This window comes from Pseudomonas syringae pv. tagetis (genome assembly GCF_022557255.1).
GTDB lineage: Bacteria > Pseudomonadota > Gammaproteobacteria > Pseudomonadales > Pseudomonadaceae > Aquipseudomonas > Aquipseudomonas caricapapayae.
The window spans coordinates 3,328,469-3,385,606 of sequence record NZ_CP092923.1 but is presented as its reverse complement, the minus strand read 5'-3'; the positions used below and the strand labels follow the sequence as shown (position 1 = coordinate 3,385,606).

The window sequence follows — 57,138 nt, the reverse complement described above, 5'->3', positions numbered from 1 at the left end:
GATGATCGCTGCCATGTCGATCTCGCCAGCGTCTACCTGATTGACCAGATCCATGGAGAGACCCGGAATGACACGCGTCCTGCATGCTGCGAACCGCTGATGGAATCGAGCGAGCGCTTGCGGCAGAAACGAGCGTTGCACAGAGGCAATCGCGCCGATAGTGACCAATACGCTAGCAGGCAATCCTACCGTTGCCGTGCCCAGGTTGCTGAACTGGCGCACCAGGTCCTGACCTTGTAATAGCACCTGTTGGCCCATTCGGCTGAGTTGGGCTGAACGTCCTTTTCGGTCAAACAGTTCGACACCCAGTTCGGCCTCAAGACGCTGCATTTGCGCACTCACGGCGGCCTGGGTGAGCCCGACCTTGTTGCCGGCAGCCGCGAAGGTGCCTTCTCTGGCCACGGTTATGAATGTTTTCAGTTCTTTGATCATGCTCAAATAATAATTATATTTTTACTGAAAATGCATTCATTTATTTTGTTATTGCCGGGTCGTGGCGGGCGGTCAGGAGCGGCGACGCTCAATCCGGACCGCCCAGTCTCATACGTGGTCCACGTCTTCGGCTACACCCTGATCTTCTCCCAGAAATCCACCGCTCTGGTGATGCCACAGTCGTGCATAGGTGCCATTGCTGCTCAGCAGCTCGGTGTGAGAGCCTTGTTCGATGATGCGGCCGTTATCCATGACAATCAGTCGGTCCATGGCTGCAATTGTGGAAAGGCGATGGGCAATGGCGATCACGGTCTTGCCCTTCATCATGTCATCAAGGCTTTCCTGGATGGCCACTTCGACTTCCGAGTCCAGCGCGCTCGTGGCCTCGTCCAGCAAAAGGATCGGGGCGTTCTTGAGCATCACCCGGGCAATGGCAACGCGCTGACGCTGGCCACCCGAGAGCTTGATACCACGCTCGCCCACCAGCGTGTCGTAGCCACTGTGGCCTTGCTTGTCGCTCAGTTGGCTGATGAACACGTCGGCCTGGGCACTGACCGCCGCGCTACGGATTTGCGCGTCAGTCGCGTCAGGGCGGCCATAAGCAATGTTGTCGCGAATGGAGCGGTGCAGCAGGGAGGTGTCCTGAGTGACCATGCCGATTGCGCTGCGCAGGCTGTCCTGAGTGACGTGCGCGATGTTTTGCCCGTCAATGCTGATCGTCCCCTCGTCCACGTCGTAGAAGCGTAACAGCAGGTTGATGAGCGTTGACTTTCCGGCACCGGAACGCCCCACCAGACCGATTTTTTCACCCGGGCGAATGGTCAGGTTCAGAGCATCGAGCACCTGGCACTCGCCGTTGTAATTGAAACTCACATTGTCGAAGGTCACCGCGCCTCCAGTGGTTACCAACGTCGTCGCGTTCGGCGCATCCTGCACCTTGGGGCCGCGGGTCAAGGTCGCCATGCCATCCTGTACGGTGCCGATGTTCTCGAACAACGAGGTCATTTGCCACATGATCCAGTGCGACATGCCATTGATACGCAACGCCATGGCGGTAATCGCCGCCACGGCACCGGTACCGACCTGGCCCTGATGCCACATCCACAGGGCATAACCGCCTGCACCCATGATCAACGCGACCACCAATACCTGGTTGACGATCTCGAACTGGCTGACCAGACGCATCTGACGAAAGCCGGTGAGTTTGAAGTCTTCCATCGCAGCACGCGCAAAATGCGCCTCACGTCTGGAGTGCGAGAACAGCTTCACTGTCGTGATGTTGGTGTAGGCATCCGAGATACGTCCGGTCATCGACGACCGCGCGTTGGCCTGCTCCTGTCCGACTTTGCCCAAGCGGGGTACGAAATACATCATCGCCAGGCCAAACAATGCCACCCAGGCAATGAAAGGCAGCATCAGCTTCAGGTCGAAGCCGCCTGCCAGGGCAATGATCGCAATGAAGTAAACCCCGATCCCGGGGGCGATTTCGATGAGGGTGAACAGCACCTCGCGCACCGACAGCGCCGTCTGCATCACCTTGGTGGTGACGCGGCCGGAGAATTCATCGGAGAAGAAAGAAAGGCTTTGCCGCAACATCAATCGATGGAAGTCCCAGCGCAACCGTAACGGCAGGTTAATCGCCAGTACCTGGTGCTGCACCATCGTGCGCAACGCGACCAGCCCGATACTGGTCAGTAATACCAGGCCGATGCCCCACAGCACGCGACTTTCCTGTAACGCCGCATCGCCGCCGGTCTGCCAGGCCGACAGCAGGTCGACGACCTGACCAAGGAAGGAAAACAGCCAGGCTTCGTAAATCGATACACCGGCACTGAGTAGCGCAAGTGCGAGGATATAGCCGCGGGCACCCCGTGTGCAGGCCCAGAGAAACCGCCCAAGCCCGTCAGGAGGCGGTGGCACCTCGTCGGGCGGGAATGGGTCGAGCCATTTTTCAAACGCGCGAAGCATGAACGTCTCCGAAAGATTTAGTGAGGATTTTGCCGTCACACGCCCAGGTGCAACCTGTCAAGGCGTAACCGCAAGCGCAGGTGGAGGGTCATTGAGCAGCGGCAACACGGCGCAGGCTATCCCACAGTCCCATTATTTGAGTCACTGCGTCGTCCAGTGTGGCATGAGCAACACCATCGCGAGCCAGTGTAGACAAGCCCAGAAGAAAACTGTCGAACACGGCGGCGAGATTTTCCGGTATCAGCGTTTCGGGCAGCTCCCCTGCGGCAATGGCACGCTGGACGCAGGCAACGATACCCGCGCGATTCAGGTTGCGCGCCTGCAAGAGTGGTGCGGAGATGGCCTTGCTTTCCTCTGAACAGGCGCTCATCAGGCCCAGCGCCACCAGGCACCCCTTGGGATGATCCGGCTCGCACTGCATTTTGGCTGACTGACGAAGCGTGAGCTCAATTGCCGCCCTGGGCGGCAGGGCCGTATCAAAGAGGCTGTCGGTGACTCTGCCATGAGTGGCGAGGTAGCGTTCGATGACTTCATTGAACAGGGCCTGTTTCGAACCAAACGCGGCGTAAAAGCTAGGCGCGGTAATGCCCCCGCCCATATTCGCCTTCAGTTGGCTGAGAGATGTCGCATCGTATCCATGTTCCCAAAACAGATGCAGTGCCTGAGTAATTGCCACGTCGCGGTCAAACGTGCGCGGGCGTCCCATCTGTGCCATATCGGATCTCCTCCAGAACTATTTAAATACTAGTCGATACATAAGTCGTTGACTATCAGGTGGCCCCCTGACTATATTTATACCGATCAGTATATTAGTGGGTGGATTCGGGTAATGACGAAAAAGAACCAGGACGAAAAACTTCCGATCGGCGCGTTGCTGGCGCTGGCGATGACGGGGTTCATTTGCATCGTGACTGAGACGCTGCCTGCGGGTTTGCTGCCCGAGATCAGTAGCGGGCTGGATGTCTCGGCTTCGTATGCAGGGCAGATGGTGACGTTTTATGCGCTGGGCTCTCTGCTGGCAGCCATTCCGCTGACCATCGCCACGCAAAGCTGGCGTCGCAGGACTGTCTTGCTGCTGACGATCGTCGGCTTTTTGATTTTCAATTCGGTCACAGCGCTTTCTTCCAGCTGCTGGCTGACCCTGATTGCGAGGTTTTTCGCTGGCGTCTCTGCGGGCCTGGCCTGGAGCCTCATCGCAGGTTATGCACGCCGCATGGTTGTCCCGAAATTGCAGGGCCGCGCGCTGGCGATCGCCATGGTGGGAACGCCCCTCGCCCTGTCGCTGGGCGTACCTTTGGGAACCTGGCTGGGTGGATTCATGGGCTGGCGCATGGCATTCGGCTTGATGTCCGGGATGACCCTCGTGCTGATCGCCTGGGTACTGATCAAAGTGCCGGATTACCCTGGCCAAACCTCCTCACAGCGCATGGCGTTGGGTCAGGTCTTTTTTACACCTGGCGTACGCCCGGTGCTGGGCGTGGTCTTTACCTGGATGCTGGCTCACAACATTCTCTATACCTACGTCGCGTCCTTTGTTTCCAAGGCTGGATTGGCAAATAACATTGATGTGGTGTTGCTGGCATTTGGCGTCGCCGCGCTGGCGGGCATCTGGGTAACGGGACGGCTTGTTGATCGCCATCTGCGAAAAGCGGTGCTGGCCAGCCTTGCAACCTTTGCAGGCGTTTCGGTGTTCTTCGGCCTGTTTTCCGGCTCCGCTATGGCTATTTACCTCGGGGTTTTTATCTGGGGCCTGACGTTTGGTGGTGCTGCCACGCTCTTGCAAACCGCGCTCGCCGATTCGGCAGGCGAGGGCGCTGATGTCGCGCTTTCCATGAACGTCGTGGTCTGGAACAGCGCTATCGCAGGAGGCGGGTTATTGGGGGGTGTTCTGTTGAGTGAATGGGGGGTGGGATCTTTTCCCTGGGTCTTGTTCGTGTTGTCGGTGCTGAGTCTGCTCATTGCAGCGCGAGCGCATGTTCATGGTTTCGCAACAGGTAACCGATTTAACGCAGGATCGGTCTGAAAGGGGAGTCTCGCTGGCCTGGCAATGGGGCAGGTGCGGGCCAGTCTGGCGTATGCGCCACGCGACCACGGCGGGTATCGGGATCGGGATCAGCCCGATGCTCGCGATGGCCTGCTACAGGCCGCTAAAGGGGAGGTGATGGAAAATGACCAAGTATGGAGTCAAGCAGCCCTGGAAAGCGTGCTTCAATCTCGTCCTTGCGAAGTGCGTTCATGTGCGTTGTACCAACGATGCGCGTGCGCATCAATCCCGAGTCACGTAGCACCCTGAAGTGATGAGACGCGCTTGATTTAGGTCGGCCGCCATCCAACTCACCACAGGTAGCCTCGCTCACGTCGGCAAGATGGCGAATGATCTCCATGCGCACAGGGTCGCTTAACGCATAGAGAACACGCTCAAGAGCGAACTCCCTGGGCTCCGGATGATTGAATGCTCTCATGAAAAATGACCTGTGGCGCAGGCGTACACGTCAGGTGACTGCGATGTGAAACGATGTGCTGACCGTGCGGCTCCATGACCGCGTCAATGAGGGCAATCTCGTTGGCGACTTGCTGGGGTGAGGTGTCGTGAGCAGTGAGCAGTTTCTCGACACTTGCGCCGGTTTATTCGGGTTTTTGAGAGCCATAGAATCTGCCTGTATCATGGAACGATCGGTCCATATATCTTGGTCCGATCGTTCCAGGTTGTCAACGGAGAATCCATGAGCGGCAAACCGCAATACGATGAAGGCACGGTCCTGAAAGCGGCGACAGGTGTTTTCTGGCGTCATGGGTACGCGAATTCGTCTATCAGCGACCTGACGGAGGCAACGGGTTTGTCTCGATCAAGCTTGTATCAGCGGTTCCATGGCAAGGATGGGCTCTTCAACGAGTCTCTTCAGCTGTATACCGACCGTGTGCTGGCTCGAATGAAATCGACCAGAGTTCAGGGTTCCAAAGCGAGCGTGGAAGCGCTGTTACGTGAGTTTCTTCCACCGGAGTCTGACGTAAAGCGTCCTTCTGGCTGCCTGATCTCTCGTAGTAACGCTGAGCATGAAGACCTCACTGCCGCAGGAAAGAGAACCGCACACGCTGCGTCTTGCCAGCAGCGGCAGATTTTTCTGGATATTTTGAGTGATGGCCAGTTGCAAGGTGAGATTGCCGAGCACGCCGATCTGGATCTACTGGCGTGGTATTACTTTGGAATATTACAGGCCATTGTAAATCTGCCTTCGACCGGAGCTACTCGCCAGACACTTGCCTGCCTTATTGACCTTGCGCTGTTGACGTGGCCTCAAAGCCGTATTGAAAAGTAGCCCTGTCGCTTCCAGCGGCTCAACGCGCAATCCCGACATATTCTGGCAACGCAAGGGGGGCCTTTGTTAGTTAGCCCACCTTGCACTCAGGTACCTTGTAATCGATAAGCCGCCGATAGCTGTTGTCCGCGTGGAACTGTGCCGGGCTTGTGCAGTGCATGACCCCGTTATCAAACCAACCAAGTGCTGAACCAATGGAAAGTAGTGCTGGTGTACAGGGGCTTTATGCCAGTACCTGCGCGACCCTTGGTCGCGGTTATTTTGATGTGCCCTGAGGTGGCAGTACCGTTGGGTATACCTGGTATGCTCGCGGTGCCTAATTGAACCCAGGTATAAAATGTATATCATGATCACGCGTTAAGTTATTGAGTTAACTTTTTCGACACTCCCTACGCAGGATGGATCATGAAAGCACTTAGTGAAAAAATCGCACTGGTAACGGGCGCATCGAGCGGCATAGGCGAAGCGACGGCCAGGAAGCTCGCCAGTGTGGGTGTGAAAGTGGGTATCGCAGCGCGCCGAGCCGATCGTCTTGAAGCATTAAAAGCCGACATCGAGCGTCTTGGTGGGCAAGCGCTGGTTCTGGAGATGGACGTGGCAGACAAAGCCTCGGTCGAGGCAGGGGTGAAAAAACTGGTAGACACCTATGGTGGAATTGATATTGCAGTCAATAACGCGGGTCTGATGCCTCTGTCCAATATTGACGAATTCAAAACCGATGAATGGGACAAGATGGTGGACGTCAATATCAAAGGGGTCTTGAATCTGTCGGCCGCCGTGCTCCCTCATTTTATTAAGCACCGTGCCGGGCACATTATAAATACTTCATCGGTTGCGGGGCGCAAAGTGTTGGGCCAGGGCTTTGCTGTGTACGCTGCGACGAAATTCGCGGTCAGTGCCTTTACCGAAGGGCTGCGCATGGAAGTAGGGCAGAAATATAACATTCGTGTCACCAGCATTCAGCCGGGTGCAACGGCGACTGAACTGTTCAATCACACAACCAGCGAAGAGTTTTTGCAAGTCATGGCTGGTTTTTCAAGCCAGGTAGAGTTCCTATTGCCTGCCGACATTGCGGACACTGTTCTGTATGCGGTGTCCGCACCTGAGCACGTTAATATTGCCGAGCTTTACGTCATGCCAACCAACCAGGTTTGACCCGCAGGCTATACGCTTATCAGCTCCAGAGCTTGACCCTCGCGGGTTGAGCTTTCGAGCTTCGCCCGCCTGGAAATTCATTGGCCTTTGCCAGTTGCGTGGAAGCATTCCAACGATTTCCATACCGTATCGTGATCGTATGCTGGCAGAAGGTCTATCAGACAGTGCATCACCGGAGCGCGTTGGCGGGAGGTGTTAAATCATCCTGTCGTGAGCTTTACGTCTGCGACCGCGTCAAATTTCAACCGTGCAGCTTCAACGTCAGGCAGTTTGTCGAGCGTCCATTTATGCAACTCGCGAAATGGCTGCTGCAGCGTCCGCCCAAGCGGGGTGATTTCATACTGAACTGCCACGGGCGAAAACGAAATGACCTGGCGCGAGACGAGACCATTGCGTTCCAGCCGCCGCAGGGACTGTGTGAGGGCTTTCTGGGTGACACCCTCCAGGCGACGTTTGATGGCATTGAAGCGATGCGGCCCGTCATCAAGCACGGCCAGAACCATCATCGACCACTTGTCCGCGATCTGATCGAAAAGCGCCCGGCTTGGGCAGTCCGATGAAAAACATTGCGGCTCTAATTCCAGCATCAAATTTTCTCCCGGTGTACTGAGGCTACTCTAAGTGCCTGATTGACGTCAGGTCTACAAAATATACTTGTGTGGCGTGCAAAAGCAAATAAAGTCCATCCAATATCCAAGGCTGGAAACAGCCGGGAGAAAGATTCGCTGCTCCAGAAGTCTGAGCAATGAGTAGATCACCGCTAAAATTTATTCTTTTATGGAATAAGCATAAGTAAATATATTCCTAGCTCATAGGGTTTACCGTGCTACCTTGCTGTCACCGGGCCGCCGGATATGTTTAACCTTATTACGATGGTATGACTATGTCCGGTGCCCGAATCTTATACATCAGCCTTAAGGCTCTGTCGCAGGACGGAGCCCCTGCAGCGATTTTTCACGCCGGCAATATCCGCATCAGTACTTTCACCTCCATTGCCGTTCCATTCGTGACCGGCAAACCTCTCCCTTGTCAGGCCAACAGCGAAGCCTGTAGTGCAATCAGCGAAGGCTTGGCGTTTCTTCTCCACGCCATGTGAATCGTCTTCACCAGGCCTCTGCACACTGAAAATCCAGTCAACCCTCCTCAGATAACACTCGGTTTGGGGTGCAGTGCGAAGTGTGAATGACAGGGCGACTGTTCCGGGCAATATCTATAACGGCTAACAACCATGCCAAACTATTTGGATGAAGCTCATCGAGCTGAAATCGTTAAACTGAGCACGACCGTAACCGGTAAAACTGAATGGCCCACCTGGCTTTTGTTAACCGGGTTCTATCTGGCGTGGGCGGTTATTGTTTTTTATGGGAAGGTACTTGGCGAAGCATTCACCCTCGTCCTGTTGGTTCCGCTGATTGTGCTCTGGATGTCGATCCAACATGAGCTTATCCACGGTCATCCCACCCGGTGGCCTGTTTTTAACAAGGCCCTGGGGTTTCTGCCGTTTGCCGTGTGGTACCCCTACGATATTTATAGGGACACCCATTTGGCGCATCACAACGATGAGGTGCTGACGGTGCCGGGTCAAGATCCGGAAAGTCGTTATGTTACCGGAGCTGTCTGGTTGCGCTCGCCTCGGTATATCCGAACGCTGTTGTGGGTAAACAAGACCTCGGGTGGTCGTTTGTTTATGGGCGCGCCGTTGGCGGTAATAACCCTTGTGGGTGGCGAGATCGGAAGGCTGTTTCACAGCAGGCGAATCGCTTGGCGGATGTGGTCCGGTCATATACTCGGTGTTGGCATGGTGCTGGCAGTGGTGGAGCAATACAGCGCCATCAGTGCCATACAGTACCTATTCCTGGTTTCGCTGCCGGCCTTGTCGATTGCCATGGTCAGATCGTTTTACGAACATCGTCCGTCAACGCTTCCGGAACACCGTACGATTATCAACGAATCGTCAGGGCTGTTGAGTTGGCTGTTTCTTAACCTCAATCTTCACCTGGTTCATCACGATCTTCCCGGCCTGCCCTGGTTTTACTTACCCCGGGTGTATAGAGCCAAGCGTGACCAATGGATTGCGCGAAACAATGGCTATGTCAGTGCTGGCTACTTCCCGTTATTGAAGAAACATCTATTCAGTCCCGTGGACTGTCCTCGCCACCCGGTCGAGCACTGAGCTATGCAAGCTAATCTGAGCGTCGAAAAATGATACGTTTTGAAGCCATCAAAAAAACTCATAAAGGCAGCCCGCGAACGGCCGTAAGCGATTTGACGCTTCACGTCCGTGAGGGTGAGATCTGTGTATTTGTCGGACCTAGCGGATGTGGCAAAACAACCCTTTTGCGAATGATCAACAGGCTGGACATTCAGGACAGTGGCCTCATCTATGTCAATGGCGTGGCAACCGATGAGCTTGACGTCGTTACGTTACGCCGTGGCATTGGTTTCATGATGCAAAGCGCAGCCTTGTTCCCCCACCAGACGGTTGCAGAGAATATTGGTGCAGTACCGCGACTCCTGGGCTGGAACAAGCATAAAATCCGCCAGCGCGTGAGCGAGCTCATCTCTCTGGTAGGACTTCAGCCGGAATTTCTTCAGCGCTACCCTAATCAGCTGTCGGGCGGGCAGCAAAGTCGTGTCGCTTTGGCGAGGGCGTTGGCCTCGGACCCGCCGGTTGTATTGATGGACGAACCCTTTGCCGCGCTTGATCCGGTAATACGTGAGCGACTGCAGGATGAACTGGTTGCGCTTCAGAGACGGTTGCATAAAACCATTATTTTGGTGACCCACGATATGGAGGAGGCCATCAAGATTGGCGACCGGATTGCCATCTTTGAAGGCGAAGGAAGGCTTGCTCAGTTCGATACACCTCACACTATTCTTGCCCGTCCTGCCAGCGAGTTTGTGAAGAGCTTTATCGGCAGGGATCCGCTACTGAAAAGGCTTTCGTTGATGAAAGTTTCTGATCTTCCGGCGGAGAAGGTCAGTGGTGAGTTCAAACTGCTGCTGGATGACAATTCCAACCCGTTGACGTGGGTCAGTGAATCAGATGTGCCTGTTCCGGAACTGACAACGGTGTCGAGTAACGACTCGCTGCATCACGCACTCGTTAAAATTCTGACGGTGCCGATCGGTGTGGTTGTTCGCGTAAACGAGGCGGGCGTTTACGAAGGTTGCCTCTCGATTACCAGCCTTCACAGCGCGCTCAATGAGCGTCGCTTCGGAAATGCGCAATGATTGACGGGGCCTGGATCGTTGAAAACTGGCAGCAGATTGGCCTGCTGTTAATTGATCATATTCAGATGGTGACCCTGGCCCTGTGCACAGGCGTTCTGTTGGCGGGCGCAATGGTGCTCTTGACGTTGTGGCAGCCCGGGTTGGCGCGACCGATGATTTATACCTGCGGCCTACTCTTTACCATTCCGTCCCTGGCACTGTTTATTTTGATAATGCCTTTTACCGGACTGTCTAAGACCACGGCGGTCATTGGTTTGAGCCTGTATGCCTTGCTTATCGTGTTACAGAACACATTGGCGGGACTTGCGAGTCTCCCTGCGGACGTGGTGGAGGAAGCCCGTGCGCTCGGGTATACGCGCATGCAGAGATTCCTCGGGGTAGAACTTCCACTGGCGCTGCCTGCGTTATTGGCGGGCTTGCGAACCACCTCGGTTACTTTGGTGGGGTTGGTGACGGTGACTGCCTTGATTGGCCAAGGCGGACTAGGCCAGCTGTTCATCACCGGGCTGGCTCAAAGCTTCACTACGCCTGTGGCGGTCAGCCCGGTGCTAACGGTGATATTGGCCTTATGTTTTGATTTTCTGTTTTATTCAATCAATAAATGGCTGGTGCCTTGGGTGCGCTGATGGACATGATCGTGAGCGTCTACTTATGGTTTTCTCTTCCTGATCATTGGTGGGGTGAAAACGGAATACTGACTCGGCTTGCAGAGCATATTTATTATGTGTCGTTGAGTCTGCTTATTGCTTGTGTAATAGCGTTGCCGCTAGGTGTGCTGTTGGCCAATTACCGTAAAGGTGCACACGTGGCAATCGCAGTGTTCAATATCGGGCGGGCATTACCTTCTCTGGGTATCGTGATACTTGCAATCATGCTCATTGGCTATGACACCAGCACGGTCATTATCGCGTTGGTGACCATGAGTATCCCGCCGATATTGAGCAATACCTATGTTGGAATCGATCAGGTGGATTCGTCTCTGAAGCAGGCTGCCAGATCGATGGGGATGCGCAGAGGGCAGGTGTTTATTCAGCTTGAGTGGCCTCTGGCCTTTCCGCTGATCTTTTCGGGGTTCCGATCGGCCCTGGTGCAACTTATAGCGACAGCCACGATTGCGGCGTATGCAGGCTTCGGCGGACTGGGCAGGTTTCTGATTGACGGACTGGGGCGAAATGATACGCCGCAAATTATTGGTGGCGCCGTGATGGTGTCGGCACTTGCGATTGTCAGTGAGTGGGTTTGTTCAATAATAGAAACGCTCATGGTTCGAAAATGGCGGGCGGGAAGTATCGAACCAGGCGCTCAATGACCCCGCGCCTTTTAAACAACGTATTCACTTTGCAGAGGTGCAGACCCCAATGAAAAACAAACAACGTTCGAAGGTTCGCTCAGTGCGCGCGGTTTCATTGTTGCTAGGGTTAGGCTGGCTGGTTGGCAACAGCTTTGCCAGTGCTCAGTCCATCACCATTGGAGGGGCCAATTTTTCCGAGCAGACGATTCTCGCCAACATTTATGCCTCAGCCTTGAAAAACCAAGGGATAGACGTCAAGACCCGACTCAATCTGGGCAATCGCCAGATCATCGCCCAGGCGCTGGAAAACGGGGATATAGACGTCGTACCCGAATACCTGGGATCACTGTTGAGCTTCTATGACGACAAGACCGCCCTGACCACCCAAAAGGAGATCCTCAGTGCTTTGCAACAGAAGTTGCCGGCGGATCTCCAACTGCTTGAACCTTCGTCGGCGGGCTCCATTACCGCATGGGCCGTCACTAAAAAAACCGCAGAGAAGTACAACTTGCACACCTTGTCCGACCTGGCGCCCGTATCGGGAGATTTGACTCTGGGCGGGCCTCCCGAAGTCGCCACGGCTGCGTTAGGCCTGCCCGGGTTGAAGGCGGTCTATGGCATCAACTTCAAAAGCATCAAATCGCTGGACATGGGCGGACCCTTGTCACGGCTGGCGTTGAACTCCGGCGCTATCGACGTGGCGACGGTGGTCTCCACGCAAGGCATCCTGGCGAAGGAGCCCTGGGTTGTCCTCGAGGACAACAAGCACCAGCAACCGCTGCAAAACATCACGCCGCTGGGGCGCAAAGCGTTGCTGACCCCGGAGGTCACCAAGGTACTTAATCAGGTCTCTGCAAAACTGACCGATGAAGACCTCAAGCAACTCAATCGCCTTGTTGATATTGATCACAAGGATCCAGCAAAAGTCGCTGCGCAGTGGGTCACCGAACATACCGCCAAGACGGCCCAGTGAAAAGGAATGTGACTTTGATAAGGTCGCGGAGGCGTTATGTCGACTAAAAGTATGATGTTGAATCTGTTCTTTTTTAACCCTCAAGGCGACCATCGTTTTTCCTGGCGCCACCCGAAGTCTCCGACCAAAGAGATATTCACGCTGGGGTACTACGTAAAACTGGTGCAGGCGGCGGAGGCGGCGAAGTTTGATGCGGTTTTTGTCGCGGACCACGTCGCGGTCTGGGACTCTGTGGCCAGCGGGTTGAGGCACTATGCCAACGCCCGCCTTGAACCGATTACGCTGTTGTCCGCACTGGCTGCGGTTACCGAGCACATAGGCCTGATGGGCACGGCTTCGACCTCCTATAACGAGCCTTTCAATCTCGCGCGATATTTTGCGTCGCTGGACTACCTCAGCGACGGACGAGCCAGCTGGAATATCGTGACTTCCTGGCTGGAAGAGGAGGCCTCCAATTTCGGATTGTCAGGCGTGACGAAGCACGGTGATCGTTATCTTCGGGCCGAGGAGTTCATCCACGTCGTCAAGCAGCTTTGGGACTCATGGGAGCAGGGGGCGCTTGAATTTAACAAGGGAACCGGCGACTTCGCCGACCCGTCGAAAATTCATTCGATCAATCACAAAGGCGCATATTTCAGCGTACGTGGGCCGCTTAATGTACCGCGTCCACCTCAGGGCCACCCGGTTCTCGCCCAGGCGGGGTCCTCTGAAGCCGGAAAGAACCTGGCCGCTGCACATGCGGACGTGCACTTCTGTTTTATCAATTCGGTCGAAGAAGGGTTGGCGTACAGGGCTGATTTGAATCGTCGACTCGAGTTGAAGGGCAGGCATCCCAGTGATCTGAAAATCATCACCGGCGTGCTTCCGGTGGTGCTCGGGGATGAGACTGAGGAGGAACGCCGTCGGCACCTGGAGGACAGTCTTATCATCGATGCCGTAGCGATTGACCTGGTCTCCAGCTACACCCGGCTGGACCTGACAGGATTATCACCGGACGGCCCATTGCCACCGCTGCCGGATGAGTCTGAGTTTGACGGAATTCGAACTGAGCTGGCCCTGCTCAAGCAGTACGACACCTCCTTGTCCATCCGCGAAATAGGACGCCGGTTGGTCAAGAGCTCGAGTACCTGGCTGCTGATCGGAACGGCAGAACGCATTGCCGATAAGCTTTCAGCGTTATACGAGTCGAATGCCGTCGATGGCTACAACCTTATGTTTCCGTTTTTGCCCACTGACTTCGAAACATTCACTCGTGGCGTGGTGCCTCTGCTGCAAGCCAGAGGCGTGTTTCGCCAGGAATACGAACCAGGGACATTAAGGGATCGCTTGGGCTTGAAAACGCCTGCCAACAGGTTCCTGCTGTGATCAGCGGCAATCGCACACTATGAACGGATTCATGATCGGCGATCTATCCATGTACCTCGCTCCCGCCCGGGTTTTACAGGCTCAGGACGCTTGGCTTGAACGCATTCGGGAGATTCTCGGCAAGCGCCGAGGGCAAAAGCAGATCGTTGATCTCGCGGCGCACTGGCTTTCCCCTGATCTGTTGTTATCCCAGACCTGCGGCTATCCATTCGTAACGTCGCTGCGGGGAAAGGTGAGGCTGATAGGACGCCCGAGCTATGAGCTTACCCATAGCTCTGGGGGGGATCATTGCAGTTTGCTGCTTTGTAGGGCTGATTCGGCCGTGACTGAACTAACGGGTTTCCAGGGCAGCCATGGCCTTATCAACGCCCGGGATTCCAACTCAGGAATGAATTTATTGCGCCACTCGCTGGCCGATATCAGCGACCGCGGGTTTTTCTCGCAAATCACCTTCACCGGATCCCACAGGGAGAGTATGCGACAGTTGAAAAGGGGCGAGGGCGATTTGGCTGCCATCGACAGTGTCACCTACGATTATCTTGCGAGAGATAACAGTGCCGAGATCGAAGGCCTCAGGATTCTGGTGCGGAGTGCGCGCAGTCCCTGCTTGCCTTACATAACTTCGATGGGTCAAACGGCTGCGGACGCCGCTTCAATCAGGAGCGCAATGAACGAAGCCCTGGGCCAGCTTCCCGAGGTTTCCCGTGACCTTGCGATCAAGGAAGTGCTGTCGGCCAGTGAGGCTGACTATGAGTGTCTTCTGGAGTATGAGCGCAGTGCTGTCAATCGCGGCTTTTCTTTTTTAGCGTCCTGAGCAGCTTTAGCGTCCTGAGCAGCGAGCCGTTCCTGGATGCCCTCAGATATGCCCCCATTTTTGCCCTCAGGCAACACGGGTGCACGAGCAATCGTGGACGGAAATTTCTAGCGGAACCCAATATGGCAATCGCTTGCTTTCCGTTCTCATGAATAAACGAGATTTATCAGTATGTCCGCAGCGAGTAATGCTACTGCCAGCATGAATAAGACTCGAAAGCTCATTGAGATGATTCTTACAGTGACGCGTTAAATTCGTCGATCAGGGCTTCCCTGTACTTCAAAGCGGATATCGACAGCTCACCGAGTTTGCTGGCAACCGCGCTTAACAAACCCTGTGCCAGCAACATAAAGGCACACATGCTGTTGCTGAAGAACAAGCTGTGATTGGGGACATAGAAGCTGTGCAACGCCACCTTGGCCAGTGGCGAGCTGGCAGAGTCGGTCAGTGCTATGACTTTGATCCCATGGCGAGCGGCGACCTCGGCCGTGGCCAGGACGCTGGGTGTGTAGGGGAAACAGCTGGACACGACCAGTACGTCACCCTTGTCCAGCTGTGCGAGGGCATCCGCCACACCTTGCCGACTGGAGTCCAGGGCCGCTACATCCGGACGCAACATGCCCAGGCCGTAGGACATGAACAGCGCCAGTGAATTGAACTGGCGCATGCCATGAATCCGAATCCGGCGGGCACTGGCCAGCAGTTCTACCGTCTTTACAAACACATCGGGATCGACCTGCTCGATCATGCTGGCGATGTTGGCGCTTTCCTGGCGGCCCAGACGAGTCAGATGATTGAGGATGTCCTTGTCTTCATGATTGATTACCAACCGTGAGGCCTGATCACTATAGAAATGCTTGCCTTCGGTAATCTCTCGGCGAAACACATCCTGCAATTTGCTGAAGCCGCCATAGCCCAGCCGTTGCGCCAGCCGGGACAGGGTCGAGGCGTTGACATCCAGTTGCTCTGCAAGCTCGCTGATCGAACACACTGCCGTGCGTTGGGGAGATTCGATCAGCGCCATCAGCACGCGCCTGGAACTGCTGCCCAACGCGATATCGACTTCACGCCGCTCGATGGCCGCGAGCAGTTGCTTGAGGCCGTCCAATGTGTCGGGAAGTGCTGCCGGGGCTTTATTCATTAACGGTATCCATTATTCAGTGAGCACCTGCGCTCCACCCTCAACGATCCGAGCATGCGTCGATCAACGAACGGTGGACCACACCTTCAGCATCGGGTTGGTCAGGGTTCGGTTGCGTATAAACACGCCACTCTACAGTGTTGGCACTAATCAGAAAAACACCGGTTGCCAGGGTGTTTTCGTTATCCGAATCATCCGCTGCGCAGCGATAGACAGGCAGGTCCTCCCCCGAAATATCGCGCAGGATACTCAGCGCTACGTTGGCGTCCAGATCACCTGGAAGCTGTCGCAGGCGCTGGTCGATACACTGCTGTCGAGCGCCAGAGCTGGCGGTGATGCGCTGTCCCACCTGGCTCAACGACAGAGACACCAGATGGTTTGAATGCCCCGCCGGCCATTGGATTTCACTGACATTGCTGCCCTCGGCGCTGGCCTCGACACTGACGACTCGGGCGCTCCCTGCCTGGCCGAAGGTGTGGTGAAACGCCCCGGCGCGATCAGTGCGGGTCACCACGGCAATCGCCTCGTCGATACTGCTGGCGTCAAGGGTCGCGCGCGCCAGGATCTGTCGAGGAATGCCGACAGGAATGCGTGCCGGGCGGATGTTGTTGACGGTCGCCACCAGGCCGCGCTCATTGATCGCCAGCGTGTGCCCAGGCAAGGACCCTGGATAGATAAAGCTGCTGAACGCCAGGCCCGATTCGGGCGTGGCGTGCAAGAGCGCGCAGTGGCGCTTGAGTTGCGGCAGGCCGTCTTCGTTATGAGCGATCAGCGTACCGGCGGGGGTTGGACCGAATACTGTCGTGCAGCCATCCACGCTCTGTTCATGCACATAGTCACCTCGGCAATTCCACATGAACACTTCGTCAAGCGGCAGTTGCAATCCGTCGGCCAGTCCCTCGATTTCCTGCCAATAGCGGGGGGAACTCGGTTTGCACCTGTTGACGCATCTGCAAAGCCGCCGGGGTTTGCGCCTGCAAGGCCAGGTATTGCCAAAGCTCAAGAAGGCGCAGATGCGCAAGCACGGCATCCCGACCGAAGACGCCCAGCCCGTGACCAATCGCGTAAGCGCTTCCATCAAGATGAATAGAGGGCAGTGTCATGGCATCTCCTCAGGATACGTGTTGCAGGAATTCCCGCAGTCGGGCACTGGGTGGGTTGGCGATCAATTCAGCGGGGGCACCGCCCTCGGCGATGCGGCCCTTGTCGATGAAGATCAGGCGCATGGCGACTTTGCGGGCGAAGTCCACTTCGTGGGTGACGATGACCATCGTCATGCCCTCATCCGCCAGCGACTTCATGACGGTCAGCACCTCGTGGCGCAACTCCGGGTCGAGGGCGGAAGTCGGCTCGTCGAACAGCATCAACTTGGGTTTTACTGCCAGCGCCCGGGCGATCGCCACGCGTTGCTGCTGGCCGCCCGACAGCTCGGAAGGGTAATGATCGGCACGGTCGGCCAGGCCGACTTTGGCCAAGAGTTCGGCGGCGAGTTTCTCCGCCTCCTTGCGGCTGGCGCCGCGCACGCGCACCGGGCCGAAAGCGACGTTCTGCAGCGCGGTCATCTGTGGGAACAGATGGAACTGCTGGAACACCATGCCCGTTTCCTGACGAATCAGGCGCTCGTCGACCTTGGGGTTATTGACTTCCAGGCCATCGACCATCAGTTGGCCGTCGGTGACTTCCTCCAGTTTGTTGATGCAGCGCAGCAGCGTCGACTTTCCCGAGCCCGAAGGACCAATGATCACCACCACTTCGCCGCTGGCGATCTTGAGGTCGATGTCGTGCAACACTTGGGTGCTGCCGAAGTGCTTGGAAACACCTTTGAACTCAATCATAGGATTTTCAGCCTCGATTCCATGCGCCGCAGCACATAGCTCAGCACCAGGGTAATGATCAGATAGATGACGGCAACTGCAGACCAGATCTCCATGGCACGGAAATTACCGGCGATGACTTCCTGGCCCTGGCGCGTCAGTTCGGCAACGCCGATGACAATGAACAGTGACGTATCCTTGATGCTGACAATCCACTGGTTGCCCAGCGCCGGGATCATGCGTCGAAACGCCAAGGGGGCGATGACGTAGCGCAGCGTGTCGCGCCTGGACAAACCCAGCGCCAGCCCCGCTTCGCGAAAGCCACGGTGGATCGACAGCACTGCACCACGGGTGATCTCAGCGATGTAGGCCCCGGAGTTGAGCATGATGGTCACCACGGCTGCGGTGAAAGGGTCGATGCGCACCGGAACCATCATGGGCAAGGCAAAGTAGATGAACATCACCTGCACCATGATCGGGGTGCCACGGATCAGTTCAATGAACACAAGCGCAACGCGGCTGCTGAAAAAACCGCCGTAGGCGCGGGCAAAGCCCGCGACCACGCCGATCACGGCTCCACCGATCAGACCCAGGATCGAAATCCACAAGGTCAGCTTGGCGCCTTCGAGCAGTACCGGTAGCGCATCCCAAATGGCGCTCCATTGGAAATGCATGCTGAATTCTCTGTTGATGAGGGGCGGGGATTATTTCGGGTCAGTGCCGAACCATTTGCGGTAGATCTGCGCATACGTACCGTTTTCACGGATCTTTTTCAGCGCGGCGTTGACCGGTTCACGCAGTTCGCTGCCTTTTGGGAAACCGATGCCGTACTGCTGGGCGAGCATCTGCTGGCCGACCGCTTTTACCTGGCCTTCGCCGGCGGTCTTGATGTAGTACAGGACGTTCGGCGTATCGTGCATGGCGGCATCGACACGGCCAGTGCGCAATTCAAGGTAGGCGTTGTCGATATTGGGGAACTGACGCAGGTCGCTGGCCTTCAGGTTGGCCTTGGCATAATCCGCCGCCGACGTACCGCTTTTCACCGCCAGGGTCTTGCCGGCGATGTCTGCTTCACCCTTGATCGTGTCGTTGTCGCTCTTGACCATTAAGAGAAAGCCGCTGTCGTAGTAGCCATCGGAAAAGTCGATAGCTTGCTTGCGCTCTTCCTTGATGGTGATACCGGCCAACGCTACGTCGACATTGCGTGTTTGCAGGGCAGGGATGATCCCATTGAAATCCATGGGTTTTAGCTGGGAGGTGACGCCCATTTCTTTCGCAATCGCCGCCCACAGGTCGATATCGAACCCCACGTATTCGTTGCCTTGCTTGAACTCGAAAGGCACGAATGCCGTATCGGTGGCCACTAGCAATTCCTTGCCGGCAGCGAACGAGCTCGAGGTGGTGGCAAGTGCCATTACCGCCAGTGAGGCCTTCAGAAAGTTCTTCACGCGTGTTTTCTCTTCAGGGGGATACAAGCCCCAAGGCAAGCCTGGGACGGTGGGGATAGCGGCAGTTTAATTTTTGAGTGATGCATCACGACCCACTCCATTTTTTTATTGTTGGCCCGGCTAGCCACCTGAGAAAGGAGGCGCACTAAAAATTTGCTATTTCGCAAAATATAAATGCATTTAATTTGTATGCAACTATATTTTGCTTCTCGCGATTCAGTCTGATAGGCCGGATTTTCCCAGTAAATGCTAGGTTTTATAGCGTTTAAACCGACCTTCCTGATGTTGAATGGCTTGCAAAAAATTAATTGCATTTGAAATTAATGCATCTATTATTTGCAAAAATATTGGGGGCGGCAGTATGAGCCACGTCTTTCATCGCAGCCTTACACATAGCTACCCAATGGCCGTCCGGGGTGAGGGGCCTTATCTGATCGACAGCAACAACCGTCGCTACCTTTATGCCAGCGGTGGGGCGGCGGTGTCATGCCTGGGCCATAGCGACCCCCAGGTGATCAAGGCCGTGCGCCAACAGGTGGGCCAGCTGGCCTACGCACACACTTCGTTCTTCACCACCCAGGTCATGGAAGAACTGGCGGATTTTCTGGTTGCCCGCGCACCTGAAGGGATTACATCGGTGTACTTCGTCTCGGGTGGGTCCGAAGCGATAGAAGCGGCATTGAAATTGGCCCGCCAGTATTTCATCGAAGTGGGCCAGCCTCAGCGCAAGCACTTGATCGCACGTCGCCAGAGTTACCACGGCAATACCTTGGGGGCGTTGGCCGCGGGTGGGAATGAGTGGCGGCGCAAGCAGTTTGAACCGCTGCTGATCGACGTCAGCCACGTTAGTCCCTGCTATGCCTACCGTGAGCAGCAACCGGGCGAAACCCCGGAGGCCATGGGCGTGCGCCTGGCGGCCGAACTGGAGACGGAGATCCTGCGGCTGGGGGCTGAAAATGTCATGGCGTTTGTGGCCGAGCCCGTTGTAGGGGCGACGCTGGGTGCCGTGGTTGCCGTGCCGGGCTACTTTAAGCGCATTCGTGAGGTATGCGACCGCCACGGGGTGTTGTTGATCCTCGATGAGGTCATGTGCGGCATGGGCCGCACCGGAACTCTTTTTGCAGCCGAGCAGGAAGGCATCACGGCTGACCTGATCACAATCGCCAAAGGCCTGGGCGCGGGCTATCAGCCGATAGGGGCAACGTTGGTGAGTCAGAGAATCCGTGATGCCATTGCGGAGGGCTCAGGATTTTTCCAGCATGGTCACACCTATATTGGCCACGCCACCGCCTGCGCGGCAGCACTGGCGGTGCAGAAAGCCATCGAGTCCCGCGGCTTGCTGGACCGGGTCAATCACCTGGGCGCGGGTCTGCGTGAACGTTTGCTGGCGCAGTTGGGTGAGCATCCGCACGTGGGTGAGATTCGCGGGCGCGGTTTATTTCAGGGCATCGAATTGGTTGCCGACCGAGCCAGCAAGACCCCGTTCGACTCCGCGCTGAAGCTGCACGCCAAACTCAAGCAGTCCGCCATGGCGGCAGGCCTGATGTGCTACCCGATGGGTGGCACGGTCGATGGGCTGCGGGGCGATCATATCCTGTTGGCGCCGCCATTTATTCTTGAAGACTGTCACTTGGATGAGATAACCGACAAACTCCTGAGTGCGATGAACAGCACTTTGAAAAGCCTCTGAGGGAGTAGTGCATGACGATTCAATCGCGGCTCAGCGAATTGACTGAAGCGAGCATGGACGACGCTCAACGCGCAGTGCTCAAGGACATTCTTGCGGGGCCACGCGGAAACTTGGACGGCCCATTCCTGGCGTGGATTCAAAGCCCGGAACTGGCCAGTCATGCGCAGCGTCTGGGGGCGTTCTGTCGGTATGGCACACGGCTTGAACTGCGCCTGACCGAACTTGCGATCCTGTTCACTGCCGCCTGGTGGCAGTCCCAGGCGGAGTGGCAGATTCATGAGCCAATCGCCCGCACAGCGGGTGTCACAGGCTCGGTTATTGAAGCACTGCGGCAGCAGGCCGTGCCGGTATTTGTGCGCGAAGATGAACACTTGGTCTACAGCCTGGGCAAGTCGTTGTATGAGACGCGTCGTATAGACGAGACTTTGTATGCGAGTGCAGTCAAGGCGTTCGGGGAGCCAGGCGTTGTAGAGCTTGTCGGAGTTTTCGGATATTACTCACTGGTAGCAATGACCTTGAATGTGTTCGCGGTGCGCCGTCATACCGATGCACCTCTACCATTTGTTGAGATATGAGTGCATTGCTGAATCGATGCTCTGAGCCCTTCGTACCAAAGAATTCTGCGACGACGCTATCGTGTCGTGCCTTGCCAAATCGGGGGGAGTGCGGCTTTCACTAGTGACCAATCGAGCTGACGCACTGAGTACTGGCAAGACCATTTGACTAAAGACTCTCAGGATCTCCAAAAAACATCTGGATCCGCGACCTCAACCAACGCTCCCCCGGGTCATTGTCCTGAGCCCCGCGCCAGGCCATGTGCAGCTCGAACGTGCGGGTTTCAATCGGCAGGTCTTCAGAGCGAACGCCTCCGGCTGCAGTCAGTACCTGCGCAGCATAGTCAGGCACGGTGGCGATGATGTCAGTGCCGGTCAGCAGTGTGGCCAGGCCGTTGAACTGTGGCACGGCGAGGACTACATGGCGTTTGCGGTCCAGTTTCTCCAGATGTTCGTCAATGAACCCGCTCAGGTCGCCGGCGAAGGAAACCAGCGCGTGCGGGCGTGCACAGAAGTCGTCCAGGCTGAGCGGGCCGGGTATCGAGTCGGCCCGCAACAGTTGCGGCTTGCTCCTGCGCAATACCTTGCGCTTGGCGTTTGCGGGCAGGTCCTGGGTGTAGCTGACACCCACCGAAATCTCACCCGAGGCCAGTAATGGCGGCATGAGGATGTAATTGACCCGTCTCACCACCAGCACAATCCCCGGTGCTTCGGATCGTAACCGTTTGAGCAGGGTCGGCAGCAAGGCAAACTCGACGTCGTCCGAAAGGCCGATGCGAAACACCGAGGTGCTGGTGGCCGGGTCGAACTCTGAAGCACGGCTGACCGCTGTCGAGATGGAGTCGAGTGCCGGGGAGAGCAGGGCGAAGATTTCCGTCGCTCGGGCCGTGGGCTCCATGCTGCGCCCGGTACGCACGAACAGCGGATCATCGAACAGGCCGCGCAGTCGCGACAGCGCGGCGCTGATTGCCGGCTGACCCAAAAACAGCTTTTCTGCCGCACGCGTAACGCTGCGCTCATGCATCAGGGTCTCGAAAACGATGAGCAGATTGAGGTCGACGCGACGCAGGTCGTTACGATTCATGCGGAATATCTCGGGCCATTTGTCGGTTGAGGACGTGAGCAGGGTGCGATAGTACGAGCAAATGCGGGTCGGGCGCAGGGAAAATTAATGGCAAGGGCACGGAATGTCCACATGGCTTGCAATGTCTCGTCGACATGCGAACAATGGCGGCCATTACGCATATTGGCGTCCAGACGCTGTCTGGCTGCGACATGCAGCTCACAGGACACAATCGATGACAGGCATGTCGACTATCAATAGCCACCGATAGTGTTCCCGGCAATGCCCGGATAAAGTTTGTGGCATCAAGGTTTACCAGGCGAGGTTCTAAATGTCCCGCACGATCCGTTTTCACCAGTTTGGCCCGGCCGAGGTGCTCAAGCTCGAAGAGCATCCTGTCGCGTCGCCTGTCACCGGCGAGGTGCAGGTGCGCGTCCAGGCCATCGGTGTCAGCTGGTACGACGTTCTCTGGCGACAAAATCTCGCGTCTACTCAGGCCCGGCTGCCTGCCGGTCTGGGTTATGAGATGGCTGGCGTGGTCACAGCGCTGGGCGATGGGGTCGATGATCTGCAAGTGGGCGACAAGGTCGCCAGCTTCCCGGCAGCCGATGCCAACCAGCACCCGGTCTACGGCGAAACCATCGTACTGCCGCGGCGTGCACTGACGCGTTATCCGGATGTGCTTTCGCCGGTCGAGGCCAGCGTACATTACACACCGTATCTGGTGGCGTACTTTGCCTATGTGGATCTGGCGCGTATCAAGGCCGGGCAGACCGTACTGGTGACCGATGCCAGCCACTGTTCCGGCCCTTCGTTCGTACAGTTGGGCAAGGCGCTGGGTGTCCGGGTGATTGCCGCAACCAAGACTGAAGACGCACGTGAGTATCTGTTGTCGCTTGGCGCAGACAAGGTCGTGGTGACGGAAGAGCAGGACTTGTTGATGGCAATCAACAAATACACCGAAAATCGTGGCGTCGACGCCGTTTTTGACGGCCTCGGCGGTCCACAAATGTCGATCATGGGCGATGTGCTTGCGCCTCGTGGCAGCCTGGTGCTGTATGGCCTGCAGGGCGGCAATCAGACGCCGTTTCCGGCGTGTGCCGCGTTCCAGAAGAACATTCAGTTCTACGTGCACTGCCTGGGCAATTTCACCGGCAAGCCCGAGCTGGGCATTACCCAGGATGAAGCCGCACTGCAACGCGCCTTGCAGCAGATCAATCAAATGACCGCCGACAAGGTACTGATGCCGTTGCAGACGCGCAGTTTTCCGTTCGAGCAGGTGGTGCAGGCGCACCGTTACATGGATGTCTGCCCGATTGGCGGGCGTGCGGTGCTGGAAGTCGAGGCGCTCTGACTCGTCAATTTTCAACTCAGAGACCTTCAGTAAAAAGCCTTCCGAACGGAAAGCTTTTTACAGGCTGGTTTAAAAACGGCCCCTCATTAAACAGTTCTCAATCACGCAGCGCTCGGGCGTCTACGGAATGGATAATAGTGATACGGACATTAAAAAGATAACCGCTGCAGGGCGCGTGAATCCAGGATCAACTGTTTATTCGAGTTTATAAGTTCTGTCAGCGCGCGTTGTCTGTAGATGGCGTTTCCTACGAGTCTCGACGACAACGTGGCTGGCTGGAAAGAGTGGCAGCCTCTGCAAGGTCTTGAAGCGCCAGCCTCAAGGCGGGCGGCCTGGCGTAGGGACGATTGGCTCGCGCCCTATGAACGTGATCGACTTATTAAACGGTAAGTTTAAATGGGGTGAAAACTGCCGGTAGACTGCACTGTTTTTGAATGAAAACTGTGCCTTGTAATTGGGTTCGATATATTGATAATGCGTCGGTAATTATTACTCAGGGAATGAGTCATGCTCGACTATAAATTGGGTTGTCAGCTTGATGTTCAATGTTCTGCCTGCACCATGTCGTGCCGTGAGCGACAGGCAGGTGACACACAATGAGTTCTATCCACGAACAGGCAATGAACTACGTCTACCAGCAAGTACTGCAACGCTTGCTGGGGTATTTCACTCGTGCGGAGCGCACGGCGTTACAACTCTTGATTCAGCGATTGATTGTTGCGGCAGGCGGGATTGAGCGTATTTCCGGCTTCAAGGTGCTGATCGCCTTTGGCGGTGGCAAAGACAGTGCCTACACGCTGGCCTTTTTGCGCGCCGCTCAGTTGAGTATTGCCTGTCGGTCGCCCGGGACATTCACCCTGCGGGTTGCCAACCGACGCCACGCGGGCATGACGCCTGCGGTAATGGATAACATCAACCGTACTTATTCAGCGTTGTTCCTGTATGACGACCCGCGTGTCGAAATGCTGGTCATCGACAACCAGTACACCCAAGCCTTCGAACCGGATCTGCCTTTTTCCGGCTCAGGACGTGAGCAGAACCGCCTGGACATGCTGCTGGGTGGCCACCTGTCTGCAGGAGACGCCCGCACAACGTTTTGCAATACATGCTATCTCGGGCTGGCGGAGTTTCTGGGGCGCGCTTTGAGCTGGGGTAATGGTGTCGATGCAGTGGTAAGTGGCGATTCACGCAGGGAGCAGCGTCAGTATGCAACGTGGATCATGCGTCTGGCCCAGCGTACCGGACAGTACACGGGCAGTTGGGGCAGCCAGACACTGACCGGCGTGCTCAAGGTCATCGATACGATTGGTCAGGCGTATTACCACGAGCTTTATGGGGAGGGCGAAGACAGCCCGCGCGCAGGCCCATCCATAGCCGTCTCTGAAAGAACCAAAGCACCCGCTTTCATCACCATTGCCGACCTGGTCAGTTGCAAGGCAGACGAGCACTGGAACCTGCTTACCGAATTCCTGGGTTTTCGTTTTGATGACCTGTCGTTTAGCTTCAGTGAGTCCGATTGCGCCAATCCGTTGTTGATGGCACACATGCGTGGCCTGACTGCGCAGTACTTGCAAGAGCGCAACTACGCCGACGGGATAGCCGAATACCTTGAACTGGCAACGTCACTGATGCGCAGAAAGCAAATGCCGCCGCGATTGATCGATCAGACGCTCAGCGCCTATGCCGGTCGAGCACGTATCGAGGCCCGCCGCGAGCTGGCCTCAAGCTTCGCCCAGGAGGGGTTCGGTTTGAACGAGACTCAACTGGTCTGCATGCTGTTTTCGCCATTCGTCAATCATGGCAGTGGGCTGGAATTGTTTCTGCGCCGCTGCCATCCAGGCATGCTGGTGGCGCTGCCGGACCTGCATAAGGCGCTGTCGGGCTCGACGCCTCCGGATCAAGTGATGCAGTGGCTGGTGGACATCAGCGGTTTGAGCCTCAAGTCATTGCAAAACCTCTACGGCAAGCGACGGGTGAACTTCGATGACCCGCATTCGATCATCGCCAGGATTCGCGCTGCCGATCCTGACAAGCGGCGAATCATGACCGTTGATCCGGCGACCGGGCAGGCCGTGGTCGAGATACTCTCCGGACGCTGAGCCGGTTTCGAATGATGGCTGCTGTCGCAAACGGCAGCCGTCATGTCGCGATTTTCTGAAGCTTGTCGTGGCTGAGCGGCGGATACCTGAATGAAAAACAGCATAGATTTCGCCTATCAGGCGGTTTACCGCTATCTGGTGCGGCTGGTCGACCAGCAGCAGGGCGGGCTGGCGCTGAAGATGCCGTCACTGCGACAGCTTGCGCAGCGACTCAATGTATCGATATCCACGGTGCAAAGTGCCTATTCGCTACTGGAGAAGGAGGGGCGCGTCTACTCGCTGCCTAAGTCGGGTTATTACTCGGCACCGAGCAGCGGAGCCAGGGAAGGGCTGGAATGGCCTGGCAGTGACGGCGATCTTTTGCACGCGCTGTACGATCATTCCCGCCGTCCCGGCATGTCGCTGTTCGGCTGCGATGAGCCGACACTTCTGCACGCACAGGAAAGCCCTCTTCCAGCGATGGAGCGCGAGCTGGCTCGGCATTATCCGCGTCTGGGGCCCGGTTTTCAGCCGTTCGGCGAGCCTGAACTTCGCACTGCGTTGGCAGCCCGCTACACCCGTGATACAGAGCACTGTTGGCACGCTGAAAATGTCTATGTCGCTCCGGACCTGCATGGGGCGTTCAAGGCCGTTCTCGAGACGCTGGGGCTGCGCGGCCGCGCGGTACTGGTGGAGTCGCCCTGTCCCTGGGCGTTGCTGCGTCTGCTGCAATCGTTCGACATTCGCGTGATCGAGTTTCCGCTGAGCGAAACCGGCAGTCTGGACCCGGGCCGACTCGATCACCTGTTGCGGGATAACGATATCGCGCTCGCCGTGTTGCCCTCGTCACTGAATTCGGTGCGAGGCAGCGTGCGCCCGCAGGGTAATAACGAAGCTGTCGCCGACGTGCTCAATCGTCATCAGGTCTGGGTACTGGAAAATGACAGCCATTGCGGATTGCAATTTACCTGTGAGCTGGCCCCTCTGCGCCAGTGCATTGACCCACAGCGGCTGGTGATTATCGGCGCATTCGACAAGAGCCTCGGCCCTGAAGCGCCTTATGGCTATTTGCTGTGCAAAACCCTTGATGCGCAGTGGCAGCAGTATTTCTGGTTGCGAGCATTCGAACTGCCGCCAATACGTCAGCGGGCTATTGCCAGGTTGTGCAGCAACGGGCGTCTGGACAGACAACTGATGGCCTTGCGAGAGACGCTGGCAAGACGCATGCACTCAATGGCGCAGCAATTGGATGAGCAGACCGGCGGGACATTGCGTTATCAGATGCCTGAGGGTGGCTGCGGCATCTGGGTCAGAAGCGTTTGTCCCGTGAACATGCGCCAGGTCTTCGACGTACTGCTGGCGCAACGCATTGTCATTACTCCTGGCGATCTGTTCAGCCTGCAGAATCGTTACGGTCAGTATTTGTGGATCAGTTATGCCATCGACTGGAGCCAGGATCCGGCCGAGCGCCTGGGCGCGCTAGGGGAGGCTTTAAGACAGTCCCGTTTACCTCAGACGCTGACCTGAAAGGCCGTCGATCCATTTGTGTTTGCCAGACCTGATTCAAGGCTGTTAACTGGACGCCTGTCCAGTACTCACAACTAACGGCCCTCCAGCGCAGTGACCCCGAACGCTTCTGTAAATCCCGTACCCGACCCAGCCCTTGTCAGCGACTCGCCTGCGCGTTATGTCGTGGCTGTGCGCGCATTGTGCGAGTTCACCGCCAAGGTCGGCGATCTCGACCTGCGCTTCACGCCATCGCCAACGGCTCAGGAAGGAATTGCCGGGCATCGTACGGTAGCCACGCGTCGCGGTGCCGATTATCAGGCCGAGCTGTCGTTGAGTGGGGACTATCGCGAGTTGACCGTAAGGGGCAGGGCGGACGGATACGATGCCGGGCGCAATCAACTGGAAGAAGTGAAGACCTATCGCGGTGAGCTGGATGCAATGCCTGCCAATCACCGTCAATTGCACTGGGCGCAGGTTAAAGTCTACGGCTGGCTGCTTTGCCAGCGTCTGCAACTGGATAACGTGACACTGGCACTGGTGTACTTCAACATTGTCAGCGAACAGGAAACCCTGATTCGCGAGCAGTTCAATGCGGCTGCACTGCAACAGTTCTTCGTGCGGCAATGCGAGATATTTCTCGGTTGGGCGCAGCAGCAACTGGCGCATACGCAGGCGCTGTACAAGGCACTCGGCAGCCTGACTTTCCCTCATGCGTCCTTTCGTACCGGGCAACGGGTGCTGGCCGAGTCGGTCTACAAGGCAGTAAGCACCGGCTTTTGCCTGATGGCTCAGGCACCGACCGGCATCGGCAAGACCGTGGGCACGCTGTTTCCTTTGCTCAAGGCCGCGCCCGGTCAGAAGCTCGACAAGATTTTCTTTCTCACTGCCAAGACACCGGGACGCCGACTGGCGCTGGATGCGCTGGAGGTCATCAATCGCAGTGCGCCCGAGCTCAAGCTGCGGGTACTGGAACTGGTGGCGCGGGACAAGGCTTGCGAGCATCCGGACAAGGCCTGCAACGGCGACTCCTGCCCGCTGGCCCGCGGTTTCTATGATCGTCTGCCTTCGGCGCGCTCGGCTGCGCTGACGTCACCCTGGTTGAATCAGGCCGGTGTGCGCGAAGCAGCTTTGCAGCATCAGGTCTGCCCGTATTATCTCAGTCAGGAACTGGCTCGCTGGGCTGACGTGGTTATTGCCGACTACAACTACTATTTCGACCTGAGCGCGCTGCTGTTCGGCCTCTCTCAGCTCAACCAGTGGCGCGTGGCGGTGCTGGTCGACGAAGCGCACAACATGGTCGAGCGGACGCGCCAGATGTACAGCGCCAGTCTTGATCAGAGCCAGTTGAAAGCCCTGATCCAGACGTCGTCCGAGCCCGTGAAAAAAGCCTTGCAGCGCCTGGATCGGCAGTGGAACGCGCTGCACAAGATGCAGCCCGGTGCCTATCAGGCGTACGCGGCAGCGCCGGAAAAATTCCTCGGCAGCCTGAATCTGTGCGTCTCGACCATCGGCGATCATTTCAATGAGCACCCGCAGGCGGTGGACGTCACGTTGCAGGGGTTCTATCTGGAAGCCATCGGCTTCGCGCGCGTCGCCGAGCTGTTCGATGAGCATTTCATTTTCGACATCACCCGGCGCGAGGCAGGCAGCAAGCGCATTCTGTCGCGCCTCAGCCTGCGCAACGTAGTACCGGCACGCTTTATTCGTCCGCGCCTGACCGCTGCAGGCAGCACTGTGCTGTTTTCCGCCACACTCAACCCTCGGCATTACTACGCGGACCTGCTGGGGCTGCCGGTCAACACTGCGTGGATCGATGTGGAGTCACCGTTTCATCACGATCAGCTCGACGTGCGGATTATCAGCAGCATTTCCACCCGGTTCACTCACCGTCAGGCTTCGCTGGCCCCGATTGTCGAGCTGATGGCCGAACAGTTCGAAGCGCGACCGGGTAACTACCTGGCGTTCTTCAGCAGTTTCGATTACCTGCAACAGGTGGCTGAACTGATGGCGCAGAGACATCCGCACATCACCCTCTGGCAGCAGGCACGGGGAATGGGCGAGAGTGATCGTCACGCGTTTCTCGAGCGCTTTACCCTGAGCAGCCAGGGCATTGGTTTTGCCGTACTGGGAGGCGCCTTCGGTGAGGGCATCGATTTGCCGGGTGCACGTTTGATCGGTGCATTCATTGCCACGCTCGGGCTGCCGCAGCTCAACCCGGTCAACGAGCAGTTCAAGCAACGCATGGCGGCATTGTTCGGTGCCGGCTACGACTACACCTATCTTTATCCGGGTGTGCAAAAGGTGGTGCAGGCAGCGGGAAGGGTGATCCGCAGTCAGAGCGATCGCGGCGTGGTAATGCTGATCGATGATCGTTTTGCCGAGCATAAGGTTAAACAGTTGTTTCCAGCGTGGTGGCGGCCTGAAACGTCTACGGTGTAGGGATCGATACTCAAGCAGCGCTGTCGAACTGCCAGTAAACTGCCGCAGCAATTGCGATTTCACCTCGGCAAGTCTTTCTTTTTTCTCCGTATTTCATTTCTTCGTGGAGGTTGTATGAGTCTCAGTCCTTTCGCCGGCAAGCTGGCACCTGCGCAGTTACTGGTAGATATTCCGAGACTGGTCACGGCTTACTACACGGGACAGCCAGATGCATCGGTGCCCACTCAACGCGTTGCGTTTGGCACTTCCGGACACCGCGGTACTTCGTTTGACCTGGGCTTCAACGAATGGCACGTGCTGGCTATCAGCCAGGCGATCTGCCTGTATCGCAAGGCCAATGGCATTGACGGCCCGCTGTTTCTGGGCGCCGATACCCACGCACTGTCCACGCCGGCCGCCGCCACGGCTCTTGAAGTGCTGGCCGCCAATGGCGTGCAGGTGATGATTTCGCAGGGTGACGAGTACACGCCGACCCCTGCCGTGTCTCACGCCATCATCTGCTATAACCGTGGCCGAACCTCAGGTCTGGCTGACGGCATTGTCATCACGCCTTCGCACAACCCGCCACAAAGCGGCGGCTTCAAATACAACCCGCCCAATGGCGGCCCGGCCGACAGTGAAGTGACCAAGTGGATCGAGAACAAGGCCAACGAACTGCTGGCCGAGAACGTTGCAGGCGTTTCTCGCATCAGCCATGAAAAAGCGCTGCGTGCCGATACCACTCACCGCCATGACTACCTCAACACCTACGTGGCTGACCTGAAGAACGTGATTGACCTGGACGCCATTCGCGACTCGGGCCTGCGTCTGGGCGTAGATCCGCTGGGCGGGGCCGGGGTGAACTACTGGTCAGCGATTGGCGAGCATTACGGGTTGAATCTGGATGTGGTCAACAAGTTTGTCGATTCCACGTTCCGTTTCATGACGGTTGACTGGGACGGTCAGATTCGTATGGACCCTTCGTCCAGCCACGCCATGCAGAGCCTGATCGGCCTCAAAGACCGCTATCAGGTGGCATTCGCCTGCGACCCGGACCATGACCGTCATGGCATCGTGACCCCTACCGGCGGGTTGATGACGCCTAACAGCTACCTTGCGGTGTCCATTGACTATCTGTTCCGCAATCGTCCTGAGTGGCGTGCCGACGCTGCAGTCGGCAAGACCGTGGTCAGCAGCGGCATGATCGACCGTGTGGCTGCACGCCTGGGTCGGCGTCTGTACGAAGTGCCGGTCGGTTTCAAGTATTTTGCAGGGGGCCTGTTCGAGGGTTCACTGGGCTTCGGCGGTGAGGAAAGCGCCGGTGCGTCGTTCCTGCGCCGTGACGGTACGGTCTGGACCACTGACAAGGACGGTCTGATCCCGGCTTTGCTGGCTGCGGAAATGACTGCCCGTACCGGACGTGACCCGAGCGAGATCTACGCCACCATGACGGAAGAGCTTGGCCAGCCGTTCTCGACCCGCGTCGACGCCAAGGCCAACCCGCAACAGAAGGCCCTGCTGAGCAAGCTGTCGCCGGAGCAGGTGACCTCCACCGAATTGGCGGGTGAGCCGATTCAAAAGGTGCTCAGCCATGCACCGGGCAACGAGCAGGCGTTCGGCGGGGTGAAAGTCATGACCGAAAACGGCTGGTTCGCGGCGCGCCCTTCAGGTACCGAGGACATCTACAAGATCTACGCCGAGAGTTTTATCAGCGAAGATCACCTCAAGCGCCTGGTGGCAGAGGCTCAAGTATTGGTGGATGGGGCGATTTCGCCGAAGTAGTCACCGCTTTAGCCACTGCCGGAAAAACCTCGAACCTCAACCGGCTCGGGGTTTTTCAGCTTTTGACGTGTGGTCAGTCGCGATAGAAGACCTGCACGAGGTGATAACCGAATTTGCTTTTGATCGGCCCATGCACCACGCGCAGCGGCTTTTTGAAGATCACCTGATCGATGGCACCGACCATTTGTCCCGGTCGGACTTCGCCCAGATCACCGCCACGTTTGCCGGACGGGCAGCTAGAATGTTTTTTAGCCAGTACGTCAAACGCCTCACCCGTGGCGATGCGCAGCTTGAGCTGTTCGGCCTCTTCGGCGGTTTTCACCAGAATATGGCGGGCTTGGGCTTTCATGTCGCAATATCACCTGCTGCAAAAGGCTGCCATTATGCCTGCACTTGCTGAACGACGCCCGTGCGGGCCGTAAGCCGCCTGTCCTGTTAGCGTGTGCCGTCATGACGGCCGTCGTCTTTTTACTTCATTTTGTACGGTATTGATTATGGATTTTCCGGCGCTGTTGAAGATTCTGGCCAGTCAGGACGGATCGGACCTGTATCTTTCCACCGGAGCGCCACCGTGCGCCAAGTTCAACGGGGTGCTGAAGCCGCTGGGCAGTGAAACCCTCAAGCCCGGCGAGGTGGCGGTGATTGCCCAGGGACTGATGGACGAAGAGCAGAAGCTTGAGTTCCTGCGTGAGCTGGAGATGAACCTTGCCGTTTCGCTGGCAGGCATCGGCCGGTTCCGGATCAATATCTTCATGCAGCGCAACGAAGTATCCATCGTCGCCCGGAATATCAAGCTGGACATTCCGCGTTTCGAGGACTTGTTCCTGCCGCCCGTACTGCTCGACGTGATTATGGAAAAACACGGTCTGGTGCTGTTCGTCGGTGCCACCGGCTCAGGCAAATCGACTTCACTGGCGGCGCTGATCGACTATCGCAACCGCAACGCCAGTGGTCATATCATTACCATCGAGGATCCGGTGGAATTCATCCATCGCCACAAGAAGTCCATCGTCAACCAGCGTGAGGTGGGCGTCGATACGCGAAGCTTCCGCGCTGCACTGAAGAACACGCTGCGTCAGGCTCCGGATGTCATTCTGATCGGCGAGATCCGTGATCGCGAGACCATGGAGCACGCACTGGCGTTTGCCGACACCGGTCATCTGGCGATTTCGACATTGCATGCCAACAACGCCAACCAGGCGCTGGACCGGATCATCAACTTCTTCCCGGAGGAGCGTCGTGCGCAGTTGCTGCATGACCTGGGCAACAACCTCAAGGCGTTCGTCTCTCAGCGGCTGGTCAGAACCCCGGACGGCAAACGCCGTGCGGCGGTGGAAGTGATGATGGGCACGCCGACCATCCGCGACCTGATTCAGCGCAACGAACTGACCGAGCTCAAGGGCATCATGGAGAAGTCCGGCAGCCTTGGTATGCAGACGTTCGACACGGCGTTGTTCAATCTGGCCGTCGAAGGTGCAATCAGTGAAGAGGAGGCTCTGAAAAACGCCGATTCGCAGAATAACGTGCGCCTGCGCCTCAAACTGCACAGCGAGGAGGGAGTGGCCAGCCTGACGACACCGCCGCCGGCACCCACCGGCAGCAGTACGGCGAGCACCGCCGAGTGGGGTTTGGTCGATGACGACGAGCCTGGCCCACAGGCTTGACGCCGGCGCACTCTACGTAAGGCTGGCAGTCGCCCATATCGGACGTCGAGCGTCCGTAACCGCATGCCAGCGCGGAGCGCCAGCATGCTCAGCCTTTTCGGCACCTTGTTATTGAGGGTGTGCAGCTGCCAGCAATTCCTGTGTGTACGGGTGCTGCGGCGCATCGAACACATCGTGGCTGGCACCACGCTCGACAACCTTGCCGTCCTTTACCACGATTACGTCATGGGCCAGGGCTTTGACCACCGCCAGGTCATGGCTGATGAACAGGTACGTCAGGCCATGCTTTTGTTGAAGTTCACGCAGCAGCGCGACGACCTGTTTCTGCACGGTGCGGTCGAGTGCCGATGTCGGCTCATCGAGCAGAATCAATGCGGGTTTCAGTACCAGCGCCCGCGCAATGGCGATGCGCTGGCGTTGACCGCCTGAAAATTCATGGGGATAGCGATGGCGACTCTGCGGGTCGATGCCGACTTCTTCCAGCGCCCGAATGACCTCTTCGTCGCATTGCGCAGGATTGAACTGGCTGTGCACCTCCAACCCTTCACTGATGATCTGCGCCACTGACATGCGTGGGCTGAGGCTGCCGTAAGGGTCCTGAAAGACCACTTGCATTTCTTTACGCCACGGCCGCATCTGTTTCTGGCTCAGGCCGTCCAGAGCCTGTCCGCGAAAACGGATGCTGCCGCTTGACTCCAGCAGACGCAGAATCGCCTGGCCCAGCGTCGATTTGCCGGAACCCGATTCGCCGACGATGCCCAGGGTCTTGCCGCGTTCGATGCTCAGGCTGATGTCATCCACCGCTTTGAGGTATTCCTTGTGCCGCCTCAGGATGCCGCCGGTGAGAGAGAACCAGACTTTCAGGTTGTCGACCTGCAGAACCGTTTCTCGCGTGTCGCGGGGCAACGGCTCGCCGGCCGGTTCGGCGTCCAGCAACAGCCGGCTGTAGGGATGTTGCGGTGATTTGAACAGCAACTTGCAGTCGGATTGCTCGACGATCTCGCCGGCACGCATTACGCAGACGCGCTGCGCCACGCTGTGGACCAGATTCAGATCGTGACTGATCAGCAAAAGCGACATGTTCAGGCGCTGTTGCAGTTCCTTGAGCAGCACGAGAATCTTGCGTTGCACAGTGACGTCCAGCGCCGTGGTCGGCTCATCGGCAATCAGCAGTTCAGGCTCGCAGGCCAGTGCCATGGCAATCATCACCCGCTGGCGCTGGCCTCCGGACAATTCGTGCGGATAGGCTTTCAAGCGCTTTTCCGGATGCTGAATGCCTACCAGCTCCAGCAGCTCGACGATACGCGTTTGTGCTAAACGGCCACTGATGCCGCGGTGCAGCAGCAATGTTTCGCCAATTTGCCGGGCCACGCTGTGCAGCGGATTCAGCGAGGTCATCGGTTCTTGAAAAATCATGGCAATCCGGTTGCCGCGCAGCTCGCGAAGAACGCGTTGGTCGGCACCCACCAGTTGTTGCCCCCGGTAGGTGATGCTGCCAGTGGTCAGGGTGCCATTGCAGGGCAGAAGTTGCAGGATCGAATGGGCCGTGACGGACTTGCCTGAGCCGGATTCGCCCACCAGTGCGAGGCATTCGCCGCGGCGCACATCCAGGCTCAGGTTGCTGACCACTCTCTGGCCGTTGAAGGCAACGCTCAGGTCGCGGATTTCGATAAGATTTTCCGGCATGTCAGGACCTCGGGTCGAAGGCATCACGCAATGCCTCGCCTATGAACACCAGCAGTGTCAGGATCAACGCGAGCGCAAAGAATGCCGTCAGACCCAGCCAGGGCGCTTGCAGGTTCTGCTTGCCCTGAGCGATCAGCTCGCCCAGCGATGCGCTGCCAGCAGGCATGCCGAAGCCCAGAAAGTCCAACGCAGTCAGGGTAGAGATGGCACCGGTGAGGATGAAAGGCAAATAGCTCAATGTCGCATTCATCGCGTTGGGCAGGATATGGCGCATGATGACCTTGCGATCCCCCAAGCCCAGCGCACGGGCAGCCTTGACGTACTCCAGATTACGGCCACGCAGGAACTCGGCGCGCACGACGTCGACCAGCGTAAGCCAGGAAAACAACGCCATAATGCCCAGCAGCCACCAGAAATCGGGCTCGACGAAGCCTGACAGGATGATCAGCAGGTAGAGCACCGGCAAGCCGGACCAGACCTCCAGCAGGCGTTGCCCAAACAAGTCTACCCAACCGCCGTAATAGCCCTGCAGGGCACCAGCGCTGATGCCTATCAACGCACTGATGGCGGTCAGGACCAATGCAAACAGGATCGACACCCGCGCACCGAAAATGACCCGCGCCATGACGTCGCGAGCCTGATCGTCAGTGCCAAGCCAGTTGGTGGCAGAAGGCGGGCTGGGTGCGGGGGTGGTCAATTCATAGTTGGGTGTATCGTCACTGAACGGAATGGGCGGAAACAGCATCCAGCCGCCGCCTTTGGCAATCAGTTTGCGCACGTAATCGCTGCGGTAATCCGGCTGGAAAGGCAGCTCGCCACCAAACTGCTGCTCGGTATAGCGCTTGAACACCGGAAAGTAGAGCGACTGCTGATAGCTGACCAGCAGCGGTTTGTCATTGGCAATCAATTCGCCACCCAGTGTCAGGGCAAACAGTCCGCAGAACAGCCACAGCGACCACCAGCCCCGGCGATTGCTGCGAAAACGCTCCAGACGGCGGCGTGCCAGCGGCGAGAGATTACGCATCAGGCATTCCTCGCGCTGAAGTCGATTCTGGGATCCACCAGCGTATAGCAGATGTCACCAATCAGCTTTATCAGCAGTCCGAATACCGTGAAGATGAACAGCGAACCGAACACCACCGGATAATCCCGTGAAACCGCTGCTTCATAGCTCATGCGGCCCAGACCATCCAGCGAGAAAATCACTTCGATCAGCAGCGAGCCAGCAAAGAACACGCTGATGAACGCCTGCGGAATGCCCGACACGACCAGCAGCATGGCATTGCGAAACACGTGCCCATAAAGCACGCGACGTTCGCTCATACCCTTGGCGCGGGCGGTGGTCACATACTGGCGGGTTATTTCGTTGAGAAAGGAATTTTTGGTCAGCAGGGTCAGTGTGGCAAAACCGCCAATCACCAGCGCCGAGACAGGCAGCACCAGGTGCCAGAAATAATCGGCAATCTTGCCAAGTGCAGTCAGTTGCTCGAAGTTGTCCGAGACCAGCCCTCGCACTGGAAACCAGTTCAGTGATGTGCCACCGCAGAACACGACCACCAGCAGCATGGCGAACAGGAATGCCGGGGTGGCGTAACCGATGATAATCGCAGTGCTGCTCCAGATATCGAACTGGCTGCCATGCCTGACTGCCTTGCGGATACCCAGCGGGATGGACACAAGGTAGGTCAACAGTGTCGCCCATAGCCCCAGGGATATGGATACCGGCATCTTTTGCAGAATGAGGTCGGTGACCGTCGCGCCGCGAAAGAAACTGCTGCCGAAATCCAGGCGTGCATAACTCTTCAGCATCAGCCACAGACGTTCATGCAGCGGTTTGTCGAAACCGTATTGCCGTTCGATCTGCTTGATCAATACCGGGTCCAGTCCTCGGGACGCTCGGGAGTGTCCGGCACCGGCCGATTCGCTGGCACTTGCGCCCACGGTCGCACCGCCGATCCCCTGCAGGCGTGCAATGGCCTGTTCGACAGGCCCGCCCGGTGCGGCCTGCACGATGAAGAAATTGACCAGCAGAATGCACAGCAGGGTCGGAATGATCAGCAGCAGCCGACGCAAGATATAGCCAGCCATTCAGTGCATCTCCGACACGGTGGCTGATGCACCACGTTTTTCAGCAAACTGCTCATTGGTCAACGGTGTCGGGCTGATTTCCCACCACGTTTCGATGGCTTCATTGTTGCTGGCCTGGATTCTCGGGATGCCGAAACGGTTCCACCAGACAGTTGAAGAACCTGGCGGGTAATAATTGGGAATCCAGTAGTAATTCCATTGCAGGACGCGATCCAGGCAGTGTGCATAGTCGGTCATGGTCTGTTTGTTGTCGGCCTTCAGCAAGCCCGCAATGAGAGTGTCGACAGCGGGATCCTGAAGCGCCATGTAATTGCTTGACCCTGGGTCCATTGCCACTTTGGCACCGAAGCTGTTGTACAGCTCAGCTCCGGGCGATGTAGACACCGGGTAGCCAGTGACAATCATGTCGTAATCGCGGGCCATCACGCGGTTGAGGTATTGCGCAGAATCGATGCGGCGAATGTCGAAATGGATGCCGATTTGCGCCAGCGTACGTTTATAGGGCAGCAGCATCCGCTCGAAACCGTTCTGTGCATTGAGAAACGTGAAACTGAACGGTTCGCCCTGAGCATTCACCAGCTCGTCGCCCCGGGGTGTCCAGCCTGCTTCTTTCATAAGCGCCAGAGCCTGCAGTTGTTTATCGCGAATAAAGCCCGTGCCGTCGGTTTTTGGCGTCTTGAACACGCTGTCGAACACCTGATCGGGGACTTTACCTCGCAGCGGCTCAAGGATTTTCAGCTCGGCGGGGGTGGGCAGTTCGCTGGCGGCAAGCTCCGAGTTCGAGAAAAAGCTGTCCTGACGAATGTACATGTTGCGCATCATCTGCCGGTTGGTCCATTCGAAGTCCCAGAGCAGCGACAAAGCCTGGCGTACGCGACGGTCCTGAAACATCGGCCTGCTCAGATTGAATACGAACCCCTGTGAGCTTTGCACCGCACCTTTGGCCAGTTGAGCCTTCTGCAAGCGCCCGTCACTTAGGGCCGGACTGTCATAGCGGATTGAATAGCCGGTCGCCGAAAACTCGCGGTTGTAATCATACGCACCGCCCTTGAGTACTGTGCGAGCGACGTCGATATCGCCGAAATACTCGATGCTGAACGTGTCGAAGTTGTACATGCCTTTGCTGACCGGCAGGTCCTTGGCCCACCAGTCAAGATCGCGTTGAAACGTGATGGTGCGCCCTGGATCGACATGACTGATGGTGTAAGGTCCGCTACCCGGTGGAATTTCAAACCCTGCACCGCTGGCGAAGTCTCGTGATTTCCACCAGTGCTCGGGGAATACCGGCAGCGAAGCAAGATCGAGGGGCAGGGTGCGGCTGTCGTTATGCTTGAAGTCGAAACGAACCTGCACAGGCGATTCGACTTCCAGCCCTTTGACCGCCTCAAACTGGGTCCGGTATTGCATATTGCCCTGAGTCATCAGCAGGTCGTAGGTGTATTTGACGTCGTTGGCAGTAATCGGCGTGCCGTCCGCGAAACGTGCTTTCGGGTTCAGGTAGAAGCGCACGGAAAGGCCGTCCGCACCGCGTTCCATTTTCTCCGCGACCAGTCCGTAGACGGTATAGGGCTCATCCATCGAGCGCACGGCCAGCTGTGCATACAGCATGCCGTTGATCTGTGAAACACCCATGCCTTTGTCGGTAAACGGCATCAGATGATCGAATTGGCCGATTTCAATCGCCGAGCGGCGCATGCTGCCGCCTTTCGGGGCGTCGGGATTTACATAGTCGAAATGTTTGAAATCGGCTGGATAGCGCGGCGCCTCGCCGTAAACGGTCAGCGCGTGTTGCGGGGCTGCAGACAGCGATTGAAACGCACCGACACATGTCAGCATCAAGGCGAGTAATGATGGAAAAACAAAACGCATGACTCGAATCCTGACTGACGTTCGCAAGCGAATGTCAGGGTTGAAGGCGACTGGCCCTGAAGATATGGCGAAAAACCCCGCAAAACTCATGCTCTGCGTCGCGGTATCTTCTACAGACAAATGGCCGCTTCGCCAAGCCACTACAAGCGTTGCCTGTATCGATGGCCACATACAAAAACGGCCCATCCGAAGATGGGCCGTCTGGCACTCAGCGCAGCAGGATCAGTCCTGGCGGCTGGTCACTTCCAGCAGGTGGTAACCGAACTGGGTCTTTACCGGACCCTGAACGGTGTTGACCGGAGCACTGAATACGACGGTATCGAATTCCTTGACCATCTGGCCCGGACCGAACGAGCCCAGGTCGCCGCCCTGGCGGCTGGATGGGCAGCTGGAATTGGCCTTGGCGATTTCAGCGAAATCAGCGCCGCCTTCGATCTGAGCCTTGAGTTCGTTGCATTTTTCTTCGCTCGAAACAAGGATGTGGCGGGCAGTGGCTTTAGCCATGGGGAACAATCTCCTGTGAAAAAAAGAAACAGCCTACCGGATTCAGTGCGGTATTTCCCGACAAAGTTCCTTCGTCCTGTTTATCTGTAGCGCAGGCGGTCAACCGCACGACGCAGGAGCCGTTCGGTGCCCTCCCATCCCAGGCACCCATCGGTGACCGACACACCGTATTGCAGCGTTTCGCCCAGCGGCTGGCAGCCATCGAAAAGGTGGCTCTCGATCATCATGCCAATCAGCGAGGTATTGCCTGACAGGCGCTGGTCGAGCACGTCGTCGAATACCTGTGGTTGACGCAACGGGTTCTTGCCGCTGTTGGCGTGGCTGCAATCGACCATGATTCGCGACTTGACGCTGTTTTTACCCAGGCTGGCCTGCACACTGGCAACGCTCTGGCGATCGTAATTGGGGCCGCAGTGACCGCCGCGCAGCACCAGATGCGTATGCGGATTGCCTTGAGTCTCGATAATTGCCGGATGGCCGTGACGGTCCATGCCGAAGTGGCGATGCGGGTGCGCTGCCGAACGCATTGCGTCGCTGGCCACGGCCACGCCGCCATCAGTGCCGTTCTTGAAGCCGACCGCCATGGGCAACCCGCTGGCCATTTCCCGATGGATCTGAGATTCGGTAGTGCGAGCGCCAATCGCGACCCAGCTGAGCAGGTCGTCGAAATAGCCCGCAGCCATGGGCTGCAGGATTTCGGTGGCGATCGGCAGGCCCATGCCCAGCATGTCGCGCATCAATTGCCGTGACAGGGTCAGGCCCTCGGCCATGTCGTCACTGCCGTCCAGGCGGGGATCGTAAGCCAGACCTTTCCAGCCCACTGTGGTGCGCGGTTTTTCTACATAGGCACGCATCACCAGCAGCATCTGGTCACTGACTTGCGCCGCGAGGCTGGCCAGTCTCTCGGCGTATTCGCGTGCAGAGTGCGGCTCATGAATCGAGCAGGGACCGACAACGACCAGCAGTCTTGAGTCCTCACCGTCAAGGATGGCGCGTATGGCGCGGCGATGGGCCGCAACCTGTTCGGTCAGCGCCACATTCAGTGGCAGACGCATTTTCAGCTCAAGCGTGCCGGGCAGGCGGTTCGAGGCGGGGCTATTGTCCGCCAGAGTAACGGCATGGCTGGACAGGTCGGGCGATTTTATGGCAACGGACGAATTCATGTTCTGGCTTCCTGGGCTGGCGGGACGCTCCCGCGCAGACCTACTGGGGTGTTCGACAAAGGGCCGTATTGGCTGAGCCTGCGTGGTTGCCACCTGGGAGTGACCGAACGGAGGCGGCAGGCTGTCCCGAACGGCGGTGGCTAAATCGCCAGGCGAAGTCGATATCGTTGCGGTAATAAGTGGCGTAGTTCATGGGTAAATCCTCGATTCGATGCAGTCTGATTTTTATGGGTTTCTTTTACGAAACCCTTGAAATACCGGGCCCTGAAAAACAAAACCCCCGGTCGGGAAGCCGACCGGGGGTAGAGAGTTTCTCTGGTTGGCGTCCCCTTGAAGTGGGCGCCGGACAGGTATCAGGCGCGCCAGTGGCTAAACCAATACCCATAATAGGAGTTGAGCTGGACAGGAACACTCACCGAGGCAACCCGCACGGCCATAGCGCCCACACGGCAAGAAAAGCCGTTGGCAGCTCGAAGCAGTGGTGATGTGGATTGCAGCATGGTGGATCTCCGTTGAATGATCCGGAGCTTACTTCAGGAGCCGTCGTGGATTCAATTGGAAAATTCAATCACACGCATTATGAATGACTGCGACCGTCGGGGTGCTGATTCGCAGAGCTAAAAAGAGACTGACAGCGAACCGCTCAACGGCTGATGACAGGTATGGACCGGACAGGCTATCTTGCTTGCAAGCCTGTTTGCATCGGTGGCGAGGGCTGGGCGCGTGTCTGGACCGGATGCGTTATAGCCACCGATGTACCGAGACAAGCTACTCTCCATCCATTATTTCTTCCGGCAGGGCTTCAGTGTTCGGGATAGTCCCGATCTTCATGCCCAGCAATACGGCCACCTTGTGCGCTTCACCGCGCCTGCCTTTCTTGCGTCCTGACAGCACCTGGTAGGTAGTTGCCGGATCAATACTGTTTTCTCTAGCGAACTCCTGAACAGATTTTCCCTGTTGTTCCAGCCAGGCCTTGGCTTGTGCGGCAGTGCGTATTCCGGGCATAGTTCAAAACCGTTCAAATCTATTCAATTCTGCGGGATTCTAACATTCGTTAGGATGGTTTCGACAGGATCATAGGTTCAAATGAGTGGAATCGGTTGCCGACTTAGAAAAGAACGAGAACGTCTGAGCATGTCTCAGCGTACCTTCGGTGAAATAGGGGGGGTCGAGGCTAACGCGCAGGGAAAGTATGAAAATGGCGATCGCGCGCCCAAAGCCGATTACCTGGCTGCGGTGGCGGCCAAAGGCGTCGATGTGCTCTATGTGTTAACCGGTACGCGTACGCCGGTGCCGGTGGACAATCTCAGTGTCCTTGAAGAAAAGATTCTGTGTAACTACCGGGTACTGGGCAAGGATGATCAGGACGCGATCCGGCGATTGACGACGACCATCGCCGAGCTATCAGCGCCGGTCTCGCGTACTGAAAAGCTTCCTTAAGGCAGGCAATGCCAGAAAGATATCGATGCTGATGTGCTGTCACATCCGGATGGGGCGTGCCATCATCGACGCACTTACAGTGATGTTGTCGAGCCTCGGCGCGCAGTGCTAGGTCTGACTCATTGTTTTTGTTATGGTGATTGGCATTCGTTATGACCGTTGCGCGAGGTGTCTGCTTGATTAAGGTGCTAGTTGTCGATGACCATGATCTTGTCCGGACAGGCATCACACGCATGCTGGCCGACATAGACGGTCTGCAGGTTGTCGGGCAGGCCGATTCCGGCGAGGAATCCCTGAAGAAGGCGCGCGAGCTCAAGCCTGATGTTGTCCTCATGGACGTCAAGATGCCCGGCATCGGCGGGCTGGAAGCCACCCGCAAGATGTTGCGCAGCCATCCGGATATCAAGGTAGTCGCTGTCACTGTCTGTGAAGAGGACCCGTTTCCGACGCGCCTGTTGCAGGCGGGTGCAGCCGGTTACATGACCAAGGGCGCAGGGCTGGCCGAGATGGTCCAGGCCATTCGCCTGGTTTTCGCCGGTCAACGTTACATCAGTCCGCAGATTGCCCAGCAGCTTGCGTTGAAGTCGTTTCAACCGCAGGTGAACAATTCGCCGTTCGATCTGCTGTCCGAGCGTGAAATCCAGATTGCCCTGATGATTGTCGGCTGCCAGAAAGTCCAGACCATCTCGGACAAGCTGTGCCTGTCACCGAAAACCGTCAATACCTACCGATACCGTATCTTTGAAAAGCTTTCGATCAGCAGTGATGTTGAACTGGCTTTGCTCGCTGTACGTCACGGCATGGTTGATGCCAGCGCCTGAACATGACCCAGACATTCGATCCAAGTGCATTTCTCGCGACCTGTAGCGGTCGCCCCGGCGTTTACCGTATGTTCGACGCCGACGCCACTCTGCTTTACGTCGGCAAGGCCAAGAACCTCAAGAAGCGTCTTGCCAGTTACTTTCGCAAGACCGGACACGCGCCCAAGACCGGAGCGCTGGTGTCGCGCATCGCGCAGATTGAAACCACCATCACGGGCAACGAAACCGAAGCGCTGTTGCTGGAGCAGACCCTCATCAAGGAGTGGCGGCCTCCGTACAACATTCTCCTGCGTGACGATAAGTCTTACCCCTATGTGTTTCTGTCCGATAACGCCTTTCCGCGGCTGAGCATTCATCGCGGCACCAAGAAGGCCAAGGGCCGATACTTCGGGCCTTACCCGAGTGCGGGCGCGATTCGCGAAAGCCTCAGCCTGCTGCAAAAGACGTTTCAGGTGCGGCAGTGCGAGGACAGTTACTTCAAGAACCGCACACGTCCTTGCCTGCAGTATCAGATCAAACGCTGCAAAGGCCCGTGTGTCGGGCTGGTCGAGCCTGAGGTGTATGCCGAGGACGTACGTCACTCGGTGATGTTTCTCGAAGGGCGCAGCAATGCGCTGAGCGACGAACTGAACGCCTCCATGGAAAAAGCCGCGATGGCGCTCGATTTCGAACGCGCAGCCGAGTTGCGCGATCAGGTCGCCTTGTTGCGTCGCGTCCAGGATCAACAAAGCATGGACGGCGGCACCGGCGATGTCGATGTGGTCGCCGCATTCGTCAACCCTGGCGGTGCCTGCGTGCACCTGATCAGCGTGCGTGGCGGGCGGGTGCTGGGTAGCAAGAACTTCTTCCCGCAGGTGGGCATAGAGGAGGAGGTCGGCGAAGTGATGTCGGCCTTCCTGGCTCAGTATTTCCTCGGCGGCATCGACCGTGAGCTGCCCGGCGAAGTCATCGTCAACGTCATCAACGAAGATTTCCCGGCGCTGGTCGACGCCATTGAAGAGCTGCGCGGCGTCGAGATGGTTATCAGTCATCGTGTGCGCGGCACCCGGGCGCGCTGGCAGCAAATGGCGGTCACCAATGCCGAGCAGGCACTGACCGCGCGGCTAGCCAACCGTCAGCACGTTGCGTCGCGATTCGAAGCGTTGGCCAGAGTGCTGGGTCTTGAAGACCCGCCGATGCGCCTGGAATGCTACGACATCAGCCACTCCAGCGGTGAGGCGACCGTAGCGTCCTGCGTGGTGTTCGGTCCCGAAGGCCCGATCAAGTCCGATTACCGGCGTTTCAATATCGAAGGCGTGACTGCGGGTGATGACTACGCAGCCATGCACCAGGCGTTGACGAGACGCTACAGCCGCATCAAGGCCGGGGAGGGCAAGTTGCCGGATGTGCTGCTGGTGGACGGCGGCAAGGGGCAGATGTCCATGGCCCGTGATGTACTCAATGAGTTACAGGTTCCTGAGCTTATCCTGCTCGGTGTTGCCAAGGGCACTACGCGCAAGGCCGGTTTCGAGACCTTGTACCTGAACGACGCCGCTCATGAGTTCACGCTGCCCGGCGATTCTCCTGCGCTGCACCTCATCCAGCAGATTCGCGACGAGGCTCACCGCTTCGCGATCACCGGTCACCGCGCACGACGTGGCAAGACTCGGCGCACCTCGACGCTTGAGGGCGTTGCGGGAGTCGGACCGACCCGGCGTCGTGACCTGCTCAAGCATTTCGGCGGATTACAGGAATTGTCCCGTGCCAGCATCGATGAAATCGCAAAAGCACCCGGAATCAGTAAAAAGCTCGCAGAGTCGATTTATGCAAACCTGCACAGCGAGTAGAATGCTCGCTCACCTCGTAGCCAGTTGTGCCGATGAATATCCCTAATCTGATCACCGTACTACGCGTTTTACTGATTCCGATCTTCATTTTGCTGTTCTACATGCCTTATCACTGGAGCTACATGGCGGCCAGTGCAGTCTTTGCGTTCGCTGCGGCGACCGACTGGCTCGACGGGTATCTGGCCCGCCGTCTTGAACAAAGCACGCCCTTTGGCGCTTTTCTCGATCCGGTAGCAGACAAGTTGATGGTGGCCGTGGCATTGGTGCTGCTGGTTCAGGCGCATGCCAATCTGTGGCTGACGCTGCCGGCAGCGGTGATCATCGGCCGTGAAATCGTAATCTCTGCGCTGCGCGAATGGATGGCGGAAATCGGCGCGCGTGCCCAGGTCGCCGTTTCCAATATGGGCAAATGGAAGACCGCAGCGCAAATGCTCGCGCTGGTCATTCTCCTCGGCAACCCGCCTGCGATCACCGTCTGGGTCGTTCTCGGCTATGCATTGTTGCTTGTGGCAGCGGGCCTGACCTTGTGGTCGATGGTTCAATACCTGAGAGCCGCATGGCCGCATCTCAAGACGACTGCAGAAAAAAAATAAGTTTTTGAATCAAGGGCTTGACGCCGCTATCTGAACGGCTAGAATAGCGCCCGTCATCAAGACAATGCGGGAATAGCTCAGTTGGTAGAGCACGACCTTGCCAAGGTCGGGGTCGCGAGTTCGAGTCTCGTTTCCCGCTCCAGTATTCAGAAAATAAGCCACTCAGATGAGTGGCTTTTTTTTGCCTGAAATATGTGTATGTACTCATGTTGGCAGGCTATTTTGGCAGATTGATACCTCTCACGAAGAACCGTATCCGACCAGCATTGGCCGTTGGCGGATGACCTGAACGGGCAGAATTCGTGGCAGCAACGGGCTACGTCCAAAGGTGCGGCACATCCCGCCCAAGGGGATCAGTCCCCCATCTGTTCGATCAGCAGCACTAGTGCGATGATGATCATCGCGGCCCCCGAGAAACGGCTGACCCATTGAGCGGCGTCAGGGCGCGCTCCAAGAATGACTTGCGAACCAAGTCCCACCAGCAGGTAAACCAGGCCGCAACTGACAGTGTGCACGAGTCCGAGTGCAATCATCTTTATCGGCACCTGCCAGGGAGCGGTAGCATCGGCGAATTGAGGCAAGAGCGCCAGAAACAGCAGGAACACTTTCGGATTCATCCCGCTCACGCACAGCCCCTTGAGCGCCCAGTTTTTCCATGAGCCTGGTTCCCGGGTCTCATCGGCATTGGCCGTGGCTGGACGGGTGAGCATGTTAGCGCCCAGCCAAAGCAGATAACCCGCCCCAGCCACCGTAAGGGTTGACAAGAATACCGGGTGGTTGGCGACCAGCGTGCCCACTCCACCGGCAACAATCAGCGTTGCGAGTAAATAGCCGGATAACAGTGCGCCGACGGCGGGTAGGAGAACTCGATGTTTCAAGCCCGCTGAGATCGCGTAGGTCCAATCGGCTCCAGGCGTGATGATGAACAGCATCGACACGGCCCAGAATGCAACGAAAACACTAAGTGTCACGGCGCTCCTCGTTCCTTGATCAAATGCGCCCCCACATCGTCGACGACATTCGTTTGCTTTCAGTCGAGTGCCCGAATGGTTTCAATCAGGAGTGAGCGCACCCAGCGGTGCCCTGCATCACTATGCGTTCGTTCATGCCAGACCAGGGTTTTTCTGAAGCCTGGAATTTCAACAGGCGGCTCCAGTGACCGCAGCCCGACTTGGTGTACCGCTAATCGACGCGGGACGACAGCAATCAGGTCGCTGCACATCAGAATCTCAGGGAGTACCAGAAAGCTGGTGACCGACACCGTGACTCGCCGTGATCGCCCAAGTTTTTCCAGTGCCTCGTCCGTAATCCCGTGAAAACCGCCCCCGGCCGGTGAGACCAATACGTGGTCCAAAGCGCAGAATCGATCCATTGAAATCTCGCTATTCATGGCATCTGGATGTTCAGAGCGCATGACGCACACGTAACTTTCATCAAAGAGGGCTATCGCATGCAGTCCTGGGGTGACTGCTTCAGGGGTCACCAATGCGAGATCGATTTCACCCAAGTCCAGCTGATTCTGAAGTTTTTGATGATCGACGGGTTGCACGTAAGCCTGCCGAGGATCTCGCCAAGGCGAAACCCAACCCCATGATCAACGGCCATCAGGACTGGCTGGACGGCCTGGTGAGCGCAGCACGCTTATCCTCTCAGGTATAGGACCTGTGTCTAATGGCTGGTAAGAAATGGAGCACGCTGTTTATACGTGTCCATTTATGTACTGATAGTAACGACTGGACGTAAGCTGGAGTGTAAAACGCTGTTCTTGGCAGAGCTTTACAAGGCTGTGGTGTACTGTCGGTCGCCAGGACTGGATTGATTCCAAAAGGCTGAAAATGACGTTGACTACCGAGAACTTGGCCAGGATAGCAATGGCCAATCCATTAAACGCGGAAATCATCTCACGCTTGCCTTCACTCGGCTTGGATCAATGCCTGCTCACTGTTGGCTGCCTGTTCCAGGCCGTCTGGAATCATCAGTCTCACCTGCCGTCCGCCTGGGGTGTGAAGGATTACGACGTTTTTTACTTCGACAATGATCTGTCTTGGGAAGCCGAGAATGAGGTCATCGGCTCAGTTCAGCGTCTTTTCCAGGACCTCGAGGTGAACATTGAGATCAAAAACCAGGCTCGCGTTCACCTGTGGTATAGCCAGCGTTTTGGCGGGGATTATCCCCAGCTTCAGTCGGTTAAAGACGGGATTGATCGCTACCTGATTGCCGGTACCTGCATTGGTCTGGATGTTGAAACCGGCGAAATTTATGCTCCCAATGGCTTGGACGACATCGGGCAAGGGCTACTTCGTATCAATCCAAAGAATCCCAAGCCAGATCTGTTTGATCAGAAGGCGAAAAGTTATCAAGCGCGCTGGCCCTGGCTCAGGATCGTAGATCCCCAACGTTGAGTCGGAACGCTCGGAGTATGCCGATGGAGGGGATTTATTGGGGATGAGAACCGATTGCTGTCTACCCCCCAAGGGCTGCAAAAGGTCTGACCGGTTGGCGCGAGCTTTCCTTGGTCATTAAAGTCCCGCGCCATGCGCTCGACTCACTGTTTATAGTGCTGCTCGAACACGGCAACTTGTGCGGGTGTAATGAGTTGAAAGGGCACCCAGACTTCAGCGTCCACGGGTTCGCCTTTGATCATTTTTATCGCCGATTGCAGCGCTATGGTTGCCTGGGCCTTTGGATCCTGAAACACCGAGGCGGCGAGCATTCCACGCTTGATTGCCGCCAGTCCGTCCGGCAAACCGTCAATCCCCACAATCGCAACATCCCCCTTTGCCTTGCCAGCCTGCTGCAATGCCATGGCTGCGCCGATAGCCATCTCGTCGTTGTTGGCCACGATGGCATCGAAGGATCTGCCCGCCAGCAACCAGTTACTGGTCAGGTCCATGCCTTTATTGCGCTGCCATTCGGCCGATTGCTGTTCGACGATGCTTATTCCGGGATAGTCCTTGAGCACCTGTTTGACTCCTTCGCTGCGGTCGTGTGTGGAGTTTTGTGCCAGGTCGCCCATGATGAGCGCAATAGTGCCTTTGCCTCCCATCTTTTCTGCCAGATAGCGCATCTGCAGTTGCCCTGCCTCAATGTCGTTGGAGGCTACTGTCGTAACGCCTTTGGGCAACACGCGCTCATCCGGGTGGCGGTTGACGTAGACCAGTGGCATCTTCGCTTCTACTGCTGCGCGGGTCATATTCGCCGTGGCCGCGGTGTCTACCGGCAAGACGATGACTGCATCCACTTTCTGGCTCAGAAAACCCTGGACCTGATTGATCTGGCGGACCACATCGCCTTGAGCGTCCTCGAACTGGAGCTGAACGTTCTCTTTTCTGGCAGCGTCTTCCAGGCCGCTGCGCACATAGGTCATGAAGTTATCGTCGACCCTGGCGATCGTGACGCCAATCCGATAGCTGGCAGTAGCCCATTGGCTGGAGGCCAGTAACAGCGTGGCGATAAGCAGTTTGCAAAGGGGCATGACAGGTTTCCTTTTGTTGTTATGAGTAAACGCTCGTCAGATAAACCGCGCAAATCCAGCGCTTCTCAAGAACGAGTGCGCCAGATGCATTTTCAATCCAGCGTGAATGCCTTTTTGAAGCGTTCGAGCGCCGCTTCACTGTCGCCGCTGGCCCAGCCCTCAAGCCCTACGACGCCGGTGTAGCCCATGTCAAACAGGGCTTTGGCGATCGCCGGGTAATGAATTTCACCCGTACCAGGCTCCTGGCGGCCGGGGACATCCGCGACCTGAATTTCTCCGATGGCGCTGCCGGATCGCTGGATGAGTTCGATCAGGTTTCCTTCACCGATCTGCGCGTGGTACAGGTCCAGGTTCATCTTCAGGTGCGGACTGCCCACGGCTTCTATCAGCGCCAGTGTGTCTTCGGCGCGGGCGAACGGTGTGCCGGGGTGATCCACATGGGTGTTCAGGTTCTCCAGCAAGAACACCCGGCCAGCTTCCTCGCCAAGGCGGGCGAGTTTTTCCAGCGTTTTGCAGGCGCTCAACCACATGCGTCCAGTGACGCGGGCCACAGGCTTGACCGGCAAACCCCTGTCGTTCAGGCCCGTGCCATGCAGGTTCAGGCTCGGGCAATCGAGAAGGGCCGCAACCGCCAGTGATTCGCGAGCGCTGTCGAGCAGGTGCCCGATTGCGTCGGTATCGGTCAGGTTGCCATGGGTGTAACCGGTCATGGAGGTGAAATCGGCACCGGTGGCCGCCAGGGCTCCTATGTCCTTGTTGGTCCAGCCCCATATCTCGGCGCTGAAGCCCAGTGCGTGGATACGCCTGACACGCTCTGTAAAAGGCAAATCCAGAAACACCATCTCGGCACTGACCGCTAATGTGAACGGTATGAAACTCATGCGCCGACTCCTCGCGACACCATCACCGGCGTGCCTTGCTGGAACGATTCGATGCAGGCGCGGGCGATGGCCAGTGCCGCTCGTGCATCTTCGCCGCTAGCCATGGGTTTCGCTCCGCTACGCAGGCACTCGACAAAATGATTGAGTTCAGCAATGTAGGCATCTCGCAGCAGATCGGTGTCCAGTCGCCGGGTGTCGGTTTGTATGCCGTCGGCCAGATAGCGGATCAGGTCAGAGTCATTGACGTTGCCCATGGTCAGCATGCCGGCGCTGCCGAAGACCTCTCCCCGGACATCGTAACCGTAGACTGCTTGAAAACTGGCTTCGGCGGTAGCAATGGCACCGTTGTCGAAACGGATCACCACCACTGCGGTGTCCAGAAATCCAGTGTGCTTGAAGTTCGGGGCAATCAGCGCATCGGCCATGACAAATACGCTGACTGCCTCGGCCCCAGGGTTCAGGTAACGCAGGGTATCGAAGTCATGAATCAGGGTTTCGAGAAAGATCACCCATTGCGGTGAGGCAGACGGGTTGTTCAACGCAGGGTCGCGTGTTATCGAGCGCAACAGTTGCGGTGTACCTATGCGTCCCTCGACCACGTTCAGATGGGCTGTGCGAAAGCTTCTGGCGAAGCGCCGGTTGAAACCGACCTGCAAGGGCACGCGCGCATCGGCGGCGGCAGCGATGGCGCGGTCGGCTTCTTCCAGCGTAATCGCCATGGGTTTTTCGCAAAAGATACCCTTGCCGGCACGGGCCGCGCCGATGACCAGTTCCGCATGGCTGCGCGCGGGCGCTGCAATCAGCACGCCATCTATGTCGGGATCATCCAGCAATTGCCGAGGGTCGTTGTACACCCGATCCACCCCCAGTTCTGCGGCCAGACGTGAGGCCTGGCCGGGGGTTGGGTCAGCAATGGCCGCAAGGCAGGCACCGGGAATGTGATGGGCGGCCGTCTGAGCGTGGAAACTGCCCATACGGCCTGCGCCGATCAGACCCAGGCGGATGATTTTTTTGCTCATGAAATAACCCCTTTTTAATTGTTGTTCGATTATTGCCCAGCCGTCAGATGCCGGGCACAGGGATAGAGCAAGGCCTGTGCCATAAAATAAATGATTGATATATAAGGAAATTTTAAGAAAATCTGGTCCCTGAGTGTTCATTTAAATGACATGTCTATACTGACATGTTGAAAATATGAACACGGATAACCGTTATGTCCCTGCATTCGATGACCTTCAACGTGCAAGACCTCGACTACCTCGCAGCACTGGGGACTGTGGCGCTGAACAACGGCCCTGTACCCGAACTGGAACAGGCCTGGCGAGCGCGTCTGGATGGACTTGTCGAGCGTCCCGCGACGGTCAGGAAAGTCATATGGGATTCGTGGAGCCGCAGCATCGCAGGCGGTGTGGACCCTGCAGACAGCGAATACCGGTTCGTCGACCCTCACACGCTCGCGGCGACCCTGGCGGCCAATCGGGTACTGATTGCTGCAGCCGCTCAGGTCATGCATGGCTTGCTTGCCTATAACCCGAGAGGCCATATCAACCTCACCGACGCCGAGGGCACCACTCTGTATTTCTGCGGGCTGGATCTGACACCGGTAGGCACCCGCTTGCTGGAAGCGGTGCAGGGCACTAATTGCACAGGGCTGGCGCTGGCTGAGGATTCTCTGATGTATGTGCTGGCTGAAGAAAATTTCGGCACAAGTCTGCGTCAGCGACGGATGCATTGTGCAGCGGCACCCATTCGCAATGCTCAAGGTCAGACCCTGGCAATGCTGACCCTGACCGCCGAGCCTGGCTGGTTCCATTTTCACACCCTGGGCACTGTTCAGGCGGCAGCCGAGGCCGTCTCAAGGCAAATGGCGCTACAGACGTTGCTGGAAGAACAGCAAACCGTGCTTGAAGTGCTCAACGAAGGCTTGGTGGTGCTGGACGATCGAGGCTGTATCAAGGCGCTCAATCGCTATGCCCGGCAGCTTTTTCGAGTCGGGCTGGACTTGCTGGGCAGCCCGTTCCAGCGCTTGGGGCACAGCGAATTGAACGAACAGATTCTGACGCGCATTGGCGAGGGACTGCGGGACCTGGACTGCACGTTCGAGCTGCATGATTTCAGCCAGTTGTCCTGTCTGGTTTCGGTATGTCCGTTGGAGCAGGGCGGGCGTGTGGTGTCGTTGCGAGAGAACCGTCGTATTCGGGAAATCACTCGGCGGATTGTCGGCACTCAGGCCCGCTATACGTTCGAGACCATTCAGGGCTGTTCCCGGGCTATTGAAGATGCGTTGCACCTGGGGCGGATCGCCAGTCGCAGCGACTCCACCACGTTGATCCTGGGTGAGAGCGGCACTGGCAAGGAGTTGTTCGCCCAGGCAATCCACAATGCCAGTGACCGCAGGGGCGGACCTTTTGTGGCCGTCAATTGCGGCGCGATCCCCAGAGATCTGGTGCAAAGCGAGTTGTTCGGCCATGTCGAGGGCGCATTCACGGGGTCGGCTCGAGGTGGCTCCGCGGGCAAGTTCGAGCTGGCCGATGGCGGCACTATCTTTCTCGATGAGATAGGCGACATGTCATTCGATGCTCAGGTCAGCCTGCTGCGGGTATTGCAGGAGGGGGAGGTGACACGCGTCGGGGCGAAAAACTCGCGGCAGGTGGATGTGCGCATCATTGCAGCCACTCACCGTAACCTGAGTCAGGCGGTGGCCGAGGGCGCCTTCCGCGAAGACCTGTATTACCGGCTCAACGTGCTCAACCTCACCGTGCCTCCGCTGCGTATGCGTCGTGAAGACATTACGCTGCTGGCCCAGCATTTTCTTGATCGTTGTGCCCGGTCATTGCGCAAGCCAGTGCAGGGGGTTTCCGCGCAGGCGCTGGAATTGCTGGCTGCCTATGGCTGGCCGGGCAATGTACGAGAGCTGGAAAACACCATTGAACGTGCGACCAACCTGGCCATGGGCGAGTTTATCCAGCCAGGCGATTTACCCCTTGAAATCAGACAGCGTACCGGCCCCGTTGCAGCCACCCGGTTGCCAGCGCCCTTGGCGGCTCAGGACCTTGGCACCCACGAAATGCACGCGATCATTACTGCGCTCGAAAATACACGAGGCAACATCCGCCTTGCTGCCCGACAGCTGAACGTCTCCCGGGGCGGGCTGTACAACAAGATGAGTCGGTTTGGTTTGAGCGCCGGGGATTTTCGAGGGCTCTGACCCGGTCAGGCGGTGGCATTCTCCGAGGTCACGATGTGTAGCGGGACATGTACCCGATGCCTGATCGGATCGAATATTTCCGTGGTCTGCAGCTCGACCAGCAGGTCCATCAGTGCCTCGGCAATCTGACGTGGCTGGGAATCGATTACTGCATCAACCAGCCCCCGCGCGAGTGCAAGGCGCGACAATTCGGTGGACTCCTGCACGATGCAGCACAGCGGCGGACGCCTGGGCAGTTGCGACAGCGCGTTGATGATTCCATCGCCACCGCCGCCCACCACGCACAGCCCGCGCAGATCGTCATGGCGGGCCAGCAGGTCGAGGCTCGCTTCTTCGGTGATGTCACAGTTGTCGAGGTTGATCAACGGCTCCAGTGGCCGTAAGCCCGGTGCATGTTCGGCCAGGTAACTGTGCAGCCCCTCGACCCGTGCCTGATGGCCAAGAAAACGATGGCCACCGAGCAAGATGCCGATACTGCCTTCGCGTGCGCCGCAGGTGCGGGCCAGCAGCCATCCCATGGTGCGTCCGACCTGATAATTGTTCTGGCCGACATAGGGCTCATCGGCCTTCTCATGAATGTCTGAAAGCAGCGCTATCACCGGTACACCGGCCTGACGAATCTGCTCAAGGGCAGCGTTGATCTGCGGGTGGGCGAAGCTGACGACTGCGAGGCCGTCGCATTGCACTGCCAGATGCTCGAGCTGGGTAACGATAGCGCCTGGGCTGCGATCGAAGACATAGTCGAACTGGCAGGTCAGATTGGCGGCTATACGGCGCTGCGCTGCGTCGGCAATAGCGTGAGCGAGGTTGGCGTAGAACGCTTGTGCAGTGCCCAGCAGCAGTATGCCGAATCGGTAGGTGGGGCGTCGCTCCTGAATGCGTTGTCCAATCAGACGCGCTGCGAAATAACCCACCGCCTCTGCGGCCTTGAGCACTTGCTCCGCAGTGGCGGGGTTGACCGGGGCGCGGGCGTTCAGGACGCGATCGACAGTGGCGACACTCAAGCCCGCCTGCGCGGCAACGGTCGCGATGGTGGGGCGCTTGTTGTTATTCATGGTGAGCCCTTGATGCGTCTTGATAGAAAACTATCAAGCCCCGCAGATACTGGATGATAGCTTGATAGGGAATGTATTCAAGGCCTTGAGAGGGGTGAGTACGCTCTCTATATTTTCTGACGCAAGGTTCCTGAAAACCCCACACTTGCGGAGAACAATAACAATGCCTCAAGACAATACAGCCTGTCAGCGCGACTATCGCCTGACCGGCCCCGAAGCTGCGCGCGCAGCGGAAAAAGGCCTGGTATCTGCCGATTGGTACCAGTCGCCCATCCCTCGCCAACGCATGAAACAACTGATGCAGCGCCGTGACGCTCCTGCATTGCTCGACACTGCTATCTGGCTGCTGGCGCTGCTGGTGACCGGTTTTGGCGGCTACTGGTTCTGGGGCTCGTGTGCCTGTGTGCCGTTTTTTCTGGCCTACGGTGTGCTCTATGCCACGGCATCCAACCCGCGCTGGCATGAGACTGGCCACGGCACCGCCTTCAAAACCCGATGGATGAATGACGGGTTGTATCAGGTGGCCAGCTTTATGTGCATGTTCGAGCCCCATGTGTGGCTCTGGAGCCATGCGCGGCACCACACCGACACTATCGTGGTCGGCCGTGATCCGGAGATCGTCGAGCCGCGGCCACCGAGTCTGGTGATGATGCTCTTGAGCCTGTTCCAGATTCCCTTGTTGATCAAAACACTCAGTGGTGTGTGCCGGCATGCTGTCGGCCACATGAGCGAGCAGGAGAATGATTTCATTCCGGTAGCCGAATGGCCCAAGGTGTTTCTTGCCGCGCGTATCTGGATCGTGATTTATGCCGGAGTCGTTGGCGCTGCACTTTATCTGCAGAGCTGGCTGCCCCTGATGTACGTGGGTTTACCTACGCTGTACGGCGGCTGGCTGTCTTACCTGTTCGGCCTTACCCAGCATGTAGGGCTCGCAGAAGACGTGCTTGACCATCGCAGCAACTGCCGCACCATCTATATGAACCGGGTATTGCGCTTTCTGTACATGAACATGAACTACCACCTTGAACACCATATGTATCCAATGGTGCCCTACCATGCGCTGGCGCAACTGCATGAAGAGATTCGCCACGACTGCCCGCCGCCGTACGCCAATATGAGTGAAGCGTTCAAAGAGATCATTCCAACTCTGCTCAGGCAACGTCGCGACCCGACCTATTTCATCAAGCGTCCTGTGGCAAATGGTTCAGCACCCGCCACTGCACACCCACAGGCTGAAGCCACACTCGGCTGACACCTTCCTATTGTTCCCGAACGAGAGAGAGCGCCATGAACAATCCATGGATTGATGTATGCGCCGTGGGCGACATACAGGAGGAAGACGTCATTCGCTTCGACCACGGCCCGCACACCTATGCCGTTTACCGATCCGCCGACAACGAGTTTTTCGCCACGGCGGGCCTGTGCACCCATGAAAGGATTCACCTGGCCGACGGTCTGGTGATGGACCACGTCATCGAATGCCCCAAGCATAACGGTCGCTTCGACTATCGCAACGGCAAAGCCCTCGGGGCACCTGTCTGCGTCAATCTCAAGACCTTTGCCGTCCGCATAGAGGACGGCCGGGTTTTGCTTGCGGTCAGTGAATGAATGCCAGGAGTACATGCCATGAATGCTCCACTTGTTATCGTTGGCGCGGGCCATGCCGGTGGCCGTGCGGCGCTGACCTTGCGCGAACAGGGTTACGACGGCCGGCTGATACTGATCGGCGACGAGCCGCACCTGCCATATGAGCGGCCGCCGTTGTCCAAGAGCGTGCTGCAGGGGACTGTGGAACTGGGCGATTGCAGTCTGTGCGAGGAATCCGGACTTGCCGGGCTTGGCATCGAACATCTGGCGGGCAATCCGGTAATGCGTCTGGAGCCACAGCATCATCGTCTGCAACTGGCTAATGGTGAGCGCTTGCCTTATGACAGATTATTGTTGGCGACCGGAGGCAGGGCGCGTCGCTTGTCACAGATACCCGGGCACCTGAGCAATGTTTTCTACCTGCGCACTCACGATGAGGCGTTGGCGCTGCGTGGTGCCTTGATCCACGGTGCACGGCTGGTGATCATCGGTGCCGGGTTTATCGGCCTTGAAGTTGCAGCAACGGCGAGGGCCCTGGGTTGCCAGGTGACGTTGCTGGAAGCCGGACCTCGATTGGCCGGGCGGGTCCTGCCTGAAGAGGTATCCCGGGACCTTCTGGCGTTGCATCGGCAGCACGGCGTCGATGTGCGGCTGAATGTGGTGCTCGAAGGCGTGCAAGGCAGTCAGCGAGCCGAGTCGGTGCAGTTGGTCGACGGTCAGAGAGTGCCTTGCGACGTGCTGGTGGTCGGAATTGGCATGCAGCCTAACAGTGAGCTTGCAGCAGCGGCCGGCCTCGAGGTAGGGCAGGGGATACGTGTTGACACGATGCTGCGCACCAGCGCCCCGGACATCTTTGCCGCCGGGGATGTGTGTGAGTTTCGGTTATACCCGGACGGGGCCTACCAGCGTCAGGAAACCTGGCGTAACGCCGAAGCACAGGGGCGCCACGCCGCGTTGAATCTACTGGGGCACGAGCTTGCATTCGAGGGCGTTCCCGGCTTCTGGTCTGATCAGTATGACCAGAGCGTGCAGACCGTTGGCGTCATTGCACACACACCGCCTTCAGCCAGCCGCAGCCTGGCGTGCGGTGGGCGGCTGCTGTTCTACCTTGATGCGGATCAGCGCCTGCGAGGTGCCTGTGGCCTGGCACTGGGCAATAGTGTTGCCAGGGATATAAAGCTGTGTGAGCGATTGATCGCTGCCAACACTCCGCTGAGCCTTGCAGCGCTCAACGATCCCGAGTGCTCGCTTAAACAAATGCTGAGGTCATGACATGGCTCGGTTTCTGGTATTTCAGTCGCTGTGGGCCATGCAGGATCATCGCGGCCAATGCGATCTTTCCATCGAAGCGCAGCTGGACAGGATCGCCGCCGCCGGCTTTGACGGGATCACCGACCATTACTCGCAGGCACCCGCTGTCGCCTACCTGCATGCGGCGGCAAAGGCGCGCGGTTTGCAGATTGAAGGGCAGTTGTTTCCGCAGACGGTGGACGATCTTGCCAGAGCGCTCGACATCGCTTGCCGCTACGGTTGCCATCACCTCACCCTGCAGGCGGATGTGCGGCCGCGTAAGCTGGCTCAGGCGATGACCCTGGTCGAGGGCTGGCAGCGTCTCGCCGAGCAGGTGGATTTTCCGATTTTGCTGGAAACCCATCGATACCGCCTCACCAGTGATCTGTTGTTTACCCTCGATCTGTTGGCACAGATGCCTGATCTCAAGCTGTTGGCCGACTTGTCTCATTACGTGGTGGGGCGTGAGTTGCCAGAGTCCGCTGTAGCCGAAGACGACGAGCAGATTCACAATATCCTGCGCCACAGTTGGGGGTTTCACGGCCGCGTAGCCGATGGCGAGCACGTTCAGGTGCCTCTGAGCTTTGC

General features: G+C 57.4%; 52 protein-coding genes, 1 tRNA gene and 1 pseudogene (2 of these 54 only partly in view). 29 read left to right on the top strand and 25 right to left on the bottom strand.

The features are described 5' to 3' along the window. The 3 genes from MME58_RS15010 to MME58_RS15000 all read right to left on the bottom strand — a co-directional run. On the bottom strand, nucleotides 1-432 hold the beginning of the coding sequence (locus MME58_RS15010) for a LysR family transcriptional regulator (protein WP_054987519.1). 444 nt of this gene lie to the left of the window's left edge; the window shows 432 of its 876 coding nt (coding positions 1-432); its start codon is at nucleotides 430-432; its stop codon lies beyond the left edge, outside the window. Nucleotides 433-540: 108 nt separating this feature from the next. Further along, complete coding sequence (locus MME58_RS15005) at nucleotides 541-2,400, bottom strand: ABC transporter ATP-binding protein (protein WP_055004952.1); 1,860 nt, start codon at nucleotides 2,398-2,400, stop codon at nucleotides 541-543. Between the two features lie 88 nt (nucleotides 2,401-2,488). Next, entirely contained in the window at nucleotides 2,489-3,115 is a 627-nt protein-coding gene (locus MME58_RS15000; RefSeq protein WP_054987517.1) for a TetR/AcrR family transcriptional regulator, read from the bottom strand. Between the two features lie 114 nt (nucleotides 3,116-3,229). Between MME58_RS15000 and MME58_RS14995 the strand changes: the two genes are divergently transcribed. Next, a complete protein-coding gene (locus MME58_RS14995; protein ID WP_055004953.1) occupies nucleotides 3,230-4,423 on the top strand; it encodes an MFS transporter in 1,194 nt (397 codons plus the stop codon). A 124-nt stretch (nucleotides 4,424-4,547) separates the two neighbouring features. Here MME58_RS14995 and MME58_RS14990 read toward each other — a convergent pair whose 3' ends face one another. After that, complete coding sequence (locus tag MME58_RS14990) at nucleotides 4,548-4,862, bottom strand: ArsR/SmtB family transcription factor (protein ID WP_082427080.1); 315 nt, start codon at nucleotides 4,860-4,862, stop codon at nucleotides 4,548-4,550. Nucleotides 4,863-5,123: 261 nt separating this feature from the next. Between MME58_RS14990 and MME58_RS14985 the strand changes: the two genes are divergently transcribed. Continuing rightward, entirely contained in the window at nucleotides 5,124-5,717 is a 594-nt protein-coding gene (locus MME58_RS14985) for a TetR/AcrR family transcriptional regulator (RefSeq protein ID WP_054987515.1), read from the top strand. A 405-nt stretch (nucleotides 5,718-6,122) separates the two neighbouring features. Beyond that, nucleotides 6,123-6,872, top strand: coding sequence for an SDR family oxidoreductase (locus tag MME58_RS14980; RefSeq protein ID WP_054987514.1), 750 nt, complete (start codon nucleotides 6,123-6,125; stop codon nucleotides 6,870-6,872). A 200-nt stretch (nucleotides 6,873-7,072) separates the two neighbouring features. Here MME58_RS14980 and MME58_RS14975 read toward each other — a convergent pair whose 3' ends face one another. Then, nucleotides 7,073-7,459: a winged helix-turn-helix transcriptional regulator gene (locus MME58_RS14975; RefSeq protein WP_054987513.1), complete on the bottom strand. Its 387-nt coding sequence runs from the start codon at nucleotides 7,457-7,459 to the stop codon at nucleotides 7,073-7,075. Between the two features lie 641 nt (nucleotides 7,460-8,100). Between MME58_RS14975 and MME58_RS14970 the strand changes: the two genes are divergently transcribed. Genes MME58_RS14970 through MME58_RS14940 form a run of 7 tightly spaced genes read left to right on the top strand, consistent with a single transcriptional unit; the run spans nucleotide 8,101 to nucleotide 14,549 of the window. Beyond that, on the top strand, nucleotides 8,101-9,045 hold the full coding sequence (locus tag MME58_RS14970) for a fatty acid desaturase (RefSeq protein WP_055004954.1): 945 nt from the start codon (nucleotides 8,101-8,103) through the stop codon (nucleotides 9,043-9,045). Nucleotides 9,046-9,074: 29 nt separating this feature from the next. Further along, a complete protein-coding gene (locus tag MME58_RS14965) occupies nucleotides 9,075-10,106 on the top strand; it encodes an ABC transporter ATP-binding protein (RefSeq protein WP_055004955.1) in 1,032 nt (343 codons plus the stop codon). After that, on the top strand, nucleotides 10,103-10,732 hold the full coding sequence (locus MME58_RS14960) for an ABC transporter permease (RefSeq protein ID WP_055004956.1): 630 nt from the start codon (nucleotides 10,103-10,105) through the stop codon (nucleotides 10,730-10,732). Before MME58_RS14965 ends, MME58_RS14960 begins: the two co-directional genes overlap by 4 nt. Next, nucleotides 10,732-11,415 (top strand): ABC transporter permease, encoded by a 684-nt coding sequence (locus MME58_RS14955; protein ID WP_054987550.1) that lies wholly within the window; start codon nucleotides 10,732-10,734, stop codon nucleotides 11,413-11,415. The genes MME58_RS14960 and MME58_RS14955 overlap by 1 nt, the downstream gene beginning before the upstream one ends. A 49-nt stretch (nucleotides 11,416-11,464) precedes the next feature. Beyond that, nucleotides 11,465-12,370, top strand: a complete 906-nt coding sequence (locus MME58_RS14950; RefSeq protein WP_055004957.1) for an ABC transporter substrate-binding protein — start codon at nucleotides 11,465-11,467, stop codon at nucleotides 12,368-12,370. A gap of 51 nt (nucleotides 12,371-12,421) precedes the next feature. Beyond that, a complete protein-coding gene (locus tag MME58_RS14945) occupies nucleotides 12,422-13,735 on the top strand; it encodes an LLM class flavin-dependent oxidoreductase (protein WP_233591015.1) in 1,314 nt (437 codons plus the stop codon). Nucleotides 13,736-13,766: 31 nt separating this feature from the next. After that, nucleotides 13,767-14,549, top strand: coding sequence for a phosphate/phosphite/phosphonate ABC transporter substrate-binding protein (locus MME58_RS14940; RefSeq protein ID WP_055004958.1), 783 nt, complete (start codon nucleotides 13,767-13,769; stop codon nucleotides 14,547-14,549). A 235-nt stretch (nucleotides 14,550-14,784) separates the two neighbouring features. Here MME58_RS14940 and MME58_RS14935 read toward each other — a convergent pair whose 3' ends face one another. The 5 genes from MME58_RS14935 to glnH all read right to left on the bottom strand — a co-directional run bounded on the left by MME58_RS14935 (nucleotide 14,785) and on the right by glnH (nucleotide 18,952). Next, nucleotides 14,785-15,690 (bottom strand): MurR/RpiR family transcriptional regulator, encoded by a 906-nt coding sequence (locus tag MME58_RS14935; RefSeq protein WP_054987506.1) that lies wholly within the window; start codon nucleotides 15,688-15,690, stop codon nucleotides 14,785-14,787. A 40-nt stretch (nucleotides 15,691-15,730) separates the two neighbouring features. Continuing rightward, nucleotides 15,731-16,720 carry a C45 family autoproteolytic acyltransferase/hydrolase gene (locus MME58_RS14930; RefSeq protein WP_233591016.1) on the bottom strand — a complete coding sequence of 330 codons (990 nt, stop codon included), beginning with the start codon at nucleotides 16,718-16,720 and terminating at the stop codon, nucleotides 15,731-15,733. A gap of 82 nt (nucleotides 16,721-16,802) precedes the next feature. Next, on the bottom strand, nucleotides 16,803-17,525 hold the full coding sequence (glnQ, locus tag MME58_RS14925) for a glutamine ABC transporter ATP-binding protein GlnQ (protein ID WP_055004959.1): 723 nt from the start codon (nucleotides 17,523-17,525) through the stop codon (nucleotides 16,803-16,805). After that, nucleotides 17,522-18,178, bottom strand: coding sequence for a glutamine ABC transporter permease GlnP (gene glnP / locus MME58_RS14920; RefSeq protein WP_054987504.1), 657 nt, complete (start codon nucleotides 18,176-18,178; stop codon nucleotides 17,522-17,524). Before glnP ends, glnQ begins: the two co-directional genes overlap by 4 nt. A 30-nt stretch (nucleotides 18,179-18,208) precedes the next feature. Further along, nucleotides 18,209-18,952, bottom strand: coding sequence for a glutamine ABC transporter substrate-binding protein GlnH (gene glnH / locus MME58_RS14915; protein WP_055004960.1), 744 nt, complete (start codon nucleotides 18,950-18,952; stop codon nucleotides 18,209-18,211). 361 nt (nucleotides 18,953-19,313) lie between these two features. Between glnH and MME58_RS14910 the strand changes: the two genes are divergently transcribed. After that, complete coding sequence (locus MME58_RS14910) at nucleotides 19,314-20,642, top strand: aspartate aminotransferase family protein (protein WP_054987502.1); 1,329 nt, start codon at nucleotides 19,314-19,316, stop codon at nucleotides 20,640-20,642. An 11-nt stretch (nucleotides 20,643-20,653) separates the two neighbouring features. Then, on the top strand, nucleotides 20,654-21,217 hold the full coding sequence (locus MME58_RS14905) for a carboxymuconolactone decarboxylase family protein (protein ID WP_055004961.1): 564 nt from the start codon (nucleotides 20,654-20,656) through the stop codon (nucleotides 21,215-21,217). Nucleotides 21,218-21,365: 148 nt separating this feature from the next. On the opposite strand, the gene MME58_RS14900 is transcribed toward MME58_RS14905, so the two are convergent. Beyond that, a complete protein-coding gene (locus MME58_RS14900) occupies nucleotides 21,366-22,280 on the bottom strand; it encodes a LysR family transcriptional regulator (RefSeq protein WP_024651098.1) in 915 nt (304 codons plus the stop codon). 310 nt (nucleotides 22,281-22,590) lie between these two features. Between MME58_RS14900 and MME58_RS14895 the strand changes: the two genes are divergently transcribed. From MME58_RS14895 to pgm, 5 genes are all read left to right on the top strand, one after another. Beyond that, nucleotides 22,591-23,613 (top strand): zinc-dependent alcohol dehydrogenase family protein, encoded by a 1,023-nt coding sequence (locus MME58_RS14895; RefSeq protein WP_055004962.1) that lies wholly within the window; start codon nucleotides 22,591-22,593, stop codon nucleotides 23,611-23,613. Nucleotides 23,614-24,209: 596 nt separating this feature from the next. Then, the gene (locus tag MME58_RS14890; RefSeq protein ID WP_054987499.1) at nucleotides 24,210-25,712 is read left to right on the top strand and encodes a hypothetical protein; all 1,503 of its coding nucleotides are present in this window, start codon (nucleotides 24,210-24,212) and stop codon (nucleotides 25,710-25,712) included. Nucleotides 25,713-25,802: 90 nt separating this feature from the next. Then, complete coding sequence (locus tag MME58_RS14885; RefSeq protein ID WP_055004963.1) at nucleotides 25,803-27,218, top strand: aminotransferase-like domain-containing protein; 1,416 nt, start codon at nucleotides 25,803-25,805, stop codon at nucleotides 27,216-27,218. A gap of 93 nt (nucleotides 27,219-27,311) precedes the next feature. Continuing rightward, nucleotides 27,312-29,639, top strand: coding sequence for an ATP-dependent DNA helicase (locus MME58_RS14880; protein WP_055004964.1), 2,328 nt, complete (start codon nucleotides 27,312-27,314; stop codon nucleotides 29,637-29,639). Nucleotides 29,640-29,753: 114 nt separating this feature from the next. After that, on the top strand, nucleotides 29,754-31,400 hold the full coding sequence (gene pgm / locus MME58_RS14875; RefSeq protein WP_055004965.1) for a phosphoglucomutase (alpha-D-glucose-1,6-bisphosphate-dependent): 1,647 nt from the start codon (nucleotides 29,754-29,756) through the stop codon (nucleotides 31,398-31,400). A 73-nt stretch (nucleotides 31,401-31,473) separates the two neighbouring features. On the opposite strand, the gene MME58_RS14870 is transcribed toward pgm, so the two are convergent. After that, entirely contained in the window at nucleotides 31,474-31,749 is a 276-nt protein-coding gene (locus tag MME58_RS14870; RefSeq protein WP_055004966.1) for a peptidylprolyl isomerase, read from the bottom strand. Nucleotides 31,750-31,894: 145 nt separating this feature from the next. Here MME58_RS14870 and MME58_RS14865 point away from each other — a divergent pair, with 145 nt between their 5' ends. Continuing rightward, on the top strand, nucleotides 31,895-33,064 hold the full coding sequence (locus tag MME58_RS14865; protein ID WP_054987495.1) for a PilT/PilU family type 4a pilus ATPase: 1,170 nt from the start codon (nucleotides 31,895-31,897) through the stop codon (nucleotides 33,062-33,064). 108 nt (nucleotides 33,065-33,172) lie between these two features. Here MME58_RS14865 and MME58_RS14860 read toward each other — a convergent pair whose 3' ends face one another. From MME58_RS14860 to MME58_RS14830, 7 genes are all read right to left on the bottom strand, one after another. Next, nucleotides 33,173-34,750, bottom strand: a complete 1,578-nt coding sequence (locus tag MME58_RS14860; RefSeq protein ID WP_055004967.1) for an ABC transporter ATP-binding protein — start codon at nucleotides 34,748-34,750, stop codon at nucleotides 33,173-33,175. Between the two features lies 1 nt (nucleotide 34,751). Then, a complete protein-coding gene (locus tag MME58_RS14855) occupies nucleotides 34,752-35,774 on the bottom strand; it encodes an ABC transporter permease (protein WP_055004968.1) in 1,023 nt (340 codons plus the stop codon). Next, a complete protein-coding gene (locus MME58_RS14850; RefSeq protein WP_055004969.1) occupies nucleotides 35,774-36,838 on the bottom strand; it encodes a microcin C ABC transporter permease YejB in 1,065 nt (354 codons plus the stop codon). The genes MME58_RS14855 and MME58_RS14850 overlap by 1 nt, the downstream gene beginning before the upstream one ends. Next, nucleotides 36,839-38,707, bottom strand: coding sequence for an extracellular solute-binding protein (locus MME58_RS14845; protein ID WP_055004970.1), 1,869 nt, complete (start codon nucleotides 38,705-38,707; stop codon nucleotides 36,839-36,841). 222 nt (nucleotides 38,708-38,929) lie between these two features. Next, complete coding sequence (locus tag MME58_RS14840; protein WP_002553340.1) at nucleotides 38,930-39,211, bottom strand: peptidylprolyl isomerase; 282 nt, start codon at nucleotides 39,209-39,211, stop codon at nucleotides 38,930-38,932. 80 nt (nucleotides 39,212-39,291) lie between these two features. Beyond that, nucleotides 39,292-40,374, bottom strand: a complete 1,083-nt coding sequence (locus tag MME58_RS14835; RefSeq protein ID WP_055004971.1) for a 3-deoxy-7-phosphoheptulonate synthase — start codon at nucleotides 40,372-40,374, stop codon at nucleotides 39,292-39,294. Between the two features lie 768 nt (nucleotides 40,375-41,142). Continuing rightward, nucleotides 41,143-41,379 carry a DNA-binding protein gene (locus MME58_RS14830; protein WP_055004972.1) on the bottom strand — a complete coding sequence of 79 codons (237 nt, stop codon included), beginning with the start codon at nucleotides 41,377-41,379 and terminating at the stop codon, nucleotides 41,143-41,145. Between the two features lie 129 nt (nucleotides 41,380-41,508). Between MME58_RS14830 and MME58_RS14825 the strand changes: the two genes are divergently transcribed. The 5 genes from MME58_RS14825 to MME58_RS14805 all read left to right on the top strand — a co-directional run bounded on the left by MME58_RS14825 (nucleotide 41,509) and on the right by MME58_RS14805 (nucleotide 45,196). Continuing rightward, a complete protein-coding gene (locus tag MME58_RS14825) occupies nucleotides 41,509-41,814 on the top strand; it encodes a helix-turn-helix domain-containing protein (protein WP_054987487.1) in 306 nt (101 codons plus the stop codon). A 176-nt stretch (nucleotides 41,815-41,990) separates the two neighbouring features. Next, entirely contained in the window at nucleotides 41,991-42,635 is a 645-nt protein-coding gene (gene gacA, locus MME58_RS14820; RefSeq protein ID WP_002553344.1) for a response regulator transcription factor GacA, read from the top strand. 2 nt (nucleotides 42,636-42,637) lie between these two features. After that, nucleotides 42,638-44,461, top strand: coding sequence for an excinuclease ABC subunit UvrC (gene uvrC / locus MME58_RS14815; RefSeq protein ID WP_054987486.1), 1,824 nt, complete (start codon nucleotides 42,638-42,640; stop codon nucleotides 44,459-44,461). A 32-nt stretch (nucleotides 44,462-44,493) separates the two neighbouring features. Further along, entirely contained in the window at nucleotides 44,494-45,054 is a 561-nt protein-coding gene (gene pgsA / locus MME58_RS14810) for a CDP-diacylglycerol--glycerol-3-phosphate 3-phosphatidyltransferase (protein ID WP_054987485.1), read from the top strand. 66 nt (nucleotides 45,055-45,120) lie between these two features. Beyond that, nucleotides 45,121-45,196: transfer RNA gene (locus MME58_RS14805), tRNA-Gly, on the top strand. Nucleotides 45,197-45,407: 211 nt separating this feature from the next. On the opposite strand, the gene MME58_RS14800 is transcribed toward MME58_RS14805, so the two are convergent. Next, on the bottom strand, nucleotides 45,408-46,025 hold the full coding sequence (locus MME58_RS14800; protein WP_055004973.1) for a LysE family translocator: 618 nt from the start codon (nucleotides 46,023-46,025) through the stop codon (nucleotides 45,408-45,410). 59 nt (nucleotides 46,026-46,084) lie between these two features. After that, nucleotides 46,085-46,603 (bottom strand): LysR substrate-binding domain-containing protein, encoded by a 519-nt coding sequence (locus tag MME58_RS14795; RefSeq protein ID WP_233591017.1) that lies wholly within the window; start codon nucleotides 46,601-46,603, stop codon nucleotides 46,085-46,087. A 322-nt stretch (nucleotides 46,604-46,925) separates the two neighbouring features. Here MME58_RS14795 and MME58_RS14790 point away from each other — a divergent pair, with 322 nt between their 5' ends. Further along, nucleotides 46,926-47,456 (top strand): nucleotidyltransferase family protein, encoded by a 531-nt coding sequence (locus tag MME58_RS14790; RefSeq protein WP_233591018.1) that lies wholly within the window; start codon nucleotides 46,926-46,928, stop codon nucleotides 47,454-47,456. A gap of 143 nt (nucleotides 47,457-47,599) precedes the next feature. On the opposite strand, the gene MME58_RS14785 is transcribed toward MME58_RS14790, so the two are convergent. The 3 genes from MME58_RS14785 to MME58_RS14775 all read right to left on the bottom strand — a co-directional run bounded on the left by MME58_RS14785 (nucleotide 47,600) and on the right by MME58_RS14775 (nucleotide 50,429). After that, on the bottom strand, nucleotides 47,600-48,529 hold the full coding sequence (locus MME58_RS14785; RefSeq protein ID WP_055004975.1) for a sugar ABC transporter substrate-binding protein: 930 nt from the start codon (nucleotides 48,527-48,529) through the stop codon (nucleotides 47,600-47,602). Nucleotides 48,530-48,621: 92 nt separating this feature from the next. Beyond that, a complete protein-coding gene (locus tag MME58_RS14780) occupies nucleotides 48,622-49,410 on the bottom strand; it encodes a TIM barrel protein (RefSeq protein ID WP_055004976.1) in 789 nt (262 codons plus the stop codon). Further along, nucleotides 49,407-50,429: a Gfo/Idh/MocA family oxidoreductase gene (locus MME58_RS14775; protein ID WP_055004977.1), complete on the bottom strand. Its 1,023-nt coding sequence runs from the start codon at nucleotides 50,427-50,429 to the stop codon at nucleotides 49,407-49,409. The genes MME58_RS14780 and MME58_RS14775 overlap by 4 nt, the downstream gene beginning before the upstream one ends. A 194-nt stretch (nucleotides 50,430-50,623) precedes the next feature. Here MME58_RS14775 and MME58_RS14770 point away from each other — a divergent pair, with 194 nt between their 5' ends. After that, entirely contained in the window at nucleotides 50,624-52,618 is a 1,995-nt protein-coding gene (locus MME58_RS14770) for a sigma-54 interaction domain-containing protein (RefSeq protein WP_055004978.1), read from the top strand. 5 nt (nucleotides 52,619-52,623) lie between these two features. Here MME58_RS14770 and MME58_RS14765 read toward each other — a convergent pair. Continuing rightward, a pseudogene (locus MME58_RS14765) lies at nucleotides 52,624-53,687 on the bottom strand (LacI family DNA-binding transcriptional regulator). A gap of 149 nt (nucleotides 53,688-53,836) precedes the next feature. Here MME58_RS14765 and MME58_RS14760 point away from each other — a divergent pair. The 4 genes in view from MME58_RS14760 to MME58_RS14745 are tightly spaced (at most 35 nt apart) and all read left to right on the top strand, a layout consistent with a single transcriptional unit that may run on beyond the window. Beyond that, nucleotides 53,837-54,925: a fatty acid desaturase family protein gene (locus MME58_RS14760; RefSeq protein ID WP_055004980.1), complete on the top strand. Its 1,089-nt coding sequence runs from the start codon at nucleotides 53,837-53,839 to the stop codon at nucleotides 54,923-54,925. 35 nt (nucleotides 54,926-54,960) lie between these two features. Further along, nucleotides 54,961-55,281: a MocE family 2Fe-2S type ferredoxin gene (locus MME58_RS14755; RefSeq protein ID WP_054987476.1), complete on the top strand. Its 321-nt coding sequence runs from the start codon at nucleotides 54,961-54,963 to the stop codon at nucleotides 55,279-55,281. A gap of 18 nt (nucleotides 55,282-55,299) precedes the next feature. After that, nucleotides 55,300-56,532, top strand: a complete 1,233-nt coding sequence (locus tag MME58_RS14750; RefSeq protein WP_054987475.1) for an NAD(P)/FAD-dependent oxidoreductase — start codon at nucleotides 55,300-55,302, stop codon at nucleotides 56,530-56,532. A gap of 1 nt (nucleotide 56,533) precedes the next feature. Continuing rightward, nucleotides 56,534-57,138 carry the 5' portion of a sugar phosphate isomerase/epimerase family protein gene (locus MME58_RS14745; protein WP_054987474.1) on the top strand. Its footprint extends 244 nt past the window's final position, so the window shows 605 of its 849 coding nt (coding positions 1-605); the start codon lies at nucleotides 56,534-56,536; its stop codon lies beyond the right edge, outside the window.

Excerpts from the sequence above, each read along its gene's own strand:
- MME58_RS14935 (WP_054987506.1), bottom strand. The coding sequence starts at position 15,690 with ATGAATAAAGCCCCGGCAGCACTTCCCGACACATTGGACGGCCTCAAG.
- MME58_RS14865 (WP_054987495.1), top strand. The coding sequence starts at position 31,895 with ATGGATTTTCCGGCGCTGTTGAAGATTCTGGCCAGTCAGGACGGATCG.
- MME58_RS14885 (WP_055004963.1), top strand. The coding sequence starts at position 25,803 with ATGAAAAACAGCATAGATTTCGCCTATCAGGCGGTTTACCGCTATCTG.
- MME58_RS14760 (WP_055004980.1), top strand. The coding sequence starts at position 53,837 with ATGCCTCAAGACAATACAGCCTGTCAGCGCGACTATCGCCTGACCGGC.
- glnQ (WP_055004959.1), bottom strand. The coding sequence starts at position 17,525 with ATGATTGAGTTCAAAGGTGTTTCCAAGCACTTCGGCAGCACCCAAGTG.
- MME58_RS14955 (WP_054987550.1), top strand. The coding sequence starts at position 10,732 with ATGGACATGATCGTGAGCGTCTACTTATGGTTTTCTCTTCCTGATCAT.
- MME58_RS14940 (WP_055004958.1), top strand. The coding sequence starts at position 13,767 with ATGATCGGCGATCTATCCATGTACCTCGCTCCCGCCCGGGTTTTACAG.
- MME58_RS14840 (WP_002553340.1), bottom strand. The coding sequence starts at position 39,211 with ATGGCTAAAGCCACTGCCCGCCACATCCTTGTTTCGAGCGAAGAAAAA.
- MME58_RS14755 (WP_054987476.1), top strand. The coding sequence starts at position 54,961 with ATGAACAATCCATGGATTGATGTATGCGCCGTGGGCGACATACAGGAG.
- MME58_RS14960 (WP_055004956.1), top strand. The coding sequence starts at position 10,103 with ATGATTGACGGGGCCTGGATCGTTGAAAACTGGCAGCAGATTGGCCTG.
- MME58_RS14835 (WP_055004971.1), bottom strand. The coding sequence starts at position 40,374 with ATGAATTCGTCCGTTGCCATAAAATCGCCCGACCTGTCCAGCCATGCC.
- uvrC (WP_054987486.1), top strand. The coding sequence starts at position 42,638 with ATGACCCAGACATTCGATCCAAGTGCATTTCTCGCGACCTGTAGCGGT.
- MME58_RS14965 (WP_055004955.1), top strand. The coding sequence starts at position 9,075 with ATGATACGTTTTGAAGCCATCAAAAAAACTCATAAAGGCAGCCCGCGA.
- MME58_RS14870 (WP_055004966.1), bottom strand. The coding sequence starts at position 31,749 with ATGAAAGCCCAAGCCCGCCATATTCTGGTGAAAACCGCCGAAGAGGCC.
- MME58_RS14980 (WP_054987514.1), top strand. The coding sequence starts at position 6,123 with ATGAAAGCACTTAGTGAAAAAATCGCACTGGTAACGGGCGCATCGAGC.
- MME58_RS14990 (WP_082427080.1), bottom strand. The coding sequence starts at position 4,862 with ATGAGAGCATTCAATCATCCGGAGCCCAGGGAGTTCGCTCTTGAGCGT.
- glnP (WP_054987504.1), bottom strand. The coding sequence starts at position 18,178 with ATGCATTTCCAATGGAGCGCCATTTGGGATGCGCTACCGGTACTGCTC.
- MME58_RS14950 (WP_055004957.1), top strand. The coding sequence starts at position 11,465 with ATGAAAAACAAACAACGTTCGAAGGTTCGCTCAGTGCGCGCGGTTTCA.
- MME58_RS14930 (WP_233591016.1), bottom strand. The coding sequence starts at position 16,720 with ATGCCGTGCTTGCGCATCTGCGCCTTCTTGAGCTTTGGCAATACCTGG.
- MME58_RS15005 (WP_055004952.1), bottom strand. The coding sequence starts at position 2,400 with ATGCTTCGCGCGTTTGAAAAATGGCTCGACCCATTCCCGCCCGACGAG.
- MME58_RS14770 (WP_055004978.1), top strand. The coding sequence starts at position 50,624 with ATGTCCCTGCATTCGATGACCTTCAACGTGCAAGACCTCGACTACCTC.
- MME58_RS14975 (WP_054987513.1), bottom strand. The coding sequence starts at position 7,459 with ATGCTGGAATTAGAGCCGCAATGTTTTTCATCGGACTGCCCAAGCCGG.
- MME58_RS14860 (WP_055004967.1), bottom strand. The coding sequence starts at position 34,750 with ATGCCGGAAAATCTTATCGAAATCCGCGACCTGAGCGTTGCCTTCAAC.
- MME58_RS14775 (WP_055004977.1), bottom strand. The coding sequence starts at position 50,429 with ATGAGCAAAAAAATCATCCGCCTGGGTCTGATCGGCGCAGGCCGTATG.
- MME58_RS14825 (WP_054987487.1), top strand. The coding sequence starts at position 41,509 with ATGTCTCAGCGTACCTTCGGTGAAATAGGGGGGGTCGAGGCTAACGCG.
- MME58_RS14895 (WP_055004962.1), top strand. The coding sequence starts at position 22,591 with ATGTCCCGCACGATCCGTTTTCACCAGTTTGGCCCGGCCGAGGTGCTC.
- MME58_RS14970 (WP_055004954.1), top strand. The coding sequence starts at position 8,101 with ATGCCAAACTATTTGGATGAAGCTCATCGAGCTGAAATCGTTAAACTG.
- MME58_RS14855 (WP_055004968.1), bottom strand. The coding sequence starts at position 35,774 with ATGCGTAATCTCTCGCCGCTGGCACGCCGCCGTCTGGAGCGTTTTCGC.
- pgm (WP_055004965.1), top strand. The coding sequence starts at position 29,754 with ATGAGTCTCAGTCCTTTCGCCGGCAAGCTGGCACCTGCGCAGTTACTG.
- MME58_RS14750 (WP_054987475.1), top strand. The coding sequence starts at position 55,300 with ATGAATGCTCCACTTGTTATCGTTGGCGCGGGCCATGCCGGTGGCCGT.
- pgsA (WP_054987485.1), top strand. The coding sequence starts at position 44,494 with ATGAATATCCCTAATCTGATCACCGTACTACGCGTTTTACTGATTCCG.
- MME58_RS14900 (WP_024651098.1), bottom strand. The coding sequence starts at position 22,280 with ATGAATCGTAACGACCTGCGTCGCGTCGACCTCAATCTGCTCATCGTT.
- MME58_RS14910 (WP_054987502.1), top strand. The coding sequence starts at position 19,314 with ATGAGCCACGTCTTTCATCGCAGCCTTACACATAGCTACCCAATGGCC.
- MME58_RS14890 (WP_054987499.1), top strand. The coding sequence starts at position 24,210 with ATGAGTTCTATCCACGAACAGGCAATGAACTACGTCTACCAGCAAGTA.
- MME58_RS14850 (WP_055004969.1), bottom strand. The coding sequence starts at position 36,838 with ATGGCTGGCTATATCTTGCGTCGGCTGCTGCTGATCATTCCGACCCTG.
- MME58_RS14785 (WP_055004975.1), bottom strand. The coding sequence starts at position 48,529 with ATGCCCCTTTGCAAACTGCTTATCGCCACGCTGTTACTGGCCTCCAGC.
- MME58_RS14985 (WP_054987515.1), top strand. The coding sequence starts at position 5,124 with ATGAGCGGCAAACCGCAATACGATGAAGGCACGGTCCTGAAAGCGGCG.
- MME58_RS14905 (WP_055004961.1), top strand. The coding sequence starts at position 20,654 with ATGACGATTCAATCGCGGCTCAGCGAATTGACTGAAGCGAGCATGGAC.
- MME58_RS14945 (WP_233591015.1), top strand. The coding sequence starts at position 12,422 with ATGATGTTGAATCTGTTCTTTTTTAACCCTCAAGGCGACCATCGTTTT.
- MME58_RS14830 (WP_055004972.1), bottom strand. The coding sequence starts at position 41,379 with ATGCCCGGAATACGCACTGCCGCACAAGCCAAGGCCTGGCTGGAACAA.
- MME58_RS15000 (WP_054987517.1), bottom strand. The coding sequence starts at position 3,115 with ATGGCACAGATGGGACGCCCGCGCACGTTTGACCGCGACGTGGCAATT.
- MME58_RS14995 (WP_055004953.1), top strand. The coding sequence starts at position 3,230 with ATGACGAAAAAGAACCAGGACGAAAAACTTCCGATCGGCGCGTTGCTG.
- MME58_RS14845 (WP_055004970.1), bottom strand. The coding sequence starts at position 38,707 with ATGCGTTTTGTTTTTCCATCATTACTCGCCTTGATGCTGACATGTGTC.
- MME58_RS14780 (WP_055004976.1), bottom strand. The coding sequence starts at position 49,410 with ATGAGTTTCATACCGTTCACATTAGCGGTCAGTGCCGAGATGGTGTTT.
- MME58_RS14790 (WP_233591018.1), top strand. The coding sequence starts at position 46,926 with ATGGCCAATCCATTAAACGCGGAAATCATCTCACGCTTGCCTTCACTC.